This is a genomic window from Nocardia sp. NPDC003269 (assembly GCF_042888005.1).
GTDB lineage: Bacteria > Actinomycetota > Actinomycetes > Mycobacteriales > Mycobacteriaceae > Nocardia.
Genome location: NZ_JBIAPA010000003.1, coordinates 392,748 through 447,048, shown reverse-complemented (window position 1 = coordinate 447,048; position 54,301 = coordinate 392,748). Strand labels below are relative to the sequence as shown.

General features: G+C 70.6%; 57 protein-coding genes (2 of these 57 only partly in view). 21 read left to right on the top strand and 36 right to left on the bottom strand.

The annotated features are described in order from the left end of the window. On the bottom strand, nt 1-371 hold the 5' portion of the coding sequence (locus ACFYWJ_RS22040; protein WP_355272186.1) for a DUF6745 domain-containing protein. Its footprint begins 631 nt before the window's first position; the window shows 371 of its 1,002 coding nt (coding positions 1-371); its start codon is at nt 369-371; its stop codon lies off the left edge, out of view. A gap of 17 nt (nt 372-388) precedes the next feature. Further along, entirely contained in the window at nt 389-715 is a 327-nt protein-coding gene (locus ACFYWJ_RS22035; protein ID WP_355272188.1) for a hypothetical protein, read from the bottom strand. A 155-nt stretch (nt 716-870) separates the two neighbouring features. On the opposite strand from ACFYWJ_RS22035, the gene ACFYWJ_RS22030 reads away from it, so the two are divergent. The 5 genes from ACFYWJ_RS22030 to ACFYWJ_RS22010 are packed head-to-tail and all read left to right on the top strand — an operon-like array spanning nt 871 to nt 6,024. Continuing rightward, nucleotides 871-1,851, top strand: coding sequence for an STM4015 family protein (locus tag ACFYWJ_RS22030; RefSeq protein WP_355272189.1), 981 nt, complete (start codon nt 871-873; stop codon nt 1,849-1,851). 15 nt (nt 1,852-1,866) lie between these two features. Beyond that, on the top strand, nt 1,867-2,922 hold the full coding sequence (locus ACFYWJ_RS22025; protein ID WP_355272190.1) for an STM4014 family protein: 1,056 nt from the start codon (nt 1,867-1,869) through the stop codon (nt 2,920-2,922). Continuing rightward, complete coding sequence (locus ACFYWJ_RS22020) at nt 2,919-3,755, top strand: STM4013/SEN3800 family hydrolase (RefSeq protein ID WP_355272192.1); 837 nt, start codon at nt 2,919-2,921, stop codon at nt 3,753-3,755. The genes ACFYWJ_RS22025 and ACFYWJ_RS22020 overlap by 4 nt, the downstream gene beginning before the upstream one ends. Further along, nucleotides 3,752-5,089: an STM4012 family radical SAM protein gene (locus ACFYWJ_RS22015; RefSeq protein ID WP_355272194.1), complete on the top strand. Its 1,338-nt coding sequence runs from the start codon at nt 3,752-3,754 to the stop codon at nt 5,087-5,089. The genes ACFYWJ_RS22020 and ACFYWJ_RS22015 overlap by 4 nt, the downstream gene beginning before the upstream one ends. 2 nt (nt 5,090-5,091) lie before the next feature. Then, nucleotides 5,092-6,024: an STM4011 family radical SAM protein gene (locus ACFYWJ_RS22010; RefSeq protein ID WP_355272196.1), complete on the top strand. Its 933-nt coding sequence runs from the start codon at nt 5,092-5,094 to the stop codon at nt 6,022-6,024. Here ACFYWJ_RS22010 and ACFYWJ_RS22005 read toward each other — a convergent pair. The 11 genes from ACFYWJ_RS22005 to ACFYWJ_RS21955 form a co-directional block, all read right to left on the bottom strand. Continuing rightward, entirely contained in the window at nt 5,928-6,440 is a 513-nt protein-coding gene (locus ACFYWJ_RS22005) for an OsmC family protein (protein WP_355272198.1), read from the bottom strand. The two genes, ACFYWJ_RS22010 and ACFYWJ_RS22005, sit on opposite strands and share 97 nt — an antisense overlap. A 65-nt stretch (nt 6,441-6,505) precedes the next feature. Beyond that, nucleotides 6,506-7,234: a hypothetical protein gene (locus tag ACFYWJ_RS22000; RefSeq protein WP_355272200.1), complete on the bottom strand. Its 729-nt coding sequence runs from the start codon at nt 7,232-7,234 to the stop codon at nt 6,506-6,508. A gap of 43 nt (nt 7,235-7,277) precedes the next feature. Beyond that, nucleotides 7,278-7,889, bottom strand: a complete 612-nt coding sequence (locus tag ACFYWJ_RS21995) for a methyltransferase domain-containing protein (protein WP_355272201.1) — start codon at nt 7,887-7,889, stop codon at nt 7,278-7,280. A gap of 78 nt (nt 7,890-7,967) precedes the next feature. Beyond that, nucleotides 7,968-8,654, bottom strand: a complete 687-nt coding sequence (locus ACFYWJ_RS21990; RefSeq protein ID WP_355272202.1) for a hypothetical protein — start codon at nt 8,652-8,654, stop codon at nt 7,968-7,970. Between the two features lie 28 nt (nt 8,655-8,682). Next, nucleotides 8,683-9,288, bottom strand: a complete 606-nt coding sequence (locus tag ACFYWJ_RS21985) for a 3-oxoacid CoA-transferase subunit B (protein WP_355273035.1) — start codon at nt 9,286-9,288, stop codon at nt 8,683-8,685. A 35-nt stretch (nt 9,289-9,323) separates the two neighbouring features. Then, nucleotides 9,324-10,067, bottom strand: a complete 744-nt coding sequence (locus tag ACFYWJ_RS21980; RefSeq protein WP_355272204.1) for a CoA transferase subunit A — start codon at nt 10,065-10,067, stop codon at nt 9,324-9,326. Then, complete coding sequence (locus ACFYWJ_RS21975; RefSeq protein ID WP_355272205.1) at nt 10,064-10,654, bottom strand: alpha/beta fold hydrolase; 591 nt, start codon at nt 10,652-10,654, stop codon at nt 10,064-10,066. Before ACFYWJ_RS21975 ends, ACFYWJ_RS21980 begins: the two co-directional genes overlap by 4 nt. Before the next feature lie 27 nt (nt 10,655-10,681). Then, the gene (locus ACFYWJ_RS21970; RefSeq protein WP_355272207.1) at nt 10,682-11,974 is read right to left on the bottom strand and encodes an MFS transporter; all 1,293 of its coding nucleotides are present in this window, start codon (nt 11,972-11,974) and stop codon (nt 10,682-10,684) included. An 81-nt stretch (nt 11,975-12,055) separates the two neighbouring features. Further along, nucleotides 12,056-13,108 carry a 3-keto-5-aminohexanoate cleavage protein gene (locus ACFYWJ_RS21965; protein ID WP_355272209.1) on the bottom strand — a complete coding sequence of 351 codons (1,053 nt, stop codon included), beginning with the start codon at nt 13,106-13,108 and terminating at the stop codon, nt 12,056-12,058. Between the two features lie 49 nt (nt 13,109-13,157). Beyond that, the gene (locus ACFYWJ_RS21960; RefSeq protein WP_355272210.1) at nt 13,158-14,024 is read right to left on the bottom strand and encodes a TauD/TfdA family dioxygenase; all 867 of its coding nucleotides are present in this window, start codon (nt 14,022-14,024) and stop codon (nt 13,158-13,160) included. Nucleotides 14,025-14,049: 25 nt separating this feature from the next. Then, a complete protein-coding gene (locus tag ACFYWJ_RS21955) occupies nt 14,050-15,024 on the bottom strand; it encodes a quinone oxidoreductase (RefSeq protein ID WP_355272212.1) in 975 nt (324 codons plus the stop codon). A 108-nt stretch (nt 15,025-15,132) separates the two neighbouring features. Between ACFYWJ_RS21955 and ACFYWJ_RS21950 the strand changes: the two genes are divergently transcribed. Then, nucleotides 15,133-16,137: an AraC family transcriptional regulator gene (locus ACFYWJ_RS21950; protein ID WP_355272214.1), complete on the top strand. Its 1,005-nt coding sequence runs from the start codon at nt 15,133-15,135 to the stop codon at nt 16,135-16,137. Between the two features lie 10 nt (nt 16,138-16,147). Here ACFYWJ_RS21950 and ACFYWJ_RS21945 read toward each other — a convergent pair whose 3' ends face one another. Together ACFYWJ_RS21945 and ACFYWJ_RS21940 are read right to left on the bottom strand one after the other, a co-directional pair. Continuing rightward, entirely contained in the window at nt 16,148-17,239 is a 1,092-nt protein-coding gene (locus ACFYWJ_RS21945) for a metallophosphoesterase (RefSeq protein ID WP_355272215.1), read from the bottom strand. Between the two features lie 37 nt (nt 17,240-17,276). Then, entirely contained in the window at nt 17,277-18,503 is a 1,227-nt protein-coding gene (locus ACFYWJ_RS21940; RefSeq protein WP_355272217.1) for a hypothetical protein, read from the bottom strand. A 269-nt stretch (nt 18,504-18,772) separates the two neighbouring features. On the opposite strand from ACFYWJ_RS21940, the gene ACFYWJ_RS21935 reads away from it, so the two are divergent. Beyond that, nucleotides 18,773-19,717 (top strand): AraC family transcriptional regulator, encoded by a 945-nt coding sequence (locus ACFYWJ_RS21935; protein ID WP_387162026.1) that lies wholly within the window; start codon nt 18,773-18,775, stop codon nt 19,715-19,717. Nucleotides 19,718-19,720: 3 nt separating this feature from the next. Here the strand turns inward: ACFYWJ_RS21935 and ACFYWJ_RS21930 are convergent, their stop codons facing one another. After that, nucleotides 19,721-21,199: a sugar porter family MFS transporter gene (locus ACFYWJ_RS21930; RefSeq protein WP_355272220.1), complete on the bottom strand. Its 1,479-nt coding sequence runs from the start codon at nt 21,197-21,199 to the stop codon at nt 19,721-19,723. A 132-nt stretch (nt 21,200-21,331) separates the two neighbouring features. On the opposite strand from ACFYWJ_RS21930, the gene ACFYWJ_RS21925 reads away from it, so the two are divergent. Beyond that, a complete protein-coding gene (locus ACFYWJ_RS21925; protein ID WP_355272221.1) occupies nt 21,332-23,719 on the top strand; it encodes a glycoside hydrolase family 3 C-terminal domain-containing protein in 2,388 nt (795 codons plus the stop codon). A 57-nt stretch (nt 23,720-23,776) separates the two neighbouring features. Then, the gene (gene ppk2 / locus ACFYWJ_RS21920; protein ID WP_355272223.1) at nt 23,777-24,712 is read left to right on the top strand and encodes a polyphosphate kinase 2; all 936 of its coding nucleotides are present in this window, start codon (nt 23,777-23,779) and stop codon (nt 24,710-24,712) included. Here ppk2 and ACFYWJ_RS21915 read toward each other — a convergent pair. Beyond that, entirely contained in the window at nt 24,709-25,449 is a 741-nt protein-coding gene (locus ACFYWJ_RS21915; RefSeq protein ID WP_355272225.1) for a hypothetical protein, read from the bottom strand. The two genes, ppk2 and ACFYWJ_RS21915, sit on opposite strands and share 4 nt — an antisense overlap. Before the next feature lie 95 nt (nt 25,450-25,544). Between ACFYWJ_RS21915 and ACFYWJ_RS21910 the strand changes: the two genes are divergently transcribed. From ACFYWJ_RS21910 to ACFYWJ_RS21900, 3 genes are all read left to right on the top strand, one after another. After that, entirely contained in the window at nt 25,545-26,270 is a 726-nt protein-coding gene (locus ACFYWJ_RS21910; RefSeq protein WP_355272227.1) for a Sir2 family NAD-dependent protein deacetylase, read from the top strand. A gap of 44 nt (nt 26,271-26,314) precedes the next feature. Next, nucleotides 26,315-26,968 (top strand): CPBP family intramembrane glutamic endopeptidase, encoded by a 654-nt coding sequence (locus ACFYWJ_RS21905; RefSeq protein ID WP_355272228.1) that lies wholly within the window; start codon nt 26,315-26,317, stop codon nt 26,966-26,968. 77 nt (nt 26,969-27,045) lie between these two features. Beyond that, complete coding sequence (locus ACFYWJ_RS21900; RefSeq protein ID WP_355272230.1) at nt 27,046-28,149, top strand: glycosyltransferase; 1,104 nt, start codon at nt 27,046-27,048, stop codon at nt 28,147-28,149. A 40-nt stretch (nt 28,150-28,189) separates the two neighbouring features. Here the strand turns inward: ACFYWJ_RS21900 and ACFYWJ_RS21895 are convergent, their stop codons facing one another. Beyond that, a complete protein-coding gene (locus tag ACFYWJ_RS21895) occupies nt 28,190-29,065 on the bottom strand; it encodes an NAD(P)-binding domain-containing protein (protein WP_355272232.1) in 876 nt (291 codons plus the stop codon). Between the two features lie 51 nt (nt 29,066-29,116). Here ACFYWJ_RS21895 and ACFYWJ_RS21890 point away from each other — a divergent pair, with 51 nt between their 5' ends. Continuing rightward, nucleotides 29,117-29,524, top strand: coding sequence for a MerR family transcriptional regulator (locus ACFYWJ_RS21890; RefSeq protein WP_355272234.1), 408 nt, complete (start codon nt 29,117-29,119; stop codon nt 29,522-29,524). A gap of 3 nt (nt 29,525-29,527) precedes the next feature. On the opposite strand, the gene ACFYWJ_RS21885 is transcribed toward ACFYWJ_RS21890, so the two are convergent. From ACFYWJ_RS21885 to ACFYWJ_RS21865, 5 genes are all read right to left on the bottom strand, one after another. Beyond that, nucleotides 29,528-29,986, bottom strand: a complete 459-nt coding sequence (locus ACFYWJ_RS21885; RefSeq protein WP_355272236.1) for a DUF5990 family protein — start codon at nt 29,984-29,986, stop codon at nt 29,528-29,530. 8 nt (nt 29,987-29,994) lie between these two features. Continuing rightward, a complete protein-coding gene (locus ACFYWJ_RS21880) occupies nt 29,995-31,437 on the bottom strand; it encodes a hypothetical protein (protein WP_355272238.1) in 1,443 nt (480 codons plus the stop codon). 76 nt (nt 31,438-31,513) lie between these two features. Continuing rightward, complete coding sequence (locus ACFYWJ_RS21875) at nt 31,514-31,696, bottom strand: hypothetical protein (protein WP_355272239.1); 183 nt, start codon at nt 31,694-31,696, stop codon at nt 31,514-31,516. 24 nt (nt 31,697-31,720) lie between these two features. Further along, nucleotides 31,721-32,977, bottom strand: coding sequence for an MFS transporter (locus ACFYWJ_RS21870; RefSeq protein WP_355272241.1), 1,257 nt, complete (start codon nt 32,975-32,977; stop codon nt 31,721-31,723). 93 nt (nt 32,978-33,070) lie between these two features. Further along, the gene (locus ACFYWJ_RS21865; protein WP_355272243.1) at nt 33,071-33,442 is read right to left on the bottom strand and encodes a nitroreductase family deazaflavin-dependent oxidoreductase; all 372 of its coding nucleotides are present in this window, start codon (nt 33,440-33,442) and stop codon (nt 33,071-33,073) included. Nucleotides 33,443-33,538: 96 nt separating this feature from the next. Between ACFYWJ_RS21865 and ACFYWJ_RS21860 the strand changes: the two genes are divergently transcribed. Then, nucleotides 33,539-34,183, top strand: coding sequence for a TetR/AcrR family transcriptional regulator (locus tag ACFYWJ_RS21860; RefSeq protein ID WP_355272245.1), 645 nt, complete (start codon nt 33,539-33,541; stop codon nt 34,181-34,183). Between the two features lie 58 nt (nt 34,184-34,241). On the opposite strand, the gene ACFYWJ_RS21855 is transcribed toward ACFYWJ_RS21860, so the two are convergent. The 5 genes from ACFYWJ_RS21855 to ACFYWJ_RS21835 form a co-directional block, all read right to left on the bottom strand. Next, on the bottom strand, nt 34,242-34,565 hold the full coding sequence (locus ACFYWJ_RS21855) for a hypothetical protein (protein ID WP_355272246.1): 324 nt from the start codon (nt 34,563-34,565) through the stop codon (nt 34,242-34,244). Between the two features lie 79 nt (nt 34,566-34,644). After that, nucleotides 34,645-35,178: a DUF4334 domain-containing protein gene (locus tag ACFYWJ_RS21850; protein ID WP_355273037.1), complete on the bottom strand. Its 534-nt coding sequence runs from the start codon at nt 35,176-35,178 to the stop codon at nt 34,645-34,647. Between the two features lie 20 nt (nt 35,179-35,198). After that, complete coding sequence (locus ACFYWJ_RS21845; RefSeq protein WP_355272248.1) at nt 35,199-36,863, bottom strand: GMC family oxidoreductase; 1,665 nt, start codon at nt 36,861-36,863, stop codon at nt 35,199-35,201. After that, on the bottom strand, nt 36,860-38,308 hold the full coding sequence (locus ACFYWJ_RS21840) for an NAD(P)/FAD-dependent oxidoreductase (protein ID WP_355272249.1): 1,449 nt from the start codon (nt 38,306-38,308) through the stop codon (nt 36,860-36,862). Before ACFYWJ_RS21840 ends, ACFYWJ_RS21845 begins: the two co-directional genes overlap by 4 nt. Beyond that, nucleotides 38,305-39,105, bottom strand: coding sequence for an alpha/beta hydrolase (locus tag ACFYWJ_RS21835; RefSeq protein ID WP_355272251.1), 801 nt, complete (start codon nt 39,103-39,105; stop codon nt 38,305-38,307). The genes ACFYWJ_RS21840 and ACFYWJ_RS21835 overlap by 4 nt, the downstream gene beginning before the upstream one ends. Before the next feature lie 141 nt (nt 39,106-39,246). On the opposite strand from ACFYWJ_RS21835, the gene ACFYWJ_RS21830 reads away from it, so the two are divergent. Then, nucleotides 39,247-39,906 carry a TetR/AcrR family transcriptional regulator gene (locus ACFYWJ_RS21830; protein WP_355272253.1) on the top strand — a complete coding sequence of 220 codons (660 nt, stop codon included), beginning with the start codon at nt 39,247-39,249 and terminating at the stop codon, nt 39,904-39,906. Nucleotides 39,907-39,919: 13 nt separating this feature from the next. On the opposite strand, the gene ACFYWJ_RS21825 is transcribed toward ACFYWJ_RS21830, so the two are convergent. From ACFYWJ_RS21825 to ACFYWJ_RS21815, 3 genes are read right to left on the bottom strand one after another with little or no spacing between them, the layout of a single operon-like run. Then, nucleotides 39,920-40,558, bottom strand: a complete 639-nt coding sequence (locus tag ACFYWJ_RS21825; RefSeq protein WP_355272254.1) for a TetR/AcrR family transcriptional regulator — start codon at nt 40,556-40,558, stop codon at nt 39,920-39,922. Nucleotides 40,559-40,586: 28 nt separating this feature from the next. Next, nucleotides 40,587-41,675 (bottom strand): NAD(P)-dependent alcohol dehydrogenase, encoded by a 1,089-nt coding sequence (locus tag ACFYWJ_RS21820; RefSeq protein WP_355272256.1) that lies wholly within the window; start codon nt 41,673-41,675, stop codon nt 40,587-40,589. Beyond that, entirely contained in the window at nt 41,675-42,145 is a 471-nt protein-coding gene (locus tag ACFYWJ_RS21815) for a DUF4334 domain-containing protein (RefSeq protein WP_355272258.1), read from the bottom strand. Before ACFYWJ_RS21815 ends, ACFYWJ_RS21820 begins: the two co-directional genes overlap by 1 nt. A gap of 94 nt (nt 42,146-42,239) precedes the next feature. On the opposite strand from ACFYWJ_RS21815, the gene ACFYWJ_RS21810 reads away from it, so the two are divergent. The 3 genes from ACFYWJ_RS21810 to ACFYWJ_RS21800 are packed head-to-tail and all read left to right on the top strand — an operon-like array spanning nt 42,240 to nt 44,045. Next, nucleotides 42,240-42,803 carry a TetR family transcriptional regulator gene (locus tag ACFYWJ_RS21810; protein ID WP_355272260.1) on the top strand — a complete coding sequence of 188 codons (564 nt, stop codon included), beginning with the start codon at nt 42,240-42,242 and terminating at the stop codon, nt 42,801-42,803. 21 nt (nt 42,804-42,824) lie between these two features. Then, nucleotides 42,825-43,403, top strand: coding sequence for a VanZ family protein (locus tag ACFYWJ_RS21805; RefSeq protein WP_355272261.1), 579 nt, complete (start codon nt 42,825-42,827; stop codon nt 43,401-43,403). A 33-nt stretch (nt 43,404-43,436) separates the two neighbouring features. After that, entirely contained in the window at nt 43,437-44,045 is a 609-nt protein-coding gene (locus tag ACFYWJ_RS21800) for a GDSL-type esterase/lipase family protein (RefSeq protein WP_355272263.1), read from the top strand. 2 nt (nt 44,046-44,047) lie between these two features. Here the strand turns inward: ACFYWJ_RS21800 and ACFYWJ_RS21795 are convergent, their stop codons facing one another. Continuing rightward, entirely contained in the window at nt 44,048-44,710 is a 663-nt protein-coding gene (locus ACFYWJ_RS21795; protein WP_355272265.1) for a TetR family transcriptional regulator, read from the bottom strand. Between the two features lie 83 nt (nt 44,711-44,793). Here ACFYWJ_RS21795 and ACFYWJ_RS21790 point away from each other — a divergent pair, with 83 nt between their 5' ends. Further along, on the top strand, nt 44,794-45,717 hold the full coding sequence (locus ACFYWJ_RS21790) for an oxygenase MpaB family protein (RefSeq protein WP_355272266.1): 924 nt from the start codon (nt 44,794-44,796) through the stop codon (nt 45,715-45,717). 4 nt (nt 45,718-45,721) lie between these two features. Here the strand turns inward: ACFYWJ_RS21790 and ACFYWJ_RS21785 are convergent, their stop codons facing one another. Then, on the bottom strand, nt 45,722-46,360 hold the full coding sequence (locus tag ACFYWJ_RS21785; RefSeq protein ID WP_355272268.1) for a TetR/AcrR family transcriptional regulator: 639 nt from the start codon (nt 46,358-46,360) through the stop codon (nt 45,722-45,724). A gap of 199 nt (nt 46,361-46,559) precedes the next feature. On the opposite strand from ACFYWJ_RS21785, the gene ACFYWJ_RS21780 reads away from it, so the two are divergent. Beyond that, entirely contained in the window at nt 46,560-47,975 is a 1,416-nt protein-coding gene (locus ACFYWJ_RS21780; protein WP_355272269.1) for an NAD(P)/FAD-dependent oxidoreductase, read from the top strand. 9 nt (nt 47,976-47,984) lie between these two features. On the opposite strand, the gene car is transcribed toward ACFYWJ_RS21780, so the two are convergent. Both car and ACFYWJ_RS21770 read right to left on the bottom strand, forming a co-directional pair. Then, on the bottom strand, nt 47,985-51,482 hold the full coding sequence (gene car, locus ACFYWJ_RS21775; protein WP_355272270.1) for a carboxylic acid reductase: 3,498 nt from the start codon (nt 51,480-51,482) through the stop codon (nt 47,985-47,987). Next, nucleotides 51,479-53,008 carry a carboxylesterase/lipase family protein gene (locus ACFYWJ_RS21770; protein WP_355272272.1) on the bottom strand — a complete coding sequence of 510 codons (1,530 nt, stop codon included), beginning with the start codon at nt 53,006-53,008 and terminating at the stop codon, nt 51,479-51,481. The genes car and ACFYWJ_RS21770 overlap by 4 nt, the downstream gene beginning before the upstream one ends. An 80-nt stretch (nt 53,009-53,088) precedes the next feature. Between ACFYWJ_RS21770 and ACFYWJ_RS21765 the strand changes: the two genes are divergently transcribed. Further along, on the top strand, nt 53,089-53,901 hold the full coding sequence (locus tag ACFYWJ_RS21765; RefSeq protein WP_355272274.1) for a uracil-DNA glycosylase: 813 nt from the start codon (nt 53,089-53,091) through the stop codon (nt 53,899-53,901). A 356-nt stretch (nt 53,902-54,257) separates the two neighbouring features. Here ACFYWJ_RS21765 and ACFYWJ_RS21760 read toward each other — a convergent pair whose 3' ends face one another. After that, nucleotides 54,258-54,301, bottom strand: the 3' portion of a protein-coding gene (locus ACFYWJ_RS21760; RefSeq protein WP_355272276.1) for an SRPBCC family protein. The gene runs 454 nt beyond the window's last position; only the last 44 of its 498 coding nucleotides appear in the window; its start codon lies beyond the right edge, outside the window; its stop codon occupies nt 54,258-54,260.

Below are 54,301 nucleotides of genomic sequence, written 5' to 3'. Positions count from 1 at the left end.
TGCTTACGGTCACCGGCCACCGCCTCGACGACGCCGGACCGGATCCGGTCGATCACCATGCCGGTGACCTCCCACAGATCGGCGCCGGTGGCCCGCCAGTGCGCGCTGTAGCCGGGCGCGCCGAGTTCGGCGTGCAGGCGGGCACGTTCGGCCGCCCACGGCGCGCTGCGCACCGCCTCCCGCACCGGTGCGCCCGCCTCGATTCCCGAGGTCAGGATCCGGACGGCAGCCAGCGGTGAAGGCGCCCAGCGGATCTGTTCGGGTTCGGGCAGTCCGGCGCGGGAATAGGCAAGGCGCACACCCGCTTCGGCGGCGGCCCGGTCGCCCGGTCCGGTGGCGGCGGCGATCGCCCGCCAGTCACTGTCGGTCATCGTCGTCTCCCCGGTCATCAGTCCGCCACCACCCGAACGGATCCCGGGATGTACTCGCGCTGGCGCACCACCCGGTACCACCCCTTCGGCAGGCCGATCGCCGCGTGCTCCTCGTGGACCACCCGTCCGCCTTCGGGCAAGTGCAGCAGCATCGGCCCGAACGCGCCCGCCTCCCTGATCAATCGGCCGGGCGCGGCGATGGCATGCGCGTGCCCGGTCACCTCCCCGAGGGCCAGCACGAGCCTGCCCCGCCCGTCGCGGTGCTCACCCCGCGCGGCCAGCGCGCTGCCGGGAACGGCCGTCTCGGCCACCGGCACGATCAGCACATCGCCTTGTCGATACATGAATTTCCTCCCGTCACGGCCCGCGACCGCTGCCGTGGCGAGGACGGTAGCGGCAGGGGCCGACAACTCGGGTCGCCGCGCGGATTGTCGGTGCCGCTTGGTAGAAACGCAGCTGTCACCACGGGGTCACTACGCCAGAAGGGGCGGGAACAGCTATGTCCATCGGAGAACATCTGCGCGGGTGGGGCGGTCTGCCCACCTATCCGTTCCCGGACCCGGAGAAGGACGCCGAAGCGCAGGAGACGGCCGTGCGGCTGCTGCCCGCCGCCGACGGTGTGGCATGGCGCATCGGTGTCGACTCCTACGACGCCGCCGAGACCTGGCCGGAGGCGTTCGCCCGGTTCCTCGACACCGTCGACGCGGCTCGGGTGCGGTCGATCGTGGTCGGTTCGTGGGCCGACGCCTACGACAACCGGCCCGACGATGTCATCGACGCCATCATCGCCGCCCGCGCGCAGCTGCCCGCGCTGCGGGCGCTGTTCGTCGGCGACATCGTCGGCGAGGAGTGCGAGATCTCCTGGATCAACCAGGGCGAGGTCACCCGGCTGCTCGACGCGTTCCCGCTGCTCGAGGAGTTCGGCGCGCGCGGTGGCGAACAGCTCGAGTTCCCGGCGGTCCGCCACGCGCACCTGCGCAAGCTGAAGGTGCAGGCCGGCGGCCTGCCGGTGGCGGTGGTGCGCGGTATCGCCGCCAGCGACCTGCCCGCGCTGCACGATCTGGAACTGTGGCTGGGCACCTCCGAATACGGCGGCGACGCCGATGTCGACGATCTCGCGCCGATCCTGTCCGGTGATCAGCTGCCCAGTCTCAAGCGCCTGGCGCTGCGCAACAGCGAGATCCAGGACGCGGTGTGTGCCGCGATCGCCTCGGCTCCGGTGGTCGCCCGCCTCGAAGTGCTCGACCTGTCGATGGGTGTTCTCACCGACGACGGTGCCGCCGCGCTGCTCGGCGGCCAGCCGCTGACCCATCTGAAATCGCTGGACCTGCACTACAACTACGTGAGCAAGGAGATCGGCGCCCGCCTCGCCGACACACTCACCGCGGCGGGCGTGGAACTGAACCTCGACACCGACGACGCCGAGTCCGACGAGGACGACGACGGTTCGGTGTGGCGGTTCGTCGCGGTCGGCGAGTGATCTGAGGTGCGCTGGGTGGTGGTCGGCAACGCCGAGAACCGGCGGGTCCGGCTGCTCACCGAGGCGGCCCGCGCCGCCGGGTTCCCGGCGCCGCGAGTGGTGGAATGGCTGTCGGTCCTGACCGAGGGCGGTCACGAGTTCGCCGACGACGAGATCGTGCGGCTGGATTCGCCGGGCGAGAACATGGCAGTCGATGCACTGTTGCGCGGGGTGAATGATCCGACCCGGGTGGAGGGTTCGGCCCGCTGGTACACCCGGTTCCTCGCGGCGGTGGACTCCCTGCGCGGCGGGCACCGGCTCGACGATCCGGCCGAACTCGCGGTGCTGTTCGACAAGCGGCGCTGCCATGCCCGCCTCGGCGCGGCCGGTGTGCCGGTCCCGCCGTCGCCGGTCACCGGTCCGTTACCCGGCTGGGCCGAGGTCAAAGCACAGATGCGGGCGGCCGGGATGGCCAGGGTGTTCGTGAAACTCGCGCACGGTTCGTCGGCGTCGGGGGTGCTGGCAATCGAGTCCACCGCGTCGGGCCGCTGGCAGGCGACCACCTCGGTCGAGGTGAGCACCGGGGGCGCCCTGCACAATTCGCTGCGGGTGCGCCGGTATCGCGACGAACGCGCGATCGGCGCCATCGTCGACCGGCTCGCGCCCGACGGGCTGCACGTCGAACGCTGGATCCCCAAGGCCACCACCGGCGGCCGCTCGGCGGATCTACGGGTGGTGGTGATCGCGGGCCGAGCCACCCATGCCGTTGTCCGCACCAGCCGTGGCCCGCTGACCAACCTGCACCTCGGCGGTGCCCGCGGTGACCTCGACCAGGTCCGGGCCACGATGGGTGACCGATGGGCCGAGGCGAGGGAGATCTGTGAACGCGCCGCCGCGTGCTTCCCCGGAACCCTGTGTGTCGGGGTAGATCTCCTGCCCGGTGCGCAGTGGCGGCGATTCACCGTCGGGGAGGTCAACGCGTTCGGTGACCTGCTGCCGGGCCTGACCGGACTACCCGGCACCCCGGCCGAGGGACTCGACACCTACACCGCGCAGCTCATCGCGGCGGCCCCGATCGGAGCGTCACGATGACCGTCCCGACCCCGTCGCGCCCCGACATGACCGAGGTCGTCGGCCGCGACGACCTGTTGCTGCTGACCCTCGACACCCTGCGCTACGACGTCGCCACCGAACTCGCGGCCGCGGGCAGACTCCCCACCCTGGCCGCCCATCTGCCGCAGGGCCGCTGGGAGAAGCGCCACGCGCCGGGCAGTTTCACCTACGCCTCGCACCACGCGATGTTCGCCGGGTTCCTGCCGACCCCGGCCGCGCCCGGCCCGCATCCGCGCCTGTTCGCGGCCCGCTTCGCCGGCAGCGAGACCACCGCCGACGGCACCTTCGTCTTCGAGGAACCCGATCTGGTGACGGCGCTGGCGGCCCGCGGGTATCACACCGTGTGTATCGGCGGTGTCGGCTTCTTCAACAAGCAGGGCGCGCTGGGCAGCGTGCTACCCGGCCTGTTCACCGAAAGTCATTGGGCGCCGGAGTTCTCCGTGGCCGCACCGACCTCGTTCGAGGCGCAGGTGGCCTGCGCCGAACGCGCGGTCGCCGCCGTGCCCGCCGATCAGCGGCTGTTCCTGTTCCTCAACGCCTCGGCACTGCATCAGCCGAACTGGTTCCACCTGCCTGGCGCGACCCGCGACGCGGGCGACAGCCGCGACACCCACGCGGCGGCGCTGGAGTACATCGACGCCCACGTCGGCAGGCTGTTCGACGCGATGCGCTCGCGCCGCCGGTGTTTCGCGATCGTGTGTTCCGATCACGGCACCGCCTACGGCGACGACGGGTACACCGGTCACCGGCTCGGCCACGAGTCGGTGTGGACGGTCCCCTACAGCCACTTCTTCCTGGAGCCCGACGCATGATCGACACCGCGCTACCGCGCCCGTACCAGAACTACGTCTACGCCTATCCGCACAAGACGGCCTATCGCCCGCTGCCGGATCGACCGCCGCTGTCGCGGGTGTGGGCGGGCGAATCCCGGTCGGCGCTCTCGCTGTATCTGCACATCCCGTTCTGTGAGGTGCGCTGCGGCTTCTGCAATCTGTTCACCCGGGTCGGCGCCCCGGACGGTCTCACCGGCCGCTATCTCGACGCGCTCGCCCGCCAGGCCACCGCCGTACGCGACGGTCTCGGCGACGCCGAACCCCTTCGTTTCGCCAACGCGGCGTTCGGCGGCGGCACCCCGACCTTCCTCACGGCCGACGAGCTGAGCAGGATGTGCGATATCGCCGAGCGGATCATGGGCGCCGACCTGCGCGCGATCCCGCTGTCGGTGGAGGCGTCACCGTCCACGGCCACCGCCGACCGGCTGACGGTGCTGGCCGAGCGCGGGGCGACCCGGCTGAGCCTGGGCGTGCAGAGTTTCATCGACGCCGAGGCCAGGGCGGCGGTGCGGCCGCAACGGCGGGCCGAGGTCGAGGCGGCGCTGGGCCGGGTCCGCGACGCGGGCATCCCCGTCCTCAATATCGACCTGATCTACGGCATCGACGGTCAGACCGCCGCGAGCTGGCGGGTCTCGCTGGACGCGGCCCTGGCCTGGCGGCCGGAGGAGATCTACCTCTACCCGCTCTACGTGCGCCCGCTGACCGGCTTGGCCCGGCACGCCGATCCCGCTGTCGCCGACCGGGATTGGGACCGCGACCGGCTCGCGCTGTACGCGCGGGGCCGCGATCACCTGCTGGCCGCCGGCTACGAGCAGGTGTCCATGCGGATGTTCCGCCGCACCAACGCACCGCCGCAGGGCCCCGACGACTACGCGTGCCAGACCGACGGCATGATCGGGCTCGGCTGCGGCGCCCGCTCCTACACGAGCACGCTGCACTATTCCTTCGACTACGCCGTCGACCTGCGCGAGGTGCGCGGCATCATCGACACCTACGTCGCGACGACGGATTTCGGTTCGGCCCTGCACGGCCGGGTGGTCGACGGCGACGAAGCCGCCCGCAGGCACCTGCTGCAATCCCTGCTGCAAGCCGACGGGCTCCGCGTCGCCGACTACCGTGCCCGCTTCGGCACCGATCCCCGGGACGACTTCGCCGACGAGCTGCGCACCGTGGCCGAGCGTGGCTGGCTGGCCGACACCGGCACCGACCTGCTGCGCCTGTCACCGGAGGGCCTGGCCTACTCCGATGCGATCGGCCCCGGTTTCTTCTCCCCCGCGGTACGCGCCGCGATGGCCGCCTACGAGCTGCGCTGACCGTGGACCTGACCCTGCTGTATCGCGGCCCGCTCGCCTCCTGCGATTACGACTGCCCGTACTGCCCGTTCGCCAAGCGCCGCGACTCCACCGATCAGCTGCGCGCCGACCGGGCCGCGCTGCGCCGCTTCACCGAGTGGGCGCACGCGCAGACCGGGGACCGGCTGTCGGTGCTGTTCACGCCGTGGGGTGAGGGCCTGGTGCGGTCGTGGTACCGGACGGCACTGATCGAGCTGTCCCATCGCCCGCACGTCGATCGGGTCGCCATCCAGACCAACCTGAGCGGCCGGATCGACTGGACCGCCGACGCCGACCCCGACACCCTCGCCCTCTGGTGCACCTACCATCCCGGCCAGACGCCCTATCGGCGCTTCCTCGACAAGGCCGAACAGCTGGCCGAGGCCGGAATCCGGTTCAGCGTCGGCGTCGTCGGGCTGCCCGAGCACCTCGCGCACGCCCGCCGCCTGCGCGCCGATCTGCCCGAGCACGTGTACCTGTGGGTCAATGCCGCCGAGGGGCACACCTACACCGACGACGAGGCCGCGCGTTGGACCGCGATCGACACACTGTTCCCGTTCAGCAGGCACCCACACCGCTCGGCCGGATCACCCTGCCGCACCGGGTCGTCGGTGATCTCGGTCGACGGTGACGGCGAGGTCCGCCGCTGCCACTTCGTGCGCACCCCGCTCGGCAACCTCTACGACGGCTCCTACCGCGCCGCGCTGACCCCGCGCCCGTGCCCACTGTCGGTGTGCGACTGCCACATCGGCTACGTCCATCTGGAGACGCTGCCGCTCTACGACGTGTTCGCCGGTGGCGTGCTGGAACGGATTCCCGCTCAGCCGACGTCGAGGGTGGTGCTCACCGGCGTGACACCGGTCGACAGGTCCAGCACCGGGCAGTGCGCGTCGACCGCCTGCTGCAGTTCGGCGTAGCGCTGTGCGGTCTCGGGGCCGGTGATCCGCACGTGCACCCGCACCGCCTGGAATCCGGGCCGCACCGTGTCGTCGATGCCGAAGAAACCGCGCACGTCCAGGTCGCCCTCGGCGGTGATCGCGAGGTCGTCGACGGTGATGCCGAGGCGTTGCGCCCAGAAGCGGTAGGTGACCACCTGGCAGGAGATCAGCGCGGCCAGATACACCTCCACCGGGTTGGCGGCGGTGTCGGCGCCGCCGAGTGCGGCCGGTTCGTCGACGACGACCCGGTGCGTGCGTGCGGTGACGACGCTGCCGACCGTGCCCTCAGGGGTGCCCGCGGCCCGGAAGACGAAGTGCGCGTTGGCCGGATCGGTCGCCACCGCCTGCGCGGTCGCGTCGGAGATGTCGTTGAGCGTGGTGAGCTGACTGGTCATGGCCGGACGCTATCGCCGGGACGGCGACCCGCCCACCCATGTGTTCGCGCTGATTCCAACCGGTGTCAGCGCTCGCCCGACAGCTGGCGGGCGATCAGCTGGTTCACGGCCTCGGGGGTGAGTGGTTCGCTGCCCGGAGGGTGGATCGGTTCCGGGCGATCGCCGAACAGGTAGTCGCGGAAGGCCCGCAGGTAGTCGTCGAGGTCGCGTTGCTCGGCGAATTCGGTTCCGGTCGGATCGAACCAGTCGTCCGGTGTCGGGCGCCACGCGATCATGAAGTCGAGGGCTTCGCGCAGCATTTTCCCGGTGGTGGGATCGCTGAGGCAGGCCGCGCGCAGTGCCGCCGCTCGTTCGCGTATTCCGCGGCTGTACTCGCGACTGTGCATGTCGACCAACGGCCATCGCAGGCTTTCGATATGCGGGATTTCGTCCCACCAGGTGGGTGCGGTGGCCCGGGTGGCTCGTCCTGACCCCGTGACCGGCACCGGGTAGTCGGCGGGTGCGTTCCTGCGGTCGATCGCGCGGGTCGGCCCGATTCCGAGGTTCACGGGCGGGTACCACACGCCACGCCACACCGGGACCCCGAGAGAGCGGTTCACCGGCGGCCGCTCGGCCAGGGAGATGTCGACCGTGATGCGCCGCACCGGTGGCAACGGTCCGTCGCCGACCAGGTCCGCCAGCATCGACAAGCAGTCCGGGACGTCGAAGCCGGTCACGCCGACGCCCTCCCAGAGCCGCGCGTCGGTGCCGTCTTCTCGGTCGAATTCGATCCAGTACCGTCGCGGCTCGGTCACCCGAGATGTCCTTCCCTCGCCGTAGCGTCCAGCGCTGATCCTGTCAGCGCGCGACGCCCAAGGACAAGGCGGCGAACGCTTTCGGTGCGCCCGGATGGTAGAAGCGGTCGAGTTCGGCGGTCTCGAAGCCCGCCTCGGTGAGCAGGCCGGGTATGTCGCGGACGAGGTGGCAGCCGCCGGCGATCCGCTGCTGGATCGGGTCGAGCCGGTACTGCCAGGTCCGCACGGACGCGTCGGGGGCGAGCCCGTGTTCGACGAAATGCAGTGTGCCGCCGGGTTTCAGTACCCGGCGGATCTCGGCCAGGGCGGCACCGACATCGGGAATCGTGCACAGCGTGAAGGTCGAGAGCGCGGTGTCGAAGGTCGCGTCCGGGAACGGCAGCGACTGCCCGTCCAGCCCGGCCCGTTCGATCGGCACCCGGCTCTCTGCCACCCGCTTCGCCGCAATCTTCCAGGCGACATCGGCCGGTTCCACGCCGCTGACCCGCTCCACCGCGTCCGGATAGAACCCCACATTGGTGCCCGACCCGAACCCGACTTCGACCACGGCCCCGTGCAGACCGGCGCAGGCGCGCCTGCGCAGGGTGTCGTTGGTGGCCACCCCGCACACCGTGTCGACGATGTGCGGCAGGATCCGCTCGCTGTAGAAGCCCATCCCCCGATCATCCCCCTCGCGCGCGCCGAGCGCCGCCGAACGCACGGTCGCCCTGCCCGGCGACCGCGCGGCTCGCGTCTACTTCGCGGGGAACGGCGCGGTGATCGTGGAGACGTATTGGATCACGGCCCCGATCGCCACGGGCGCGGTCACCAGCAGCTGACCCGCCACCGTGCCGAGCGCACCGACCGCGAGGACACCCCCGAGGCAGCCGACCGCGGCCGCGGGCAGGAACGGACCGAACAGGCCGATGATGGTCGCCGCGGCGACGGTCGCGCCGACGACACCGCCGAGGACGCACCCGACGGCAGCGCCGCCGAGCCCGCCGATCAGGGTGCCGACGGCGGCGCCGGTGGAGATGGTGGTGGTCAGGCGCGCCCACGCCGCCTGCTCCCGGTCGTATTCCGTCTTCCACGGCGCCTTGTCCTCGAACGGCAGCGCGACCGGCCGGTAGACCGCGCTGTCCAGGGACAGGTCGGGTGTCAGGGTCGCGGTGCGGCCGTCGATATGGGCGGCGATCGGGAAGACGAAGTCGTCGACGGCGAAACGCAGCGGTGTCGCGGCGACGACGGTGCCGTCGTCGGTTTTCACAGTCAGCGCGCCGTTCTCGATCGTGAGGGTGCCGGCGTCGATCGCGATGATCGAGGCCGACTCTGTGGCGTGCGCGGTGAATCCGACCGGTGCCGGACCGGTGGGTTCGGCCTGCGCGGTGCCCGCCGCGGCGACCACCGTGAGTGCGGCGGCGGCCAGGGACTTCATCAGCATGGGGTTGTTCCTCATCATCGTGGGTTCTTCAGTGCAGGGGTGCCGCGGTGACAGCGCGGACGTGGTCTTCGGTGACGCCGGGCGCGCATTCGCGCAGCACCAGTCCGGACGGTTCGACGTCGATGACGGCGAGTTCGGTGATGACGCGGTGCACGACGCCGACGCCGGTGAGCGGCAGGGTGCAGCGGGGCACGATCTTGGGCGTGCCCGCCTTGTCGGTGTGGGTCATCAGCACGATCACCCGGCGGGCGCCGTGGACCAGGTCCATCGCCCCGCCCATGCCCTTGACCATCTGTCCGGGCACCATCCAGTTGGCCAGGTCGCCGGTGGCCGAGACCTGCATGCCCCCGAGGACGGCGGTGTCGATGTGGCCGCCGCGGATCATGCCGAAACTGAGCGCGGAGTCGAAGAACGCGGCACCGTCGGCGACGGTGACGGTCTCCTTGCCCGCGTTGATCAGGTCGGCGTCGACATCCTCGGCGCGGGGGTAGGGGCCGGTGCCCAAGATCCCGTTCTCCGAGTGCAGGGTCACCGCCACGCCGGCGGGTAGCTGGTTCGGGATCAGGGTGGGCAGGCCGATCCCCAGGTTGACGTACTCCCCGGGGCGCAGTTCCCTGGCGGCGCGGGCCGCCATCTCGGTGCGGGTCCAGCCGCCGGTCACGGTCGAGGTCACGAGACGGTCCGCCGTTCGATCGGTTTGGTCTGTGGGCCGGTGTGCACGATGCGGTCGACGAAGACCCCGGGCAGGTGCACCTGCGCCGGATCGAGCGTGCCCGCCGGAACGAGCGTCTCCACCTGGGCGAGGCACACCCGGCCCGCCATCGCGGCGAGCGGGTTGAAGTTGCGGGCCGCCTTGTTGAACACCAGGTTTCCCGCGGTGTCGCCGATCAGCGCGTGCACGAGCGCGTAGTCGGCGGTGATCGATTCCTCGAGCACGAACCGGCGGCCGCCGAAGGTGCGGACCTCCTTGCGCGGCGAGGCCACCGCCACGGACCCGTCGGCCCGGTACCGCCACGGCAGCCCGCCCTCGGAGATGGGGGTACCGACGCCCGCGGCGGTGAAGAACGCCGGGATGCCGGTCCCGCCCGCCCGCAGCTTCTCCGCCAGCGTGCCCTGGGGCGTCAGTTCTACTTCCAACTCCCCGGCCAGATACTGGCGGGCGAACTCGGCGTTCTCACCGACATAGGAGGCGGTGACCCGGCGGATCCGCTTCTGCGCCAGCAGAATTCCCAGCCCGTGATCGTCGGTGCCGCAATTGTTGGAGAAGATCTCGAGGTCGCCGGCGCTGCCCGCCGCCAGCGCGCGGATCAGGGCGTCCGGGATGCCGCACACCCCGAACCCGCCGACCGCCAGCGACGCACCCGAGCCGATATCGGCGACCGCGTCGGCGGCGGTGGCGAACACCGTCGTCATCGGGCGAGCTCCGGGCTGTCGGTCATCGTGAGCAGGTCGTCGAGCAGTTCCTGCGCGCGCGGCCACGGCCCGTAGCCCGCCGCCGGATTCAGGTGCCCGACATCGCCGAGCTCGACCAGGATGCTGCCCCACGCCTCGGCCATCCCGGACACCCGGCGGGCGGTGGCCAAGGGGTCGGTGCTGCTGGCGGCGACGATGCTCGGGAACGGCAACCGGCGGCGCGGCACCGGGGTCCAGCCGTGCGCGGCGAGGTCGGCGGCGGCGGGATAGCCGGGCGGCAGCGGTGTTTCGAAGTCGGGCGGCGTCGCGAGCAGCGCGCCACGCACGGGGCGGGTGGACTGCTGGGCCCAGTGCACGGTGATCATCACGCCCGCGCTGTGCGCCACCAGGACGACGGGTCCGTCGATCTCGGTGAGCACCGCGTCCAGGGCGGCGACCCGCGCGGGCAGGCTGAGTCCGTCGCGTTCCAGCGGCGGCACGATGGCCACCTGGTCCAGGGTGGCGGCCAGCAGGGTCTGCCAGTGGTCGGCGACGTGATCACGCAGACCGGGGACGATCACGACGGTCGGGGTGGGAAGGGAGTTCATCGGTGTGGTTGTCCTTGTCGACGAGAGTCAGTGCGGTGCCGCGGCGTGGACGGCGGCGAGTTTGCGCAGTCCCAGCGGGTAGACGCGACGGCCGAGCAGCAGGGCGGCGACGGCGAGCACCGACACCACCGGGGTCACGCGCAGCGCGTCCCACAGGCCGAGGTGATCGGCCAGCACGCCGACCACGAACGGGCCGAGCGCGAGCCCGAGCAGGCTGTTGGCCAGGGTGAGGGTGCCGAAGGCGGAGGCACGGACAGAGGCGTGGGTGAGGTTGGCGACCATCGCGACGGTCGGGCCCGCCGACCCACCGGAGAAGAACGCGCCGATCCCGAGCAGCACCAGTTGCGGGACCCCGGTGCCCAGGCTGAACCCGAGCCCGAGGCTGACGAGCGAGATCAGGCAGAACACGATCGCGGTGACCCATTTGCGGCCCATGTCGGCGCGGCCGACCCGATCGGTGATCACCCCGCACACCACCATGCCGGTACCGACGAGCGTCACGATGACCGCCGCCAGTCCCGCCGCCCGATCGGGCGCCAGCCCGTAGTAGCGATTGAAGAAACTCGGCATCCACGACAGCAGCACGGCCGCGGTGAACATCTGCAGGCCGCTGCCCACGTAGGCGCACAGCACGGCCGGGTTGGTGAACAGGGTCGAGATCGGTGCGCGGTAGGCGATCTCGGGCGCGGGATCGGTGGCGTGGCGGGCGGTGCGCTCCTCGGTGACCACCGACCGGAACGCCACCGCCAGCACCAGTCCGAAGATCGCCATGGTCGCGAACGACCACCGCCAGCCCAGGTGCACCGCGATCACGCCGCCCGCGGCGACGCCGAGTACCGATCCGAACGAGCCACCCGCCATGAACGCCCCGCTCAGCGCCGCGTGCCTGCGCGCGGCGAACACACTGAGCACCAGCGCGATACCGACGCTGCCGTAGGCGGCCTCACCGACCCCGACGAAGAAGCGGGCGGCCAGCATCTGCGGGTAGTTGTCGGCGAGCGCGCACACCAGGGTCGCGGCGCTCCACACCAGGGCCATCAGCACCAGGCTCCGCACCCGGCCCCACCGGTCGGCCAGCACCGACAGCGGGAGGGTGAGCAGCCCGACCATCAGGGCGACGACGCTGCTCAGCGACGCCAGTTGCGAATCCGACAGCGCCCATTCGGCTTTCAGGAAAGGAAAGACCGCGCTGAGCACTTGGCGCGACATGTAGTCGGCCAGTAGCAGGCCGAAGGCCAGCGCGAACACCAGCCAGGGATAGGTACGGGAGACGGACGAGGTGCGATACGGCGCCGCGACGGCGGTCGTGGTGTGGTCCATGGGTGCTCCTGCGAACCGGTGGACGTCGTCGCTGACGTCCACCGGGTTGTCGAGACAGGGGAAGCTGATCCCCCGGAGGGGTCAGGCGTGGTGGGTGAACCCGACCTGGCCCGGCTTGCGGTTCGGGGCGAACCCGATCTTGGCCAGCGTCTCGTCGGCGTCGGCGTAGTGCTCGTCGAGCCGGTAGATCTCGCGCGCTTCCTTGCCGGTGGCGACCTCGCGGCCGAGTTCCCCGGCGATCCGGACCAGCTGCTGGATCTGCTGGACCGAGGTCATCCGCTCGCCCTTGCGGCCCCACAGGGTGTCCTCGTTGCCGCAGCGGGCGTGCAGACCCATCGCGATGGCCATCGTGTTCACCGGCAGCACGCTGCGCATCAGCGTCTCCAGGGTGAGCACGGCGCCGTCCGGGGTGCGGCGGATGAACTCCATCATGTTGTACGGGTTGGGTCCGTCGAAACCGCCACCGATGCCGACCCAGGTCAGCATGAGCGGGCCGGTGTAGACCCCGCGCCGGATCAGCCGCTCGACGGTCTCCAGCTGCGGGATGCTCGACAGCTGGAAGTGCGGCTGGATGCCGTTGGCCTGCAAGCGCTTCAGGTGCTCGGCGACCCAGGCCGGGCCCGCGGGCACGTACATCTCCCGGTACGCCTCGTACACTTCGGGCCGTTCGAACGAGGTGCCCGCGATGTCGTCCTCGGTCATCAGCTCGACGATGTTCATCTGGCTGGTGTTGATCGCGATGGTGACCTGGTCGGGCTTGGGGTCGAGCTCGGCCAGCATGTGCCGGGCGTCGTCGGGCAGCCACAGCGCGTCGGCGCCCTCGCCTTCGGGCGAGAACGAGATCGACCCGCCCACCTGCAGGATCATGTCCGGCACCGCCTCGCGCAGCCGGCCGAGCAGTTCGTTGAACTTCGACAGCCGCTTGGAGCCCTTGCCGTCGAGTTCGCGCACGTGGATGTGCAGCACGGTCGCGCCGGCGGCGTAGCAGTCCACGGCCTGCTGGACGTGTTCGTCCATGGTCAGCGGGAGGTCTTCGCGGAAGTCGTCGAGTTCCCATTCCGGACCGTACGGCGCGGCCGTGATGACCAGCTTTTCCTGGTTCTCGGGGAACAGTGCGTCGTCGTGAAAATGCATGGGGGTACTCCGATCGGAATTGCGAGGGTGAAAGGAAAAGAGAAAAGTGTCAGAAGGGACGGTCGCCGACGATGCCGGCCCGTTCCATCTTGCGCACCGCGGGCCAGTAGTCCTGGACGGCATAGTGCTGGGTGGAGCGGTTGTCCCAGATCGCGAAGCTGTTCTCGGTCCAGCGCCAGCGCACCTGATACTCCGGAATGGCGGCCTGCCGCATCAGATAATTCAGCAGTTCGCTCGCGCCGGGCGCGTAATCGGCGCCGAATCGCACGTTCTCGGGGGTGTGGTAATTCACCAGGTGGGTGGTGAAGGAATTGACGAACAGGATTTCCTCGCCGGTTTCCGGGTGAATACGCACCACCGGGTGTTCGGCGTCGGGAAAACGTTCGTGCAGCGCGAGGCGGTCCTCTTCGAGCATGGCCGCGCCGAAGCTGGCCTCGATACTGTGCCGGGCCCGCAGGTGCGCGATCCGCGACCGCACCGACTGCGGCAGCCGCCGGTAGGCCTCGACCATGTTCACCCAGATGGTGTCACCGCCGACCGGCGGCGATTCCACACACCGAAGCACGGCGCCCATCGGCGGATTCACCCGCCAGGTGGCATCGCAGTGGAAGGCGTTCTCGTAGTGCTCGGGTGCGCTGTCGAGGTCCTTGTAGATGCGGACCAGGCCCGGATGGTCGGGATCGCCCGCCGCGACCGGGTGGTCTTCGAGCGGGCCGAAACGTTCGGCGAGCGCGACGTGTTCGGCCCTGGTGATGTCCTGGTCGCGCACGAACAGCACCTTGTGGCGCAGCAGCAGGGTGCGCAGTTCGGCGAACAGGGCGTCGTCGGCGGCGACCTCGGCGAGGTTCACTCCGTGGAGTTCGGCGCCGATGGTCGCGGTCAGCGGCACCGCGTGCAGGGCGGTACGGACGGTCATGGCTGGTTCCTTTCCGGTGGACGCGTCAGAGCGTGAAGACCGACGCGCCGACGCTGCGGCCCGCTTCGAGGTCGCGATGCGCCGCGACGGCGTCGGCGAGTTCGTAGCGCTGGTTGATCTCGACCCGCAGGCGACCCGCGGTGAGGTGGTCGAAGAGTTCGCCCGCGAGTTCGGCGCGTTCGGCCGGGTCGGCGATGTAGTCGGCCAGGGCGGGCCGGGTGACGAACAGCGAGCCCTTGACGGCGAGCTGCATCGCCTCGATCGGCGGCACCGGACCCGAGGCGGTGCCGAAGCACACCAGCAGGCCGCGGCGGGCCAGCGAGTCCAGCGAGGACTGGTAGGTGGTCTTGCCGATGCTGTCGTAGACCACCGGAACGCCCGCGCCGTCGGTGATCTCGCGCACCCGGGTCGCGACGTCCTCCCTGGTGTAGATCACCACGTGGTCGCAGCCGTTGGCGCGGGCGACGGCGGCCTTCTCCTCGCTGGAGACGGTGCCGATCACGTGCACGCCGAGCAGCTTGGCCCACTGTGTGAACAGCTGACCGACCCCGCCCGCCGCGGCGTGCAGCAGGACGGTGTCGCCCGCGCGCAGCGGATGGATCCGCCGCAGCAGGTAGGCGGTGGTGAGACCGCGCATGGTGGTGGCGGCCGCGGTGTCGGCGGCGATACCGTCGGGCAGGGCGATCAGGTGCTCGGCGGGCATGACCCGTTCGGTGCTGTAGGCGCCGAGCGGGCTGCCGGTGTAGGTGACCCGGTCGCCCGGCGCGAAGCCGGCCACGCCGGGGCCGACCGCCTCGACGACACCGGCGCCCTCGACGCCGAGTCCGGCGGGCAGGGCGGCCGGGTAGAGACCGGTGCGGAAGTAGGTGTCGGCGAAGTTGAGTCCCACGGCCTCGTGGCGGAGCCGGACCTCGCCGGGCCCCGGATCGCCGACCTGGGTGGTCTCCCACCGCATGACGTCGGGGCCGCCGATCTCGGCGAAACGAATTGCGTGTGCCACTGCATCTCCTTCGGTGTGATGGACATAACAGTAGGGACGGACACCGGTCAGTGCTTATCCTGACGGGACAGAGAACTATTCCTCTCGGGACATCGAGGAGGTGGTGGCGTGAAGCCGTTGTCCCGGTACGCGTCGCTGAACGACTACCTCGACCTGGCTCGTTCGCTCGGGTTGGAGCCGGCGCGGCTGATCCGCGACTGCGGCCTCGATCCGGCCGGTTTCGGCACCCAGGACCGCTGGATACCGGCCGAGGCGGTCGCCGAACTGCTGGAGCGCTCGGCCGCCGAATCCGGCCGGGAGGACTTCGGATTGCGGATGGCGCAGCTGCGCCGCTTCGCCAATCTCGGCCCGCTGAGCCTGGTCATCCGCGAGGAACCCGACGTACGCAGCGCACTGCGGCTGCTCGCGCGCCACGAGCACATGTACAACGAGGCGCTGCACACCGAGATCATCGAGGCCAACGGGGTGGCCACCCTGCGAGTCTCGGTCGACGTGGGCAGACCGGCGCCCGTGCGCCAGGCGGTCGAACTCACCACCGGCGTCCTGCACGGGCTACTGCGCGGCTTCCTGGGGCCCACCTGGCGGCCGATCCAGATCTGCTTCTCCCACCCCGCGCCCCGCGACCGCGCCACCTACTACAAGATGTTCGGCCCGCACGTGGAGTTCGACCAGGACTTCGACGGAATCCTCACCTACAGCACCGATCTCGACGCCCCCAACGCGATGGCCGACCCCCAGTTGCGCACCTACGCCCAACGATTGATGGGCAGGCTGACACCGACGCGCGAAGCCACCGTCACCGACCGGGTCCGCGAGCTCGTGGAACTGCTGCTACCGACGGGACGCTGCACCGTCGAGCAGGTGGCCCGCAGTCTCGGCGTCGACCGGCGCACCGTGCACCGCAGGCTCGCCCAGGACGGCACCACCTTCAGCGCGATCGTCGACGACACCCGCGCCGCGCTGGCCGAACGGCTGGTCACCCATCGCCGCCACTCCCTCACCGAGGTCGCCGACCTGCTCGGCTTCTCCTCGGTGAGCAACTTCTCCCGCTGGTTCCGTACCCGCTACGGCACCAGCCCCCGGCAGTGGCGCGAGCAGCGCCCGCGCCCCTGACCGGTCGCGTTCAGGCCAGGCGACGATCGAACACCTGGGTCCCGGCACCGGAGGCGGCGTCCACGGTGACGACCCGCAGGTTCACCTTCTCCTGGCTCAGGTCCATCACCATGAAGCCCAGTTCGTGCTGGGTCTCGTACAGCGCGGGATGCGCGGAATCCTCGGTCGCCGCGGGCTGACCGGACGCCGTCTTGCCCGCCGCGCCGGAGACGATCTGCCGGGTGCCCTTCGACGCCGCGGTCGGTTCGAGCACCTGCAGGGTGTGGTCGTGGCCGGACAGCAGGAACGAGACCTTGCCCAGCACATGGTCTTCGAAGAACCGCTTGGCGTGCACGCCGTTGATCGGCTCGATCGGCAGGCCCTCGTAGTTGCCCGCGTCGCCGTGCGGCCCGTTGCTGAGATACGGGTGGTGGGTGCAGGCGATCTTCCACGGCGCGGTCGACTCCGCCAATGCCCGGTCCAGCCAGGCGCGCTGCTCGTTCATATACTGGCCGTCCACCGACCAGTACGGGTCGAGCAGCGGTGGGATGTAGGCCGCGAGCGGATTGACGTCGAGCACGAAGAACTCCACCACCGGGTTCTCCTCGGGCACCCGCACCGAGTAGTAGCGGCTCGGCATCCACCAGCGCCGTGACCTGGCGTGGTATTCGACCTCGTGATTGCCGCGCAGCAGCCAGCCGCCGTCGCCGGGGAACACCGCGGAGGTGTCGTGGTTGCCCAGCACCATCGCCCACGGAAAGTCCAGGCCCGCGTTGGGATCCTCGAACTTCGTCGCGAACTGGACGTCGTCGGGGCCGTTGGGCCCGGACTCGTAGATGTTGTCGCCGAGGCCGACCGCCATCGTGAACGGCTCGCGCGCGTGGAAGGCCCTGGCCGCGTCGGCCACCGCCCACTGAGTGCGGCTGCCGGTGCCCGCGTCACCGGTGATCAGGATCCGGGCGGTGCGCCCGGCGCCCGGCGCGAACTTCGGCACCTCGGCCGGGACCGCCGCCGCGGGCGTCAGCCCGACGAGGGTGATGCCGGCGACGACGCCTGCCGCGCCGGCCAGCACTTCCCGCCGGCCGATACCGGCCGGGGTGGAACCTGGGGTGGAGTGCGACACGTGGATGCTCACCTTCTGGTCTGGGATCGGTGGAAACTTACACCGCGCACATCGACTGGATGACGCCGCGCACGATCGGTGCGCCGTAGTCGGTCGGCGCGAAGGCCAGCTTCTGCACGATCGACAGCGGCGTGATGACCGCGTCGGCGACCCCGGCGTACCCGGCGACGGAGGTACCCGCCGAGAACAGCAGGCTGGTGACGTCGAGGGTCAGCGTGGCCAGGTCGAACGCGTTCTCGACCTCCACCTGCGCCAGCGGCACGGTATCGAGCGCGGTCCCCGCGGCGACGTCGGCGCCGAGGTTGGCCAGGAAGGTCAGCGGGCCCATGTCGAGGGCTTCGACCAACGGTCCGAGTTCGTCGGAGCGGCGCATCAGCATCACCTTGGCGACGCGATTGCCGGCCAGGAACACCTGCAGGTCCGCGGCGGCCTGGTCGACGGCGGCGGGGTCGACCCGCACGGCACCGCTGGTCAGGAAAGCCCGCGAGCGTTCGACGACGGCGGCCATGGTCAGGTCGGCGATCGGCGTGCAGTGTCCGTCGGCGGTCATGACCAGGGCGGCCAGGTCCTCGATCGGCTGGGGAACGTCGACCGGTTCGGTGGTGGCGGCACCGAGGTCCAGCGGCGGGTACACATTCGGGGCGACGCAGCCCGCGTCGATCGAATTCTGCACCGCCCTGGCCAGGGCCTTGGTCCCGGTGAACGCGGCGCCGACGATCGGCTTCAGGAAGATCCCGACCGTGGGGACCATGCCCGCGGCCAGCTTGGCGGGAATCTTGACGATGCCGGTGGCGAGGATGAACACCTCGATCGCGTCGTCGACCGTCAGTTGCGAAACCGACATGGTCTGGTCGATCCGGCCGGTGCGGACCGCGTCGAGGCCGTTCACCAGGTAGGTGACGATGGGGTCGTCGAGTTCGGCGGGCCGGGTGCCGACCAGCTCGGGTCGCATCGGCAGCCCGTCCCGGTGCACGCGCACGGCGGCGATCCCGGCACGGAAGTCGGCGACCTGCCGATCGTAGGCGGCCAGCTGGGCGGGTCCAGCCATTCCACGCAGGATCGACGCGGCCGCGGTCACGACATCGTCGAATGTCGGTGCGCCCGTGGTGCACAGCGCTGTAGCGTCGGCGATCGGGGTGGCCGCGAGGGTGTCCGCGGCGCTCGCCTGCGCGGTTCCGGGCGCGAGCAGAACACCCGCGGCCACGGTGAGCGCGGTGAGGGAACCGACGCAGGGCGCGGTGCGGCGGGACAGGGTCAGGCGCATGCGGTGTGATCTCCGGCTGGGCGGCCGCTCGGCGCACCGCCGAGGGCATCGGATGGAAGGTGCGCACCGAACCTAGGGCGGCGTAGTTTCCGAAACGGTGGCATTTACATGAACGGCCGACCAATTTGGACGTACGTTCAGTTAATCCGTGCTCACCGAACATGGGTGTTCGCCACGATGTAGCGACCGAGCGGGCCGCGACACGCGCCCGATCGTGGCTGTCACCACGATCGGGCGACAAGCACGGTTGCCCGATGGATACTGGGCCGATGGCCGACAGGTTGTCTCCCCTGGTGCTCAGCACCGAGAGTGTCTCGCGCAGGGAGGCTTTCGACTTCTGGCGCGACAGCGTGTGCGCGATGTACTTCCGCATGCAGGTCGATCCGATGACCAGCGAGGATTTCAACGCGCGCATCGAATACGCCACGCTGGAGAACGCCGTCGGCCTCTCGCGCGTGCGCGCCGACGCGCAGCGGGCCCGCCGACGCCACGTCGACCTGAGCGCCGATACCGAGGACTGCGTGCTCGGCATCATCACCCTCGACGGGCGCGCGGTCATCGAGCAGGACGGCCGCACCGTCGAAGCCGCGCCCGGCAACCTGGTCTTCCTCGACAGCACCCGCCCCTACTGCGCGACCTGGACCTCCACCTTCGAGGAGCTGGTCGTGCAGGTGCCCACCCGCCGGATCTCGGTCGCCGACACCCGCTCGCTCACCGCCAAGGCCTTCGGACCCGGCACCGTCGCACCGACGGTCACCTCGTGCTTCACCGCCCTGTTCGACCTCGTCGCCACCGATCCCGCGCAGGCGGCGCCGCTGGTCCCGCACGCGCTGGGCCTGTTCGGTGCCGCCGTCGCGACCGCGGCCCGCCGCAAGAGCGAGCCGGAGGAGATCACCGCGCTGCTGCGCCAGCAGGTCTTCGACTTCCTGCGCGCCAACGCGTGCGACCCCGAACTCACCGCCGACGTCGTCGCCGAGGCGTGCGGGGTCTCCCGCCGCACGCTCTACCGGATCGTCGGCGGTGGCGGTGTCGCCCAGCACATTCGGGTGATCCGCATCGATCGGGCCAAGAAACTGCTGCAACGCGAGCGCTACCAGTCGATGGGCGCGATCGCCGCCGCCTGCGGTTTCGGCAGCGAGTCCGGCTTCCATCGGGCGTTCCGGGAGGCGGTCGGCGCGACACCGGCCGACTACCGGCAGATGGTGCGGCCCTAGCGATCACACCGCCGACGCGGGCCGGTCCACGCCGGTGGCGGCGTCCATGTCCTCGAGCGACATGCCCTTGGTCTCGGGCACGAACCGCGCGACGAACAGCAGCGACAGCAGCGCGAACACCGCGTACATGCCGTAGGCGACGCCGAGCGAGAACGTCTTCAGGCTCGGGAAGGACACGGTGATCGCCCAGTTCGCCGCCCACTGACCCGCCGCCGCCAGCGAGAGCGCAGCGCCGCGGATCCGGTTCGGGAACATCTCGCCCAGCAGCACCCACACGACCGGGCCCCAGCTCATGCCGAAGAACACGACGAACAGGTTCGCCGCGACCAGCGCGATCGGCCCGCTCGCCCCGGTCAGCTGCGGCTCCAGGGTGCCTTCGGAGTTCGGCACCTGGTCGGCGGTGCCGAAGCACACCGCCATCGTGGCCAGCGTGATCGTCATGCCGATCGAACCGATCAGCAGCAGCGGCCGACGCCCGATCCGGTCGATGAGCAGGATCGCGACGATGGTGGTGGCGATATTGACCACCGAGGTGAACACGCTGATCTGGAACGACTGGGACTCCTCGAAACCCACCGCCTCCCACAGCACGTTCGAGTAGTAGAAGATCACGTTGATGCCGACCGCCTGCTGGAACACCGACAGCAGCAGACCCACCCAGACGATCGGATAGATCCCACCCGCCGGACGGCGCAGGTCCTTCCACGACGGCTTCACATCGCCTTTGAGGCTGTCCTCGATCCGGCCGATCGTCAGTTCGAGGTTCTTCTCGCCGAACAGCAGGGCCAGCACCTTGCGGGCCTCGGGAATGCGATGGGTGGCCACCAGGTAGCGCGGCGATTCCGGAATCGTCGAGGCCAACACGCCGTAGACGACCGCGGGCACCATCATCGACAGGAACATCCACCGCCACGCCTCGAGGCCCAGCCACAGGTTCTCGCTGGCGCCGCCGGCGATCTCGGCGAGCACGTAGTCCACGAGCAGGGCCAGGAAGATACCGAGCACGATCGCGAGCTGCTGGAGTGATCCGAGCCTGCCGCGAATGCGCGCGGGCGAGGTCTCGGCGATGTAGGCGGGGGCGATCACCGAGGCGACACCGACGCCGAGACCACCGATGACGCGCCCGATCACCAGAATCCACACGCTGGGCGCGAGCGCGGTGACGACCGCGCTGACGAAGAACAGCACCGCCGCGATCTTCATGACCTTGATCCGGCCGATCCGGTCGGCGATGCGGCCCGCCGTCATCGCGCCCGCGGCGGCGCCGAGCAGCGCCGAGGCCACCGCGAAGCCGAGAACAGCGTCGTCGACGGCGAATTCGTCCTGGATCGCGGCCACCGCGCCGTTGATCACCGCGCTGTCGAAACCGAACAGCAGACCACCCAGCGCGGCGACCGAGGCGATCCGGATGATGTGGCTGCCCGGCGCGCTCTCCTCGTCGGGGGCAGCGGACTGATCGGTGAAAGAACCTCCGTCGGACATCGGCGTCGTCCTCTCCGCGGCGTGGCACTCGTGTCACGCTGGTCGCTGTGTGGTCTGGTCGCAGTATGCCCCGACCGGCGGGCCGCTTCGTCGAGGACACGCACACCACCGACGGGACCGAAAGGCAGGGCTATGGACGACCGCATCGAGGAATTGCTCGCCACACTGGATCTGGCGGGCAAGCTGCGGCTGATCTCCGGCGCGAGCCTGTTCCGGCTGGCCGGTGATCCCGCGATCGGGCTGGCCGAGATGCCGGTGTCGGACGGCCCCTCCGGGGTGCGCGGAGAGAACTGGGACGAGCGCGATCCGTCGGTGAGCCTGCCCTCGGGCACCGCGATCGCCGCCACCTGGGATCCGGCGCTGCTCGACGAGATCGGCGCGCTCATCGCCGCCGAGGCCCGCCGCAAGAACGTGTACGCGGTGCTCGGGCCGACGATCAACCTGCATCGTTCGCCTCTGGGCGGCAGGCACTTCGAATGCTTCTCCGAGGACCCGCTGCTGACCGGCGAGCTGGCGGCGGCGTATGTGCGGGCCGTGCAGGCGCACGGCGTCAGCGCGTGCCCGAAGCACTACGTGGCCAACGATTCGGAGACCGATCGCTTCACCGTCGACGTCCGCGTCGACGCGCGGGCCCTGCGCGAGCTGTACCTGTACCCGTTCGAGCGGGCCGTCGACGCGGGCGCGTGGATGATCATGGACGCCTACAACGCGGTCGACGGCGTCACCATGACCGAGAACCCGCTGCTGGACGAACCGCTCAAGGGCAGCTGGGGATTCGACGGTGTGGTCGTGTCGGACTGGACCGCGGTGCGCACCACCGACAGCGCCGCGCACGGCACCGACCTGTGCATGCCGGGTCCGCCGTATTTCTGGGGCGAGCCGCTGGCCGAGCGGATCCGGGCCGGGGCGATCCCCGAGTCGGCCGTCGACGAGAAGGTGCGCCGCATCCTGCGTTTCGCGATCCGGGTCGGCGCGCTGGACGGGACGCCACGGAGCACACCGGTTTTCACCGACGCGCGGGCGCGGGATCTGGTGCGCGCGGTGGCCGCCGAGGCGATGGTGCTGGTGCGCAACGACGGTGTCCTGCCGTTGGCGCCGCGGATGACGGTCGCGATGGTCGGCCCGTCCGCGGGCGAACCCCGCTATCTCGGCGGCGGCAGCGCGACGGTGATTCCCGGCCACACCACCTCCCCGGTCGAGGGCTTGGCGGCGACATTGCCGGTCACCTACACCGCGGGCGTGCGCCTGTCGGAGGATCTCGTGCCCGCGCCGCTGTCGGTGGTGACCGATCCCGCGACCGGCGAACCCGGCCTGTCCGTGCGCTACCTCGCCGCGGGTACCGAACTCGGCGTCCAGCACCGCTCCGCGAGTCGGCTGGTCCTGCTCGGCGAGCCGCTGGCCGCGCGGGCCACGACGGTGGAGGTACACGCGCGGCTGCGCGCCGACGTCGCGGGCGCGTGGCAGATCGGTTTCGCCGGTGTCGGGCACATCCGGCTCGACCTGGACGGCGCGACGGTCATCGACGAGCACGTCGCGCTCGACTCCGGCGATCCGGCGGCGGTTCTGCTCGATCCGCCGCAACGTCAGGTGACGCGCACGCTGGCCGCCGGTGACGAGGTCGACGTGCGGGTGGTGATCGATCTCGGCGCGGCGGCGGTGCCCGGGTTCGGTGTCGTCCTCGGGGCGACGCTCGGCATCCGCCGCCCGCAGCGCCCCGACGACGAGGAGTTCACCGCCGCCGTCGAACTCGCGCGCGCCGCCGAGGTCGCCGTCGTCGTGGTCGGCACCACCGAGCAGATCGAGAGCGAGGGCGTCGACCGCACCACCCTGCGCCTGCCCGGTCGCCAGGACGACCTGGTCGCCGCCGTGGCCGCAGCCAACCCGCGCACCGTGGTGGTGGTGAATTCCGGTGCGCCGGTGGAGATGCCGTGGCGCGACGACGTCGCCGCGGTGCTGCTGGCCTGGTTTCCCGGCCAGGAATTCGGTGCCGCGCTGGCCGATGTGCTCACCGGGGCCGTCGAACCCGGTGGCCGGCTGCCCACGACCTGGCCCAAGACCATGGCCGAGGTGCCCGTGCTCGACACCACCCCGGTCGACGGCGTCCTGGACTACGCCGAGGGCATCCACGTGGGCTACCGCGCCTGGCTGCGGGCGGGGACCGCGCCGGCCTACCCGTTCGGGCACGGACTCGGCTATACGACCTGGTCCACCGGCGGACTCGTCGTGGCGGGCCGCACGGTGTCGCTGACCGTCACCAATACCGGCGACCGGCCGGGCAAGCATGTCGTCCAGGCCTACCTGTCCCGCCCGACCAGCGCGATCGAGCGACCGGTCCGCTGGCTGGCCGGATTCGCCGCCGTCACCTGCGCGCCCGGGGAAACCCGCACCGTCGACATCGCCCTCCCCCGGCGCGCTTTCGAGCACTGGGACGGCAGCGGCTGGGCGGTCGAGCCGGGTGCGTTCACGGTGCTGGTCGGTACCTCGGTCGAGGACCTGCCGCACACCGCGACGGTGTCCTGAGGCGGCCCACACCGCATGTTCACCTCGCCGACACGCTCGTCGTCTAGCGTCCGCGAGATGACCGATGTCGACACGCGTCCGATCCCCCGTGAGGTCAGCGAGATCGCCGATCTGGCCACCGCCGTGAACCTCGCCGACACCTCGGCGTTCACCGTCGACGACAGCGACGACGACGATCCGTTGCTGCTCACCGCGCCCGGCGGGCTGATCGTCGACACCTGGCGCGAGGGCTACCCCTACGACGAGCGCCTGGCCCGCAATCAGTACGAGCTGGACAAGCGGCTGCTGCAGATCGAACTGCTGAAGCTGCAGAACTGGACCAAGGCGACCGGGCGCCGCATCGTCATCGTGTTCGAGGGCCGCGACGCCGCGGGCAAGGGCGGCACGATCAAACGGTTCATGGAGCATCTGAATCCGCGCGGCGCGCGCGTGGTGGCACTGGAGAAGCCCTCGGCGCGCGAATCCACCCAGTGGTATTTCCAGCGCTACGTCGAGCACCTTCCCGCGGCCGGTGAGATCGTGCTGTTCGATCGGTCCTGGTACAACCGGGCCGGGGTCGAGCGGGTGATGGGTTTCTGCACGCCCGAACAGCATCGCCGGTTCCTCGCGCAGGTGCCGCTGTTCGAGCGGATGCTCGTCGACGACGGCATCGACCTGGTGAAGTTCTGGTTCTCGGTGTCGCCGCTGGAGCAGCGCACCCGCTTCGCCATCCGCCAGGTCGACCCGGTCCGGCACTGGAAGCTCTCGCCCATGGACCTGGCCTCACTCGACAAGTGGGAGCAGTACACCGCGGCCAAGGAAGAGAACTTCGAGCACACCGACACCGATCACGCGCCGTGGATCGTGGTCAAGAGCAACGACAAGAAGCGGGCCCGGCTCAACGCGATGCGTCACGTGCTCAACCGCTTCGAGTACGACAACAAGGACGAGGAGATCGTCGGTACCGCGGACCCGCTGATCGTGGGCCGCGGTCGCGACGTCATCGGTTCCTAGCGCACCAGCGCGGCGGTGTGCGCGGCGGCCATCAGGGTGGCCAGTTCGTCGCGTTCGGCGGCGTCGAGGGCATCCTCGAAGCAGGGCGCGATGAGCTCGTCGGTGAGGGCCTCCGCGGCGTCCCAGCGGGCCCGCTGATCGTCGGTGATCTGCTCGAACGGTTCGGACCAGCCGAGCATGCGCGCGTGGGTCGGGCCGTCCGACATCGGCGAACCCGCGATCAGGATCGCCTGCAGCGGGGTGAGACCGTGGGCGAGCACGGCGATCAGGTGCAGGCCGCCGCGCAGTTCGCGCAGCACGTGGGTCAATTGGAGCGCGGCCGCCCGGCTGTCGGTGGGCAGCGGCATCGCGCGCCAGCCGGCGAACAGCGGCAGCCCGGTCGACGGCGCGGCCGCGACGACCCGGCCGAGCAGCTCGGCGAGCCGCTCCGCGTCGTCGTAGGCGGCGAGTTTGCGCCTGCCGAAGTCGTGGCAGGCCGCGAGGTAGGCCGTGGCCGCGTCGGCCGCGGGCAGCGGCACCGATTCCCAGGCGGCCCGGATACATCCGGGTTCGAAGAAGCCGAAGGCCGCGGAGACGACGTCGGCGTCGACATCGCCGAGGACACCGCCCCGCCCGCGGGTGTAGGTGCCGTGGAAGCCGGGGACCCCGACCGCCTGCCCGAATTCCTTGGCCTCGCGCGAGATCATGAATGCCCCACCGAGTTCGAGCACCTGCTGTTTCACTGCTGTCGACGTCATCGTCTGCCTTTCGCTCTGTTCCACTCAGAGCAGACTTTAGCGTGCAATAGCCAGATTGGGCAGCCCCCTCGGCGAGATCGCCCTACGCTGAACCCATGACCAGCCGACCCCTCGTGGCGATCCTGTCCGGCGCCGGTGTCTCCACCGACAGCGGGATCCCCGACTATCGCGGACCGCAGGGCCTGTGGCAGCGCGACCCCGACGCCCAGAAACTGGTCACCTACGACTACTACATGCGCGATCCCGACATCCGCCGTCGTTCCTGGCTCATGCGCGGCGAACACCCGGCCTGGCGCGCCCAGCCCAACGCCGCCCACCACGCCGTGACCGCGCTGGCCGCGAGCGGGGTACCGGTGCGGGTGCTCACCCAGAACGTCGACGGCCTGCACCAGCTCGCCGGTCTGCCCGACCGCAAGGTCGTCGAACTGCACGGCAACGCCCGCACCGCCGTCTGCACCGAATGCGGTGACCGCACCACCACCGAGGCGGCGCTGGCGCGGATCGCGGCGGGCGAGGACGATCCGGCCTGCCTGCGCTGTGGCGGCATCCTCAAGACGGCCACCGTCATGTTCGGCCAAGCCCTCGATCCCGACGTGCTCGCCCACGCGATGGCGATCGCGCAGGCGTGCGGCGTGTTCATCGCGGTCGGGACGAGTCTGCAGGTGCAGCCCGCCGCCTCGCTGGCCGGGATGGCCGCCGAGCACGGCGCCCGGCTGGTCATCGTCAATGCCGAACCCACGCCCTACGACGCCCTCGCCGACGAGGTGATCCGCGAGCCCATCGGGACAGCCCTGCCGGCGTTGCTGGCCGCCCTCGGCTGAATCCGGCCCGGCGCGATCGTGCCGGCGCGGCTAGGCTCGGGACCATGACCGTCGATACCGGCGTGGGTAGCCGGAAGACATGGCTCACAGTCGAATTCGTCGTCCTCTTCGTCGGGGTGGCCGCGCTGTACGCGGTGTTCCTGCGCGGGGTCGGGCCGCTGCCGTTCCTGCTCGTCGTCGCCGGTGGTGTGGTCGTGTATCTGCGCCGTACCGGATTCGACCGCCGCGACTTCTGGCGGCCCGGGGCACTGCGTGCCGCGCTGCCGGGCATGCTCGCGGTGTGGGCGATCGCCGCGGTCGGGCTCGGGATCGCCGTCGCGGTGCTGCGCCCGGCGTCGCTGTTCGATCTGCCCCGCGAACGGCCCCTGCTGTGGGTGCTGGTGCTGGTGTTCTATCCGCTGGTCAGCGTGTATCCGCAGGAATTGCTGTTCCGCGCGTTCCTGTTCCACCGGTACGCGCCCGTGTTCGGTGACGGCACCCGGATGGTGGCCGCCAGCGCCGTCGCGTTCGGTATCGCGCATCTGATGTTCGGCAGCTGGCTGTCGGTGCTGCTCAGCACGGCCGCCGGGTTCTTGTTCGCCGAGCGCTATCGGCGCACCCGCTCGCTACTGACCGTGTCCGTCGAGCACGCGCTCTACGGCTGCCTGGTGTTCACGATCGGCCTGGGCGAATTCTTCTATCACGGTGCCGCCGGCTGACCGGATGAACCCGGCGCGCCGCTGTTCCGTATGACGGCAAGGGCCCGGGACGCGGCCACACGAGCGACGGAGGCCTGATGCGGGTGATGTTCGTGGCGATGCCGCTGCTCGGTCACCTGTTCCCGATGATGCCGCTGGCCACTCTGCTCCAGCGGCGCGGGCATCAGGTACTTCTCGCCACGGGCGGCGCCGCCGCCGATGCGGTGGGCGAGCACATCCCGGTCACCGCGGTGGCCCCGCCGATCCACTATCTACGCTCGGCGGTGCGCGGTCTCGGCGCCCACCCCCTGCTGGCGGTGCGCTCGGCGCACGGCATGGCCGAGCCACGCGGTGGCGCCCGGGTCTTCGCCGTCACCAACCGGCCGATGCTCGCGCCTCTGCTCGCGGCGGCCCGGGAGTTCCGGCCCCAGCTGATCGTGCACGAGCCGTTCGCCGCGGCCGCCGCGATCGTGGCCGCGCAGCTCGGCGTGCCCACGATCCTGCACAACATCGCCCTCGACGACGGCACCGTCCTGCGCCGGGAGCTGCTGCGTCTGCTCACCGACACCGATGTCCCCGCACCGGCGCAGACGCTGTCGATCGCGCCACCGAGCATCGTCGAGGTGAGCGGGCGCGCGCTGCGCTACACCCCGTACGCCCCGCCCGGCGTCACCACACCGGCGTTCCTGCGCGAACCCGCCACCCGTCCGCGCATCCTGGTCACCCGCAGCACAATGCTCGGTGACGGCCCGGACGCGATGCTGCGCGCGATCATTCGCGCCGCGCCCGCTGTCGACGCCGAGATCGTCATCGTCCGGCCCAACCGCGCGATCGCCCGCACCAGCGACCTTCCCGGCAATGTCCGCACGACGGGCTGGATCGCCCTGCACGAGGCCCTTCCACACTGCGCCGCCATGGTCGACCACGCGGGCGCGGGGTCGGTCTTCGCCGCCCTACGGGCGGGGGTTCCCCAGTTGGCCACCCCCGCCGCAGGCGACCGCGCCTGGAACGCCACCGCCGTGCAGCGCCGCGGCGCCGGACTGGCGGTCGCCGCCCGGGCGATCACCGCCGACCATCTCACGACCCTCATCAGCGATCCCGGCCTCGCCGCCACCGCCCGATCGGTGGCGGGCGAGATCGCCGCGATGCCCAGCGTCGCCGAGATCGCCGACGACGTGGCGACATTCGTGGCCGCCTGCTGAGATTCCCGGCCTACGCTACCGCCCGGCAGTTCCGAGCGGATCAGCGGTGCGGCGTGCCGAATTCTTCGATCAGCACGGGATACTGCTCGCCGCCGTGTCCCGCGGCGATCGCGCGATCGGCCATCGCCTTGAACAATCGCGGCAGTTCGGCGTTGACGCCCAGGGCCTCGCACTCCTCGATCAGGTGCGCCATCGACCGCGCGTCGGTCTCCAGCGCGGCGACCTCGGCGGGGAACGCGCCACTGTCGACCTGGGCGGCGTATCCGGGTAGCCAGGTCGCGACACCGGCGGCGATCTCCTGGGCGAACGGCGCGTAGGTGGCGGCGTCGACCCCGGCGACCCGGAGCATCGCGGTGCCCTGCAGCCAGGCGTTGAGCACGCTCCACATCATGGCCAGACCGGCGGCGTCGTAGAGCGACGCGAGCCCGTGGTCGGCACCGAGATGACGGACGGTACCGAGCGTGTCGAGGGTCGATCGGTGCGCGGTGGCGTCGTCGTGCGCGCCGCCGAGGAGGATGACCGCGTCGGCGGTCCCGATGGTCGAGGGGATCGCCATGATGGCGCCGTCGAGGTAACGGGCGCCGCGCGATACGGCCCAGCGGGCGGTTTCCCTGGCCTGGGCCGAGTCACCGGAGGTCAGATTCAGCAGGGTCGCGCCGGCGAGGACGGTGTCGCCGAGCAGGTCGCGCACGGCCGGGTAGTCGGTGACGCAGAGGATCGTGAGGGACCCGGCGGCGACGGCGTCGCCGAGGGTCGGGGCCAGGCGGGCGCCGCGGGCCACGAGCTCCTCGGCCTTGGCGGCACTGCGATTCCAGACGGTGGTCGGGTACCCGGCGTCCAGGAACGCGCCGGCGAGGGCACGGCCCATCAGGCCGAGCCCGAGAACGGTGACGGGTGTGGCGGTGGTGTTGTTCATGGCAGCATCGTCGACGTTCATACCGGTGTGAAGGTCAAGTGGAGGATGCGGATGCGGATCGGCGAACTGAGCCATCGGACGGGTGTCAATGCCCATCAGCTGCGCTATTACGAAGCGCAGGGCCTGCTGACGGCCGACCGGAGCGCGAACGGCTATCGCGTCTACGACGAGGGCTCGATCCTGCGCGTTCAGCAGATCCGGCACCTGCTGGGCGCGGGACTGTCCTCCGACGACATCGCCTATCTGCTGCCGTGCGCGCAGGGCGAGGTCCCCGAGTTGCCCGGGTGCCCGGAACTGCTGGGCGCCATGCGATCACGGATGCGGCGGATCACCGAGCAGATCGACCGGCTGGCCCGGTCCCGCGACGCACTGGCCGACTACATCGCGGCGGCCGAGCGCATCGGGGGCGACAGCTATCCCCCGTTGGACGGCTCCGGCCGCGAACCGGTCTCGGCCTGACGGTCAGGACCCGGCGGTCCAGGCGATCGCGGGCGGTGTCACTCGCGCGCACAGCGGGTTTCCGGTGGCGTCGGTGAGTCCGAGCCGGGCTTCGAGGACTCCGGAGATCGTCGCGGCGGCCAGGACGTCCGCGGGGACGTCGGCGAGCATCAGTTTCGCGCGGCGGAACATGGTGGGGGTGCCGTCTTCGCCCGCGGCGGTCCAGCTGAGGTAGACGAACCGCTCGCCGGGGCGGCCCTGTACGTAGGGTCCGCGAACATCGGTGCCGTCGACGGTGCATTCCAGTGTCCAGCCGACCGATTCCGCGTCGCCGGGCTGTGGATCGAGGAGTTCCCGCGGGCGGTTCTTGCGCTGCACGCCGACGTGGATGTCGGTGTAGCGCGGCGCTCCCGCTGGTCGGCACGACGAGCCGGGCATCCGGGTTCCCACGATGCGGATCAGCACCCGCTCATTCTCGCCCACGACCGACCTCACGGCTGGAACACCGTCGCCGCGATCCGCAGCGACGACCACACCAGCAGCGCGCCCGCGCCGATGGTGAAGAACACGATCATCGGAAGATCGCCGTCGTCCCGGGCTTTCGTGATGATCTTGATCGTGCCCGCCTCCAGGAACAGGGCCGCCACCAGGAGCGCGTTGATCGCGACCGCCGCCCACACCGCGCTCGGCTGATACGCCCAGTAGCTCGTGACCCACCCGAACAGCAGCGTGCTGGGCAGCCCGAACATCATCCAGCCGAAGCCGAGCACGACCAGGTTCTCCCCGTGCGCCTTCGGATCGGTCTCGGCGGCGCCCACCGGCAGCACCCGGCCGATCTGCACGACCGCGTGCCCGACGCAGGCCAGCGCACAGGCGACGATCAGCGCGAAGTATCCGTCCGCGGCGTCCAGCGGTGGGTTGCGTGCCCAGCGGAACGGCAGCCAGCCCGCGCACACCACCAGTCCGACGGCGAAGACCACTGCGGGCCGGGCCAGCAGGTGGACGCGCACGTAACCGGCGGGGAAGAGCTCGGCGCGCCGCCCGTACAGCCAGCCGACACACACCGGCGCCACGGCACCGACGAGCACCGTCAGCCAGCGCCACTGCGTCGGTGCCAAGAACATCGAGACCAGCGCGAGTAGCCAGCTCGTAACCACGAGGACGAGTGCCGGTCGCGCGAGTGCCGTCCACAGCCGGTCGGCCCGGACGGCGGCCTCGGCCATCGGATCGGGCTCCGGCGCCGGATCCACCTGCGCCACAGGACGTTCCGGCTCCCGGGTGCGGGGCGGGGTCGGCCACTCCCCGGCGAAGGCCGAGCCAGGGCACAGGACGAGGCTGTCGTCGGCGTGGTAGTCGTAATCGACATCGACCTCGCCGTAGTCGCGCATCAGCTCCATCCGCTCGGTGATGGCCAGCCCGTGCCACGGTTCCTCGCAGTGCGGGTTCGGGCAGTCGGGGTAGGTCGGGTCGTCGTAGTCGTAGCCGATGCGCGGTTCGCCGTCGCGCATGCTCTCCTCGACGAGCTGATCGATCTCGTCGAGCACTCGTTGCGCCGGTGCGGATTCGACGGTCGGGGTGGTGTCGACGGTGATCGCCCCGGCCGCGACCACGGCGTATTCGGCCGACACCACGTCGAGGTCCACCGCGACCGGCGCGGTCCGGAACCATCGACGCCGCACCGCGATCGCGTGGGCGGTGCCGCCCACCATCAGCCCGAAAAGGCAGACGTCGAAGACGGTGTCGCGCACCGGGTCCGACTCGATCGCCCAGATCTCCAGGACCAGCAGCCCCAGGTACGCGAGCGCGGCACCGGCCAGCGGCCACGACCGGGCTCGCACGGCGAGGACGGCGAACACCGGCCAGGTCAGCAGGCCGAGGGAGAGCAGCGGGACGAACGAGACGATCCAGCTGGCACCGTTGCGTACGGCTGACACGACCACTACCCCCACTGCCCGGACACGATCCGACGATCCTAGGGTCGCCGCATCATCGGGTCCACACGATTGGCGGCTACTCCGGGGTGGACGTCTCCGCGGGCCGCCGGCGATCGCGCACGACAAGGACGACGGCCGCCACGGACCAGATGACGGCGTAGGCGACCGCGCGCATCGGGCTCCAGTTGGTGAGCAGCAGGATCACGGCCACACCACCGAGGAGGCCGAGGATGCGGGTGGTGCTGGCCGGGCCGGTCATCCGGCGATCATCGCACGAGCGCGGTCAGCCGTCGACGCGGGCGTCCATCGGACGTGGCCGCGTCCCGGCGGGCGGGCGGCGCGTGCTCCAGGCCAGTGCCGGGACGATGAGCAGCGCGATCGCCGCGCCGAGGTAGGCCAGGCCGGGGTAGTCGGCCGCCGCCACGATCAGCCCGGAGCCGAGGCCGCCGCCCGCGCCCGCGACGGCGATCCCGACGTCGACGGTGCCCTGGGTGCGGGCACGGGTCGCCACGGGGGTGGCGTCGGCGATCATCGTGGTGCCCGCGACCAGGCCGAGGTTCCAGCCCAGCCCGAGCAGGCCGAGAGCGGCGGCCAGCGCGGGCACCGAGTTCGGCGGGGCCAGCGCGGCGGCCAGTCCGGCCGCGACCAGGGTGCCCGCCGCGGCGACGGCGACCCTACCGGCGCCGATCCGGTCGACGAGCATGCCCGACAGCAGCGAGGGCAGATACATCCCGGCCACGTGCACCGCGATCACAATGCCCGCCGCGCCGACGTCGTGGCCGTGGTGCTGCATGTGGATCGGGGTCATGGTCATGACCGCCGCCATCACCAGCTGGGTCACCACCATGACGGTCGCGCCCGCCACGATCGGCGCCGACCAGGTCGTGGTCGAGGTCGGTTCATCGGTGCCGGCGGGCGCGTCGGTGACGGCCATGTCCCGGGCCAGGACGAGCGGATCCGGTCGCAGCAGCACCCACAGCACCAGACCGGCGAGCAGGTAGGCCGTGCCGGAGAGCACGAACGGCCCCGACAGCGGCGGGATGCCCCAGGCGGTGGCCAGACTCGCCATGGGGTGCAACAGATTCGGGCCGACGACGGCGCCCACCGTGGTCGCGACGAGCACCGTGCTGATGGCGCGGGCCCGGTGCGCCGGGGTCGCCAGATCGGCGCCCGCGTACCGGGCCTGCAAGCTGGTCGCGGTGCCCGCGCCGTAGACGATCAGCGACGCGAACAGCAGGGCGATGCTCCCGGTGACGGCCGCGACGACGACACCGAAACTGCCGAGGGCCCCGACCAGATAGCCGGCGGTGAGGCCGGTCCGGCGTCCGGTCCGCTGCGAGATCCGGCCGACACCGACCGCGGCCGCCGCCGACCCGACGGTGAACAGGGCACTGGGCAGACCGGCCAGCCCCGTCGACCCGAGCATGTCCTGCGCCAGCAGCGCGCCGACCGTGATACCCGCGGCCAGTCCCGCCCCGCTGAAGATCTGGGCCGCCACGAGCACGGCGAGAGTGCGCCGCTGGGCCGGATGTTCGCTCATGATCGTCAACAGTGCGGCAAAGATGGACGCCCGTCCAATCGTTTCGTCGGCACACGATCGGAGCTGTCCAGTGTTGCGCTCACCGCGAGCGGATCAGGCGGCCAGGTCCATCCGCAGGAACTCGGTGATGCGCAGCAGCTTCGGTGGCCGGGTCACGTCGTCGGCCAGCGCCCGGAACGCTTCGGCCTCCCCCACGACGACCGGGGCGGTTAGATCGAGTTCCCGCCCGTCGACCCGCAGCCGCGCCCGGCCCGCGGCCAGGACGTTCTGCGCCCAGTCGCAGCGCGCGCCGTACACGAGGACGAACAGGTATCCGCCGTCGACGGGATAGGCGTCCAGGGGCGTGTGATACGTCGCCCCCGACCGACGGCCGACGTGGGTGAGCACCGGCCATTTCCCGCCCTTGATCGCGCGCGGATTGAACACCCGCTTGTTGATGTGACCCCACCACCGCGGCATCGGCATCGGGCTCTCCTCACTGTGACATCCCGGCTGGTCTTACACCTGTAAGGCTGACTTACATGTGTAAGACTGTCAAGGCCGTCCATCCTGGGAGCTGCGATGACCCGACCACCCCTCAGCCGCGAACGTGTCCTCGACGCCGCCATCCGCGTCGCCGACCGTGCGGGCGCCGAGGCGATCACGATGCGCCGGGTCGCCCAGGAACTGGGGGTGGAGGCGATGTCGCTGTATCACCACGTGCCGAACAAGGACGCGATCCTCGACGGCGTGGTCGACGCGGTCTTCGCCGCCATCGACCTGCCCCCCACCGACCACGACGACTGGCGCGACGCCATCCGCGCCCGCGCGCACTCGGCACACCGGGTCCTGGCCCAGCACACCTGGGCACTGGGCCTGATGGACTCCCGCCGCCATCCCGGCCCGGCGACGCTGCGCCACCACGACGCGGTGCTCGGGGTGCTGCGCACAGCCGGATTCACACTGCCGATGGCGGCGCACGCCGTCTCGCTGATCGACAGCTACGTCGGCGGCTATGTCCTGCAGGAAGCGAATCTGCCGGTGACGACGCCGACCGAGGTCGAGGACGTCGCGTCGGACATCCTCGTGAACCTGCCCGACGGCGAGTTGCCGTACCTCACCGAGCTCATCGTCGACCACGCGCTGCGGCCCGGCTACGACCACACCGCCGAGTTCGCCTACGGCCTCGACCTGATCCTGGACGGGCTGGAGAGCCGCCGCACCTGACACGACGACCACCGTCCGGGCGGGGAAACCCGCCCGGACGTGGACTACGGCCGCACCCTCAGTGACCGGCGGGGTCGGTCAGGTGCAGTCCCTCGCCGACTTTGATGCGGCGATGTTCGGCCAGCACGATCGTCACTCCCGTCAGCAGACACACGCCGCAGATCACCCCTGCGATCACTGCCCACCCGGCGAAGCCGGAACCCGCGGCCGTCAAGGTCGCGGCGAGAAAGACGATGCCGATGCCGATGAGGAGCAGTCCGGGCCAGTTGAGGGAGTCCTGGATGGATTCCCCCGCGTGGGAGCGGAAGGTGCGTTCGGTATCAGGGAACCTGTGTACGTGCGGATCCACGTGTGTCGCCCACGGGTCGGGATGTGTAGCCATGGCCTGCCGTCCTTTCGACGAGCCGTTCCATATCCCATGCCTACCCTTGATCCCGCCGATTCACCAGCGGTGTTGTGTGTCAGTCCCGACCGAGAACGAAGAAATAGGGATCGGGCAGGTCACGGAAGTCCATCAGACCGAACACGGTGTCCTCGTCGACCCGGCGGAACACGTCGATGATGGCCAGATGGTCGTAGACCATCGCCGCCGTCACGACCCCACGATGCTCTACCGACCGCAATCGCGCCCGATAGTCACGGGTGCGCAACGCCGGCTTCAGCACCCCGAGCAGGCCACGGCCCCGCCGTACGAGCGCGGGCGGCACCTTGTCGGCCACACCCAGTGGCACCCGCTTCGGGTCGACGGCGAAGATCTCGCCCGCGGGAGTACGGAACAGCAGCGGATGCACGCTGTCGACGCCGTCGAACTGCTTGCCGTACCAGCCCGACGCCGCGAGCAGGCCGTCGAGCCCGTGCCCGGTGGCCAGCTCGCGCCCGTGCCATCGACCGGTCAGCTCCGCGGGCGACACCGGCGCGAGACTGTCGAACAGCGCCAGCGCCGCCGCCCTGGTGCAGGTGGGTTCGAGCGCGGCGAGTTGGGCGGTGGCGGTCATGGCGTCCTCTCCGGAGCGGGTCATGCGGGCAGGCGCAGCGCGCCGGGCGCCGACTCGGGCACCACGGGCCGGGTGGGGGCGACGGGGCTGACCCGCTGATAGCCGGTACCCAGCGCCGGGCGGGGATCGGCCTCGCCCTTGTTGGGCCAGAACGCCATCGCCCGTTCGGCCTGGGCGGTGATGGTCAGCGACGGATTGACGCCGAGGTTCGCGGTGATCGCGCTGCCGTCGGCGATGTGCAGGCCCGGGTAGCCGTAGATCCGCTGGTACGGGTCGATCACGCCGGTGTCGCTGGAATCGCCGATCGTGCAGCCACCGATGTAGTGCGCGGTGGCGGGGATGTTGAAGATGTCGGTGGCGATATTGCCGCTGACACCGTCGCATTCGTCGGCGTACTTGCGGGCGATGTCGTGCGCCAGCGGAATCCACGCGGGATTCGGTTCACCGCCGCCCTGTTTGGTGACCAGCCTGCGGCCCTTGAGATACGAGGTCAGCGAGTTGTCCAGCGACTGCATGACCAGCAGGATCACCGACCGGTTCGAGGCGCCGTGCGCGTTCTGCGACCGCAGGAACTGGATCGGGTGCAGCAGCATCGTCAGCAGCAGGCGCAGGAACCGGAACGCGCCACCGTCGACCATCGGCACCGTCTGCAGGAACAGCGCGTTCTGCCCGGTGCCGTACGTGCACACCTCGACGTGGGTCTGCGGCTCGGGATGGATGGAGGAGGTGATGGCCACGCCCTGGGAGAAGTCCTTGCGGGACTTGCTGGTGACGCCGATGATCGCCTCGGAGTTGCTGCGGGTCAGCTCACCGACCCGGGGCGAGAGCTGCGGCAGCGAACCGTCGGCGCGCAGCTTGTGCAGCAGTTTCTGGGTGCCGAGCGCGGCCGCGGCGAACACCACCTGCTGCGCGGTGAACGTGCGCCGTTCCTTGCGCAGCCACCCGTTCGACGCGACGGTCTCGACCCGGTAGCCACCGTCGCCGTCGGGCGCGACGGAGGTGACCGTGGTCAGCGGATGTACCTGCGCGCCCCGGCTTTCCGCCAGATGCAGGTAGTTGACCGTGGTGGTGTTCTTGGCATTGTGCTTGCACCCGGTGAAGCAGTCCGAACAGTGGATGCAGCCCGCCCGTCGCGGGCCCGCGCCACCGAAGTACGGGTCGGCGACCTCGACGCCCTCCTCGCCTTCGTTGAAGAACACCCCGACCTGGGTGCGATGGAAGGTGTCGGCGACGTTGAGCCCGCGCGCGACTTGCAGCAGCACCTCGTCTTTCGGGCCGATCCGCGGGTTCTCCACGACGCCGAGCATCCGCTTGGCCTGGTCGTAGTAGGGCGCGAGTTCGCTCTTCCAGTCGGTGATGTGCGCCCACGCGCGGTCCTGATAGAACTCCGGCAGCGGTTCGTAGAGGGTGTTGCCGTAGATCAGCGAGCCACCGCCGACACCGGAGCCGCTGAACACAAGGCACTTGCCGAGCACGCTGATCCGCTGCGGCCCGGTCAGGCCCAGCCGCGGCGCCCAGATGGCCTTGGGGATGTTCCAGTTCGTCTTCGGGTAGTCCTCGGCGTTCCAGCGCCTGCCGGATTCGAGTACCCCGACCCGGTAGCCCTTCTCGGTCAGCCGCAGCGCGGTGACACTGCCACCGAATCCGGAGCCGACGACGATCACGTCGTAGTCGTAGTCAGTCATGCGGAGATCACCTCGTAGTCGGCGGCGTCGAATCGCGCCTGCTTCTTGTATTGGATTCCGAGCAGCGGCCAGTTCGTGGTGATCCGGCCGTCGGCCTGCCGGTACCACGACGAGCACCGGCTCCACACGCTGTCGGTGAGCTGGTCCTGGATCCGGGCGTCATAGGCCTGTTCGACCTCGGGCCGCACCGTCAGCGGCGCGCCGGTCGCGGCGAGATGGGCGACGTAGTCACCGAGGTACTCGGCCTGGGCCTCGAGGAAGTAGATGATCGAGCCGCCACCGGTATTGGTGTTGGGCCCGTACATGATGAACAGGTTCGGGAACCGCGGCACGGTCATGCCGTAGTAGGCGTGCGCCCCGGTGCGCCACTCCTGGTCGAGCGCGAGCCCGCCCGTACCGGTGATCGCCATCGGCGCGAGGAATTCGGTCGACTTGAACCCGGTCCCCCAGATGATGACGTCGACCTCGTGTTCGCGCCCGTCGGCGGTGCACACCCCGGACGGGGTGATCCCGGTGATCTTGTCGGTGCTCACCTCGACATTCGGCTGGGTCAGCGCGGGCAGGTAGCTGTCGGAGAACAGCATCCGCTTGCAGCCGATCGGATAGTCGGGCCAGACCTGCTCGAACAGGCCCGGCTTGGCCGCGGTCTGCCTGCGCATGTGCCACTTGGAGATCGCCCGGATGGTGGCGGCGAGCGGCTTGGCGTAGACCCAGGCCAAGCTGAGCCCCTCGACCACGCTGTACCAGGTGCCGCGCTCGGCCAGTTCGGTCACCGGCAGCTTCTCGAACACCCGATGGTGCAGGTCGCTGAATTCGCGATCCGGGCGCGGGACGATGTAGGGCGCGGTGCGCTGGAACAGGGTCAGTTTCCCGACGCGCGGCTGGATCTCGGGCACGAACTGCACCGCGCTGGCACCGGTCCCGATCACCGCGACGCGCTTGCCCGTCAGGTCGATGTCGTGGTTCCACTCCGCGGAATGAAAAGTGGTGCCCGCGAACGTCTCCCGGCCTTCGATGGCGGGCAGCGCGGGCCGGGAGAGCTGGCCGACCGCGGGCACGACGACGTCGACCTCGACCGAATCGCCCGAATCCAGGCGCACGGTCCACTTGCCGGTGGTGTCGTCGAACGCCGCCCCGGTGACCTCGGTGCCGAAGCGGATGTGGCGGCGCACGTCGTACTTGTCGGCGACGTCGCGGATGTAGTCCAGGATCGCCGGTTGCCGCGAGAAACGGTGCGGCCAGCGCGGATTGGGCTCGAAGGAGTACGAGTAGAACGGCGAGGGCACATCGCAGGCCGCGCCGGGATAGGTGTTCTCTCGCCAGACGCCGCCGACCTCGTCAGCCTTCTCGAACACGACGATGTCGTCGAAGCCCCGTTTCTTCAACGCGATCACGGCGGCCAGGCCACCGAATCCGCTGCCGATGACCGCGATCGAGGGTTTCATGGCGCACTCCGGTTGTCGAGGATGGTCCGAACACACAGCTCGGGGGCGTCGCTGAAGGGCAGATGGCCGCACCCGGGCAGATCGGTGTGGCGGGCGAACGGCAGCACCGCTCGCGCGCGAGCGCTCTGGGTGCGGTGGGTGAGCACGACGTCGCGGGTGCCCCAGGCGATCGTCACCGGGATGCCGGTCAGCGCGCCGGGGTCGTCGCTCGCGTCCAGGACATAGGTGGCGAAATCGTCGCGGGCCGCGGCGAAGGAGCTCGCGCCCGCCAGTCCGGCCAGGTCGACCCGGGCGGCGTCGGGGGCGACCAGGGTCGGATGCCCGAACATGACGGACAGCAGCGCCGCGCGCCCAGCGGGATAGTCGACCGCCTTGTCCAGCGCAGGACCGGCGAATCGCGCGACCGCGCGCATGGCGGTCAGCGACCCCTGGACCCAGCGCAGGCCGGGCCCGCCGTAGAAGCCCACCGGCGAGAAGGCGGTGACAGCGGCGGCGACACCGGTGCGCCCCAGCTCGAGCGCGATACCGCCGCCCATGGAGCTGCCGACGACGTGCGGGCGCCGGATGCCGTTGTCGCCGAGCCACTGCGCCATCCAGTCGGCATACCCGCGCGGGCCGGGCAGCACACCGGGCAGCGTCGGTGTGTCGCCGAATCCCGGCAGGTCGAGGGCGATCACCTCGTGCCGCTCGGCCAGGAGATCGATCACCGGCGCGAAGATCTGCCAGCGGCTGCCGAGCCCGTGCACCAGCACGATCGGCGAGCCGGCGCCCCGGCGGATATGAGAGATCTGCGTCATCGCAGCCCTTCATTCGTAAAAAACAGTTACTGCGTACGGTTTCTTGATTGCATCAGGTTGCTGTCCCTGCGTCAATAGGCAATCGCACGTCGATTCGCGCGCCGTTCGCTCTTGTTACCGTCACCGCGTACGATTTGTCGGGTGACCCTGCAACAACCGCGCCGCACCCAGGCCGAACGCCGGGCCTCGACCAGGGCCCTGATCCTCGCCTGCACGGCGGAATGCCTGCTCGAACGCGGCTACGCGGCGACCACCGTCAGCGCCGTCCAGGAACGCGCCGGACTCGCCCGCGGCACCGTGCAGCACCACTTCCCCACCCGCGCGGAACTGCTCATCGCGGCCACCACCCGCGTCGTGGACCTGCGCCTGGAACAGTTCCAGCGCGAAGCCGAACTCCTGCCCGCCGGCCGCGACCGGCTGCAATCGGTCGTCGACCTGGCCTGGCGCGACCTCAACAGTCCCGCCTTCTTCACCGCCCTGGACCTGTGGGTCGCCGCCCGCACCGACACCGAGCTGCGCGAACGCCTCGTCCACGAGGAGCGCCGCGTCTTCACCGAGATGCGCAGGCTCTACCTCGACGTCGTCGGCGAACCGTACGCCTCGGACCCGCGCGCGGAAGTCCTCGTCGAATTCACCATCGACCTGCTCACCGGCCTGTCGATGACGGCCATGCTCACCGGCACGCTCGGCGAACGCGAAGCGGTCGTACGCCGCTGGAAGCGCGCCCTGGCCGTCCTCGTCGGCCGCCTGCCCAGCGACGAGCTCCTCGACGGCAGCCCCCTGCCCGCCATCGCCGACTGAATCCCTCCCGCGATCAGCCGATCCCGGCCAACCCGTTCCAGCACAGGGCGACCGTCGTCTCCACCGCGTCCTGCTTGGGAATCGGCCTGCCCGTGTCCAGCCACAGCCGCGCCGCCTGATGACTGGCCCCGACCACCCCGAACGCGCACGCGAACGCCCGCGCGTCGTCCATCCCGGCCGCGCGCAACTCGGCGCTCACCAGCACCGCGCACTCGCCGAAGGCGTGCCGGGCCCGCCAGCGCACGCTCGGTTCGCTGGGCACCGGCGATTCGTAGATCAGCACGTGCCCGTCCGGGTCGTCGTCGACGAAGTCGAAGTAGGCCCGCACCGCGCGCCGAACCTTGTCCTCCTGGCCACTGGCGCCGGTCAGCGCGTTGCGGATCCCGCCGACCATCCGGTCCAGATGATGTTGCAGCACCGCCAGATACAGATCGAGCTTGTTCGCGTACAGGGTGTAGAGCACGGGCTTGCTCATGCCCGCCCGCAGGCCGATCTGGTCCATGCTCGCGCCGTGATAGCCGTGCGCGACGAACACCTCACGCGCGGCGTTCAACGCCGCGAGCAACCGTTCGGCGCGTGCCGCCACCGTCGCCGCGTTCGACGGGATGTCCTCGTCCTCGGCGCGCAGGATGTCGCTGTGCAGAATCGTCATGAGCGGGACCGTTCGCGGGAGTAGTCGTTCACCATGTCAGCACCGGCTTCACCACACGCCCGGCGCGCTGGTCGGCGAGCGCGGCATCGACCTCGGTGTGCGGGTACCGGCCGATGAGCGGGTCGACCGGGAACCGCCCCTCGGCGTACAGCCCGAGCAGGTGCGGCAGGAACGTCGACGGCACGCTGTCGCCTTCCAAGCATCCGCGAATCGACTTGCCGCGCAACACGATATCGCCGACATCCACCGGCGGGGTGCCCGTGCCGAGCCCGACCGCGACCACGGTCGCACCCGTGGCCAGCGCGGCGACGGCGTCGCCGAGCACCGCGGGCACGCCGGTGGTATCGATCGCGTGGGTGACACCGCCACCGGTGAGCGCACGCAGCCGCGGCACGGTCGGCCCCTCGGCGGGGTCCAGTGCGGCCTCGGCACCGAGCTCGAGCGCCAGTTCCCTGCGCGCCGCCGAAGTTTCGACCACGACCACCCGTACGCCCTCGACCGTGCGCGCCGCCAGCAGCGCGGCCATCCCGACCGCACCCGCCCCGAACACCGCCAGCCAGGCCCCCGCCGTGGGCCGCAGCACGTTGAGCACCGCGCCCGCCCCGGTCTGGAAACCGCAGCCGAACGGCGCGGCCACGGCCAGGTCCAGCGCCGGGTCAACGACGATCGTGTTGTCCTCGGTGGTCAGCGCGTATCCGGCGAAGCTCGACTGGCCGAAGAAACCGTCCAGTACCGGGACGCCCTCGCGCGACACCCGCGCTCCCTCGTGCGCGCGCCGGCCGAACTGGTTGAGCGCGACCGAACGCTGACAGTAGGCGGGCCGCCCGTCCACGCAGGTCGCGCACTCGCCGCAGTGCCGGAACGTCAGCACGACATGATCGCCGGGCCGCACCGCGCGCACCTCGGGCCCGACCGCGGCAACGACACCGGCACCCTCGTGCCCGAGCAGGATCGGCCGATCCGCCGCACCGGCGCGCCGGGTCACCAGATCGGTGTGACAGATGCCCGCCGCCGCGATCCGCACCAGGATCTCCCCACCGCGCGGCTCGTCGATCTCGACGTCCTCGATCGAGAACGCCGCGGCCGGATCACGCGACAGGACCGCCGTCGTGCGCATCAGGACACCCGTTCCAGCAGGAAGTAGAAGTGCTCGCCCTTGGACAGGACCAGTTCGGCGCGCCCGTTCATGATGCCCATCAGCGTTTTCTCGTCGAGCCACTTGAAGTGGTCGAACACCGCGCGCCCGTCGTAGACCATGGTCGCGGTCACCTCGCCGCGGAACTCGATGTTCCACAGCGTCGCCTCGCCCTGCCCCAGTTCGACATTGGAGAACAGGGTGCCGTCCTCGGCGCGGCAGATCAGCGGCTTGGCGTCGTCGACGGCGAGGAAGTTCTTGCCGTACCAGCGGCTCGCGGGCAGCGCCCGGCACAGCGGGTGGCCGGTCTGGAAGGCGTCGCCGCGCCATTCGCCGAGGATGTCGTCGGTGCGGGCCGGGCGTAGTCGGGTCCATAGCGCGTCCAGTTCGGCGGTGGAGACGCCCTCGGTCTGCTCCCGGAGTTGCTGCCAACGTGGCTTGTCCGCGCCCATGGTGTCCTCGTCTCGCCGATTCCAGAACCATCTGGTTCCGAACGGACCATAGTTCCGAACCAGTTGGTTCGGCAAGAGGGGTACGATTCCGGCCATGCGTGCGGCAGGCGAGGCAACCCGGGAGCGAATACTCGCTGCCGCCAAGGCGGAGTTCGCCGAATACGGCATCGCCGGCGCCCGGATCAACCGCATCGCCGACGCCGCCCACGCCAGCAAGGACCGCCTCTACGCCTACTTCCCCGGCAAGAACGAGCTCTACGCGGCCGTCACCGAGCGCTGGACCACCGAAACCGCCGAGGAGACCGCGCTGCGCGCCGACGACGTGCCCGCCTACGTCGGCCGCCTCTTCGACCACTTCGTCGCCCACCCCGACAACGCGCGCCTGCAAGCCTGGTCCGACCTGGAACCCGAAGGCGCCCACATCGGACCGCTGCTGCGCCGCACCATCGACGCCAAACTGACCGAACTGCGCCGCGGACAACGCGAAGGGCTGCTCACCGACGCCGTACCGCCGGTCATCCTGCTGCGCATGCTCTCCGACCTGACCCGCACCAATGCCATGCAGGCCCGGTTCGCGGCCGAACGCGGCGACACCGAACAACTCTCGACCCGCCGCGCCGCGACCGTCTTCGCCGCCGCCCGCATCATCGCGCCCTGAGCCGCCGCTATCGTGGGACCGGTGGGGACCGTGTGGGCGTCGTGGGGGCATGTCCTGATCGTCTGGCTGGTGGCGGTGCCCGTGCTGGCGGCCGCGACCGCGCTGCTCGTCCGTCGCAGGCTCCGCGCCGGACTACCGCGTAGACAGGCGTTGCGGCATTCGATCGCCGAGGTCGGGATCCTCGGCGCCACGCTGCCGTGGGTGTGGATGATCCTCACCCCCGCCGCCGGAACACCCGCGATCAGCGTGGTGCCACTGCGGGACCTGCTCGACACCCTCGGCGCGGCGCCGGGCACCGCCTTCGTCCAGGTCGGCGCCAATCTGATCCTGTTCGTGCCGTTGGGTTTCCTGCTCCCCCTGCGGTTTCCGCGCCTCGCGGGCGTGCTGCGGATGACGGTGGTCGGCGCACTCGTCTCGACCACGCTCGAGCTGCTCCAGTACGTGCTCGCGCTGGGCAGGGTGTCCTCGATCGACGATGTCCTGCTCAACGCGGCCGGGGCGGGCCTCGGTGCCGCGCTGGCGGCGGTTCATGTCGCTCGCAGGGAATCCGGGTCCTCGCACAGCGACCGGGTACTGCGTCGGCTGGGCTGGGCGAGCTGACCTCGCGCCGCGCGGGCTCCTAGGGTCATGCGGGTGAGTACAGATCTTCGCGTCTTCTTCTTCGGCGACTCGTTCGTGCAGGGTATCGGCGACCCCGAGTACCGGGGCTGGGTGGGCCGCGTCCTCGCGGCCACCGGCGCCGGAACGACCGCGTTCAACCTCGGAATCCGGCGCAACACCTCCACGGACGTCCTGCGCCGCTGCTGGACCGAGATCGAGCCGCGCGTGCAGACCGACGCCGATCAGCGACTGGTCCTGTCCTTCGGCGCCAACGACGCGGTCGAGGAGAACGGCGCACCCCGAGTCGATCCGGATCGCACCCTGGACAATCTCGCGACCATCCTCGACGGTGCCCACCAGCGCGCGCTAGCCCCGCTGGTGGTGGGCCCGCTGCCGGTGATCGATGCGGGCGGACCACATCTGCGCCGTGTCACGAAGCTCGCCGAACAGATGGGCGCGCTGTGCCACGCGCGGGAGGTCCCGTTCATCGATGTCACCGCGGCCCTGGCCGAGGACCCGATCTGGTGTGCGGAGGTGACGGCAGGCGACGGCGCGCATCCGGGCAGCGAGGGTTACCGCCGGCTGGCCGAGCTGGTCCTCGCGGGCGGCTGGCACGACTGGATCGCCCGGCCGCGCGGCTGAACTCAGCCTGCGGGGGTCGCGCGCGGGTTGTCGGCGAACCTGATCTGGAGCAGCTGGCGGGCGATCACCTCGGTGAGGTGCTCGCGGGTGGTGGCGAACTCCCCGCGCATCCACGCCGCGACCAATTCGAGGGTGCCGCTGACCACGGTGTAGGCGGCCATCTCCGAATCCAGTTCGCCGGTCGCCGATTCCGGGAACAACTCACGACCCACCGCGGCCATGGTGCGGGCGATGGCGTGCTGGGTGGACACCCGCGCTGATTGCAGCGCCTCGGTGCTGTGGGCGGTGAACAGCAGGGCGGACCGGCGCGGGTCGGCGATCAGGAAGCCGAGGGCGGCGTCGGCGGCCGCGTGGACCTGACTGTCGACGTCGGGGGCGGCGGCGCGGGTGGCGGTGACCACGGCCGCGATGCCCTCGGTCGTCTGGTCGTCGGCCAGCGCCGTCAGCAGCACGTCGCGGTCGGCGAACTGTTCGTAGAAGTAGCGGTCGTTCAGCCGTGCCCGGGCGCAGACCGCCCGTTTGGTGACCGCGGGGGCGCCGCCCTCGGCGAGCAGATCCAGTGCCGCCTCGAACAGGGCCGCCCGGCGGCGCGCGCGACGCTCGTCGGCCGTCACACCCGCGTAGGCGCGCGGCGTCGCGGAATCCTCACCCATGCTCTTGACCATCCCGCCATTCTGGTGCACTCTGACACCACACGAGTTTCTGGAGTCGCATGACACCAGAATAGCGCCGGAACAAAGGAGTTCCCATGACCTGCCCCGTGCCCCACCTCGCGACCGCGACGACGCCCGACCACGTCTCCGACGCCGTCGCCCGCTTCGAACGGGTCGGCGGCTCCGTGCTGTTCAGCCTCTTCGGCGTCGGCCTGTTCGACCAGACGATGCTGCCGCCGGTCTCCGCGGCCCTGGAGGACACCGGACGCGCACGCACCGAACCGTGGGCCCGCGCGGTCCGCACCGCCGCCGCCGACCAGCTGATCTACCACGGCGAAGACCCCGACCGGGCGACCGAAGCCGAACGCCTGATGGTGCTGCACCGCGACGTCAAAGGCGTCGGCCCGGACGGCGAACGGTACTCCGCGCTCAACCCCCAATCCTGGAACTGGATCCTGTACTCCACCTTCTTCGTCCAGCGCGGCGCCTACCTCGCCCTCACCGACGGCGAACCGACCCGCGCCGAGAACCAGGCCATCTGGGACCACTACCGGCACAAGACCGCCGGCCTGCACCTGCCCGGCAAGTCGCGACCGATCGAGGACTACACCGAACTCGTCGCCCACTACGCCCACCTGGCCGCCACCGAACTCCGGCCCACCCCCGCCCTGGCCACCGCCGTCGCCACCGTCCGGCACGCCCCGCGACCGTTCTTCCTGCCCGCCGCCTCCGGACCGCTGTGGCGGCTCAGCTCACCCGCGCTCGGCCACCTCCTGATGGTGCTCGGCTGCGGCATCATGCACCCCGACGTGCGCGCCCACATGCCCTACCGCTGGACTCGCCGCCACGACCGCGAATTCCAGGCGATCACCACCGCCCTGCGGGTGGCCTTCGACCGCCTGCCCGCGACCGTCACCGACTCCCCCATGGCCCGCAACCGGCGCAAATACCAGCAGCTCGTCAACAAGTACCGCGACGTCGGACTCACCTCCTTCGCCCCCGACGCCGCCCTCCGCTGACCGGTCAGGGCGCGTCGCCGTAGACGACGAGCCAGATGGCCCGCCCCAGCGCCGCGGCCAGCTCCCCGTCCTCGATCCCGGTGTCGGCGGAGCAGGCCACGGCCATCGTGCGCTCGACCATCGAGGTCAGGATCACCGCGGTGGCGCGCGGATCCAGCTGCGCGGCGACCCGTCCCGCCGCCCGATCCGCCGCCAGCCGCGCCCCGACCAGCTCGGTGAACGCGGCCACCCGCGCCCGCCAGTAGGCGCCGACCTCCCGGTCGTACGCGGCGACCTCACTCAACGCCAGCAACAGATAGCGGTGCGCCCGCACCCCCTCGATCATCGCGGCAGCGGCATCGACGACACCGGCCTGCCGCTCGGTGCGCTCGGCACTCCACCACCGCTCCGCGGCCGCGAACAGATCGGCGGTGGCCAGCTCACCCAGCCGCACCAGCAGACTGCTCTTGTCCGGAAAATACCGGTAGAAGGTGGATCTGGCCGACCCCGACGCGGCGGCGATCCGCTGCACCGCCAGCTCGGTGAACGGAGTGCCGTCGGCCAGCAGATCCTCCACCGCCCGCAACACCCGCGGCTCGAACTCCGAACGACGGTCACCGGGCGACTTCCGCGCCGACCGCGGAACACGGGTCAGCGAGGACATCGGCGGCTCCCGAACTGCTCGGCCGCGAGCCCACGTGCGTCGACCATGCGCCCATTGTGCCCCGCGACCACCGCCGTGGACCGGCAACGGCCGAGCGACCGTGAATCCGCTGCCGCCACGCTCTGTTGACAGTGGTCGCCGCCGACCGGATCATCTTCTCGGACACACTGTCCGAGACTCGATGACCGAGGCGGTACCCATGCTCGATTCCCCCGTCACCTCGGCCGAGTCGGCCGACGTCGTCATCGTCGGCGCGCGCTGCGCCGGCGCGGCGACCGCAGTGACGTCGGCACGAGCGGGCCGCAGCGTCATCGTCCTCGACGCCGCACCCCTGCCCTCGGAAACCCTGTCCACCCACCTGCTCTGGCCCGCCGGACTCGCCGAACTCCGGACGCTGGGCGTCCTCGCCGACGTCGAGGCCCTCGGCGCACCCCGGCTGACCCAGGCCTACGCCGAAGGCGCCGGCTACGGCATCACCTCCACCTTCCCCACCGTCGACGGCATCGACTACGCCATGTGCGTGCGCCGCACCGGCCTCGACGACGTCCTCGTGCGCGCCGCGATCGCCGCGGGCGCCGACGTCCGCACCCGCTGCCGGGTCACCTCCGTCCTCTGGGCAGGCGATCGCTGCGCCGGCGTCCGCTACACCGACCGCACCGGCGCCGTCGTCGAGATCCGCGCCGCACTGGTCGTCGGCGCCGACGGCAGGCACAGCACCATCGCCCGCGCCGTCGGTGCCGACGAACCGTTCCTCACCGTCCCCAGCGGCCGCGACTGCTACTACGCGTACTGGCGCGACCACGGCGACACCCCGCGCGACACCGCCGCCCAATGGCGCGCAGGCGCCGATCTCGGCACCGCGTTCCCCTGCGACGACGGCTTGGTCCTGAGCCTGGTCCAGCCACCGGCGAGCCGGGAACGCTCCGGCCCGGGCGAAGCCGAACGCCGCTACACCGACGCCGTCGCCCGAATTCCCGCCCTCGCCGCCCGGCTCGACGGCTGCGAACGCGTCGGCCGCGTCCGCTCGGCCACCGGCATCGCCTCCTACTTCCGCCGATCCACCGGCCCCGGCTGGGCACTGCCCGGCGACTCCGGCCACTTCAAGGACCCGGTGACCGCCCAGGGCATCCGCGACGCCCTACGCTACGGCCGACTACTCGGGGAGACGGTGGCCGCCACCCTCGACGACCCGGCCGCACTCGACCGGGCGCTGCACGAGTGGGAACGCCGCCGCATCATCGACTGCCGCGCCATCTTCCACTGGACCAACCGCCTCGCCCGCGGCGAAGCCATGCACCCCTTGGAGATCGAGCTCTACCGCCGCGCCACCACCGACCCCGAACTGGCCCGGATCACCACCGGCATCTTCTCCCGCACCCGCCCACCCGCCGACCTGCACACCCCCGCCCTCGCCCTGCGACTGGTCGCCGGTGCGCTGCGCCATCAGCGCGGCAACGCACCGGCCGTCGTCGCCGACCTCGCCCGCGAGATCCGCAGCGCCACCCGCAACGCCCTGATCACCCGGACCACCCTGCGCGGCGAGGTCCCCCGACCGGCGCCGCCATCAGCCCCCAGCACGCCGCTGCTCGCCACGGCCCAGGGCGAATCCCACTGACCCGGACCGCTATTCGCTTCGGAGACCGAGCAGACCGAGCCCGGCCAGATCGCGGACATACTTGCCGATCAGCTCCGGACCCAGGTGCGGGATATCGCGCTCCGCACCGATCCCCGCCGCCCGCACCGCCGCCCGGAATCCCTCGGCGGGCAGCGCCGAACCCGGTAGCGGCCGCCCCGGACGACGATGCGCCTGCAACAGCGGCAGCAGCGTGTGCTTGCGCTGCTCCTCCGGCAGCGCGCGCAGCGCCGTCTCGAAACGCGCGAACCAGTCGGCGTAGTCATCGATCCGATCGATCCGATGCCCCGCCTCGATCAGCCAATCCACGAAACTGTCCAGCGAAACACCGTCGTCGTGCGGATTGACCACATCGAAGGTCCGGTACCCCGTCACCGCCGCCGCACCCAGCCCCGTCACCGCCGCGGCGACGAAATCGGCAGGCAACCCGTCGTAGTGCGCGCGCTGCCGCCGCCCGTTGGCGTCGGTCAGATAGAACGACGCGGGCGCGAGACCGGTCACGAGCACACTCAACAGCAACCGGGTGAACACGTCGGGCACATTCACCTGACCGGGATAGTCGCTGTGCGCCAGGATCATGTCCGACCGGAACACCGCCACCGGCAACCCGAACCGCTCCGACGCCTCCCGCAACAACACCTCACCGGCCCACTTGCTGTTGCCGTACCCGTTCGCGTAGCTCGCGTCCACCCGCCGGACCGGACTCATCACCCGCACGTCACCGTCCTCGGCGAACGACTCCCCCTGCGCCGCCACCGCCACGGTCGACAGATAACTCACCGGCTTGCGCGTCGCCGTCGACGCCAGCCGGATCACCTCGGCGGTCCCGACCACATTCGGACCGAACAACTGCCCATACGGCAGCACATGATTCACCAGCGCCGCCGAATGCACGATCAGATCCACCTCCTCGGCCAGCCGCCGCCACTCCGCCGCGGACAGCCCGAGATCCGGCTCCCCGATATCCCCCGGCACCACCTCGAGCACACCGTCGGCGAGCGCGCGGAAGTGCTCGGCCAGTGCCGGATCGGTCTCGAACGCCGCCGCCAGACGTGCACGCGCGGCAGCCGCGTCCCCACCCCGCACCACGCAGATCACCCGACCACCCAGCGGCGCCAACCGCTCCAGCCAGGTCAGCAGCAGAAACCGCCCCAGATAGCCGTTCGCCCCTGTGATCAGCACCGTGGACGGCGGCACCGTGGCGGACGGCAGCCCCCGGGCACGATCCAACATCCCCGCGTCGAGGAACTTCGCCAGCGTGAGATCCGCCGCGCGGATCTCGGTCGCACCCACACCGTGCACCGCCTCGACATCGGTTCGCCGCGCACCCGGTTCGCGCTCCCGACCGACATAGTCCGCGATCCGCGCCAGATCACTGTCCGGTCCGAGCAACACGTTCACCGGCACCTCGACCCCGAGCAACTCCCGCAGCAGCGTCGAATACGACAGCGCCGCCAGCGAATCCCCACCCAGATCACCGAACCGCGCCTCGGGCCGCAACTCGGTGGCCGAACACCCGAGCACCGCGCGCGCCGCCCGCGCCACCGTCTCGTACACCGGCAGACCGGCAGCGTCGCGGCGCAGCCGCTGCAACTCCGCTTCCTGATCCCGCGCGACATCGTCGTACAGCGCCTCCAGCCGCGGGCCGTACCACTGCTTCAGCTTGGGCCGCAACAACTTCCCGACCCCCGACAGCAGGCCGTTCGCGATCGAGAACGGCTCGGTCTCGAGCAAGAAATCACGCGGGATCTCATACGGCTCCAGCTCCGCTGCCACCGCCACCCGCTGCAACGACGCACTCACCGCGGCCCGCACCTCCTCGGCAGGCCCGGCCAGCGCCGCCTCCGTCGGCACCACCACCGCCAGCAGATACGCCCGCTCACTGCTGCCGTACACGAAGATCTGCCGCACCAGATCCGCCCCCGCGAACACCGCCTCGAGCCGCGACACCGTCACGAACTCCCCCTGCGACAGCTTCAGCACATTGTTGCGCCGATCCACATAGGCCAGCCGATCCGGCGCCAGCTCGGCGACCACATCACCCGTGCGGCAGAAACCGTCCTCGTCGAACACCTCCGCGGTGACCTCCGGACGCCGGTAATAGCCCGAGATCATCGTGGTCGTCTTGAGCAGCAGCTCACCCCGCGGATACGGCTTGTCCGTCCCGAAATAGCCGAGCTCCGGCACATCGACCAGCTTGTAGTCCAGCACCGGCGGCCGCATCACCTTGGTATCGAAGATGACACCGCCCCCGGTCTCGGTCGACCCGTAGCCGTCGTGCAACCGCAACCGCAACACCGACTCCACGAACTCCCGCAGATCCGGTGCGATCGGCGCGCTCCCACACAGCACCGTCATCAACCGGCCGCCGAGGAACTGTTCGCGCAGCTCCGTCCGCACCTCCTCGGCCAGCGCCGCCGGATCCACTCCCGGACCCGACCGCCGATCCACCTCGCGACGGAACCGCTGCAGGATCATGTCGCACACCCGCGGCACCAGGAAGATCTCCGTCGGCCGCACCAGCTCGATGTCCTCGAACAACGTCGACATATCCGGCGCCGCCGCGAAATACGCCGTCCCGCCCCGCGCCAGCACACCGGTCAGCGTCAACCGCGCCGCGATATGGCTCATCGGCAGGAAGTTCACATTGAGCACCGCCACCGGGCGAGCGGGCTGCCAACCCGCCGCCACCAGCCGATGCGTGTACATCGCGCCCTTCGGCGTCCCCGTACTGCCGGAGGTGTAGATCAGCATCGCCAGCGGATCCTCGTCCGGCCCCGGCACCGTCAGCGGCGCCGGCTCGGCGACCCGGCCATCGGCGATCGCCTCGTCGATGGTGTGCAGCATGACCGTCGAACCCGCCGTGGCCAGCCGGGCGCGGGCAGCGGCCAGCGCGTCGCGGTGATCGTCGTCGTCCGCGTGATAGTCGAACACCAGCAGCGAATTCGGCGGCGTACCGGCCAGCACCGCCTCGACCGCGATCGCCAGATGCGCCGTGTCGACCGCGAACACCCGCGGCCCCGTCTCGTCCAGGATCGACCGCAACTGCGCGAGACCGGCACCCGACTGCAACGGCACCGCCACCCCGGCCAGATGGATCGTCGCCAGATCCAGCACCGTGTAATCGGCCCCGGTGAATCCGAGCGTCGCGACGAAATCCCCCGCCCCGACCCCCGCGGCGTGCCACGCAGCAGCCAGCGCGCGAGCCCGCGCCCACACCTCGCCGTAGGTCACCGACTCGAACTCCGGCAGCAGCCGCCGCGTGACCCGCCCGCCCTCGACCACCGGCTCGGTGCGCCGGATACCGAGCGCGGGCCGATCCGCGTAGGCGGTCATCACCGTCGAGACGATCTGTGCCAGTGGCAGACCCGGCGTGGTGACCGCCGCGTGCACGTCCTCGAGCGGCGTCGCCGCCCGGATCTGCTCGTCCTCGGCGTAGAGCGCCCTGATCCGCTCCGCCAGCAGACCCGCGTCCAGCTCGACCGTCATGCCTCGTTCTTCCGATCGACCGAACCACCCAGCGCGGAGATCCGGACATCGCGCCAGGCTTCCCGCCGCGCCGCCTCGGGATCGATCAGCACCCGCGGCGGATGGTCGATGATGCAGGTCGCCCTCCGCTCGGCCGTATACGGCGACCACGCCGCGAGCGGCTCCCCGGTCCGGGCGAAACTCACCCAGTTGTCCTGCACGTGGTCCTGCACCGCGCGGAACGCCCGCCGCCCGCCCGCGACCGTCATCGCCCGGCCGACCGGACTGTCCACCCAACCGAACACCGGCACCAGCTCCAGCGCGTGCGTCGCACCGAACCCGGCCAGCCGCACGGCACGTGGCGCGTAGTCGAAACGGTAGGCGTAGGTCGGCGCGAACCGGCTGTGACCCTCCAGGACAGCCAGTGTCGGCCGCAGGAACATGAAGTCACCGCCGATCCGCACCGCGGTCCGCGCGGCCGGATACCCGGGATAGCTCCGGACCACGCGCTGCTCTGCCCCCGGATCGCAGCGTCCGAACGTGGTGGTGAGCTGGGCGGGCGTGTGCGGCACCGACTTCATGAACCGCTGGAACAGCGTCGCCTCGTCCCGGTTCGTCCCGATGATCAACGGCACCCGATGCGCACGGCCCGCCGCGATCGCGTCGATCGGCGCCTCCGGCAGGAACTCCCCGTCGACCACCGGCGTGTACGGGAAACTGCCCGGCCGTTCCCGCAGCGTCCGGTACAGCGCCCGATCGGCCGCCCGGCACAGCTCGCTCGCCGGCGTCGTCGCCAGCACGGTCGCGGCGTCGGCCGGATCGGCGCCCAGCCGTTCCAGGCAGCTGCGTGCGAAGCGTCGCGCTTCCGCCGGCTCCGCGGTCCAGTCCGCGGGCGCGCTCTGCGCGATCGCCCGGTGGAACAGGCCCTTCGCGGCCGGTGTCGCCAGCAGCGCGACCACCGCGTGCGCACCCGCCGACTCGCCGAAAATCGTCACATTCTCCGGGTCACCACCGAAGGCGGCGATATTGCGCCGCACCCATTCCAGCGCGGCGACCTGATCCCGCAGCCCGAGATTCCACTCGAAAGGCCGCTCCGGCGTGGAGAACTCGCTGAAATCGACATAGCCCATGGCGCCGAGCCGGTAGGTCACCGACACCACGACCACGTCGCCGCGCACCGCCAACCGGGCGCCCGAGTACATGCTCGCCGCACCGATCACGTACCCGCCGCCGTGGATGAACACCATGACCGGCCGCGGACTCGCCGACGGCGTCGCCGGCGCGGTCACATTCAGGGTCAGACAGTCCTCACCGGTCGGCTGCCACGTGCGGGGGCCGGTGCGGGCACCGTTGGGGTGCTGCATCGCGGCGAAGCCGTACTCCGTCGCCGAGCGCACCCCCGTCCACGGTCGCACGGGTTGGGGCGCGCGGAACCGGAGTTCTCCGACGGGCGCAGCCGCGTAGGGAAGGGCTCGCCAGCTGACGACTCGACGGCCCGCACGACCGCGCACGACTCCGTCGGCGGTCACGATCTCTGTGGACACCATGCGCCCCACAGTACGTGGTACCAGCGGTACCGCGCAGGCGGTTCGGTCGTCCATCGAGCCAGGCGGACTAGACTGGGCCGATGGCCGGCGACGCCCCGGAAACCGCACCGCTCGCGGCTCGAGACGCCGGGAGCGTCGCCGACCTCGACCGCCTCGTCTGCACCTGTCGCGCCTGTCCCCGCCTCGTCGCCTGGCGGGAGGAGGCCGCCCGCGTCAAACGCGCCGCCTACCGCGACGAGACCTACTGGGCCCGCCCCGTGCCCGGATTCGGTCCCGCCGACGCCGAGATCCTCGTCGTCGGCCTGGCGCCCGCCGCCAACGGCGGCAACCGCACCGGCCGCATGTTCACCGGCGACCGCAGCGGAGACGTCCTCTTCGCCGCGCTGCACGCCGTAGGACTGGCGACCGGCGCACATCCGGTCGGCGTAGACGACGGCATCCGGCTCATCAACACGCGCCTCACCGCTCCCGTGCACTGCGCCCCACCGGAGAACAAGCCGACCAGCGAGGAACGTCACCGCTGCGCCCCCTTCCTCAGCCGAGAGCTGGAACTACTGGCCCCGACGGTGCGGGTCATCGTCGTCCTGGGCGCCTTCGGCTGGCAGGCCCTCTTCACGGTGCTCACCGAAGGCGGCTGGACGGTACCCCGCCCCCGCCCACGCTTCGGCCACGGCACCGAGCTCACCCTCACCCACCCGGACGGCCGCACGATCACCATCCTCGGCTGCTACCACGTCAGCCCCCACAACACCTTCACCGGCAGACTCACCCCCACCATGCTCGAAGACGTCTTCCACACCGCCCAGACCATCGCCGACTCCGCGCACCCGGCCACCCAGAATCCACCTGGTACCGCCAGGCAGCCGATCGGCCACTCCACCGGCTCGAACTGAAACCAGCACAACTGGTCTCACCACAGCATGAGGACCCACCCCCTCCGTCTTTAGCCTCTTTTTGGGACGGGAGATTGGGGTCTGACAGTTCGGGTAAAGGTGAGATTAATCATTAGTAGATGCGCATATCTACGTCTCTTAATGTTTTGGGAGAATTGGCAGTCAACCGGTTCCAGATCAGTCACTAGTCCTCGACCCGAAATAGCTCTCGACTTCTACCCAAGCTCCTCTGCTGGAGCACCCTCCCCCGCCGCGCGACTCCCGTCCGCACGCTGCCACTCCCCTCCCCCGACGGCGAGGCCCCCGGCGGGCGCGGGCTGTGGCTGCGCACCGTCGGGGGCCTCGTACGGCTCGAATCAGTGGACCGGGGTGTTGACCTTGCGGACGATGCCGCGGGCGA

Excerpts from the sequence above, each read along its gene's own strand:
- ACFYWJ_RS21795 (WP_355272265.1), bottom strand. The coding sequence starts at position 44,710 with ATGGTCAAGAGCATGGGTGAGGATTCCGCGACGCCGCGCGCCTACGCG.
- ACFYWJ_RS22005 (WP_355272198.1), bottom strand. The coding sequence starts at position 6,440 with ATGACCAGTCAGCTCACCACGCTCAACGACATCTCCGACGCGACCGCG.
- ACFYWJ_RS21875 (WP_355272239.1), bottom strand. The coding sequence starts at position 31,696 with ATGACCGGCCCGGCCAGCACCACCCGCATCCTCGGCCTCCTCGGTGGT.
- ACFYWJ_RS21870 (WP_355272241.1), bottom strand. The coding sequence starts at position 32,977 with ATGAGCGAACATCCGGCCCAGCGGCGCACTCTCGCCGTGCTCGTGGCG.
- ACFYWJ_RS21915 (WP_355272225.1), bottom strand. The coding sequence starts at position 25,449 with ATGACGTCGACAGCAGTGAAACAGCAGGTGCTCGAACTCGGTGGGGCA.
- ACFYWJ_RS21940 (WP_355272217.1), bottom strand. The coding sequence starts at position 18,503 with ATGCGCCTGACCCTGTCCCGCCGCACCGCGCCCTGCGTCGGTTCCCTC.
- ACFYWJ_RS21855 (WP_355272246.1), bottom strand. The coding sequence starts at position 34,565 with ATGGCTACACATCCCGACCCGTGGGCGACACACGTGGATCCGCACGTA.
- ACFYWJ_RS21840 (WP_355272249.1), bottom strand. The coding sequence starts at position 38,308 with ATGAAACCCTCGATCGCGGTCATCGGCAGCGGATTCGGTGGCCTGGCC.
- car (WP_355272270.1), bottom strand. The coding sequence starts at position 51,482 with ATGACGGTCGAGCTGGACGCGGGTCTGCTGGCGGAGCGGATCAGGGCG.
- ACFYWJ_RS21925 (WP_355272221.1), top strand. The coding sequence starts at position 21,332 with ATGGACGACCGCATCGAGGAATTGCTCGCCACACTGGATCTGGCGGGC.
- ACFYWJ_RS22030 (WP_355272189.1), top strand. The coding sequence starts at position 871 with ATGTCCATCGGAGAACATCTGCGCGGGTGGGGCGGTCTGCCCACCTAT.
- ACFYWJ_RS21895 (WP_355272232.1), bottom strand. The coding sequence starts at position 29,065 with ATGAACAACACCACCGCCACACCCGTCACCGTTCTCGGGCTCGGCCTG.
- ACFYWJ_RS21995 (WP_355272201.1), bottom strand. The coding sequence starts at position 7,889 with ATGGGCTTCTACAGCGAGCGGATCCTGCCGCACATCGTCGACACGGTG.
- ACFYWJ_RS21770 (WP_355272272.1), bottom strand. The coding sequence starts at position 53,008 with ATGGTGTCCACAGAGATCGTGACCGCCGACGGAGTCGTGCGCGGTCGT.
- ACFYWJ_RS21790 (WP_355272266.1), top strand. The coding sequence starts at position 44,794 with ATGACCTGCCCCGTGCCCCACCTCGCGACCGCGACGACGCCCGACCAC.
- ACFYWJ_RS22035 (WP_355272188.1), bottom strand. The coding sequence starts at position 715 with ATGTATCGACAAGGCGATGTGCTGATCGTGCCGGTGGCCGAGACGGCC.
- ACFYWJ_RS21785 (WP_355272268.1), bottom strand. The coding sequence starts at position 46,360 with ATGTCCTCGCTGACCCGTGTTCCGCGGTCGGCGCGGAAGTCGCCCGGT.
- ACFYWJ_RS21910 (WP_355272227.1), top strand. The coding sequence starts at position 25,545 with ATGACCAGCCGACCCCTCGTGGCGATCCTGTCCGGCGCCGGTGTCTCC.
- ACFYWJ_RS21810 (WP_355272260.1), top strand. The coding sequence starts at position 42,240 with ATGCGTGCGGCAGGCGAGGCAACCCGGGAGCGAATACTCGCTGCCGCC.
- ACFYWJ_RS21820 (WP_355272256.1), bottom strand. The coding sequence starts at position 41,675 with ATGCGCACGACGGCGGTCCTGTCGCGTGATCCGGCCGCGGCGTTCTCG.
- ACFYWJ_RS21965 (WP_355272209.1), bottom strand. The coding sequence starts at position 13,108 with ATGCATTTTCACGACGACGCACTGTTCCCCGAGAACCAGGAAAAGCTG.
- ACFYWJ_RS22020 (WP_355272192.1), top strand. The coding sequence starts at position 2,919 with ATGACCGTCCCGACCCCGTCGCGCCCCGACATGACCGAGGTCGTCGGC.
- ACFYWJ_RS21970 (WP_355272207.1), bottom strand. The coding sequence starts at position 11,974 with ATGGACCACACCACGACCGCCGTCGCGGCGCCGTATCGCACCTCGTCC.
- ACFYWJ_RS21935 (WP_387162026.1), top strand. The coding sequence starts at position 18,773 with ATGGCCGACAGGTTGTCTCCCCTGGTGCTCAGCACCGAGAGTGTCTCG.
- ACFYWJ_RS21865 (WP_355272243.1), bottom strand. The coding sequence starts at position 33,442 with ATGCCGATGCCGCGGTGGTGGGGTCACATCAACAAGCGGGTGTTCAAT.
- ACFYWJ_RS21905 (WP_355272228.1), top strand. The coding sequence starts at position 26,315 with ATGACCGTCGATACCGGCGTGGGTAGCCGGAAGACATGGCTCACAGTC.
- ACFYWJ_RS21930 (WP_355272220.1), bottom strand. The coding sequence starts at position 21,199 with ATGTCCGACGGAGGTTCTTTCACCGATCAGTCCGCTGCCCCCGACGAG.
- ACFYWJ_RS21900 (WP_355272230.1), top strand. The coding sequence starts at position 27,046 with ATGCGGGTGATGTTCGTGGCGATGCCGCTGCTCGGTCACCTGTTCCCG.
- ACFYWJ_RS21985 (WP_355273035.1), bottom strand. The coding sequence starts at position 9,288 with ATGGCGGCCCGCGCCGCCAGGGAACTGCGCCCCGGGGAGTACGTCAAC.
- ACFYWJ_RS21890 (WP_355272234.1), top strand. The coding sequence starts at position 29,117 with ATGCGGATCGGCGAACTGAGCCATCGGACGGGTGTCAATGCCCATCAG.
- ppk2 (WP_355272223.1), top strand. The coding sequence starts at position 23,777 with ATGACCGATGTCGACACGCGTCCGATCCCCCGTGAGGTCAGCGAGATC.
- ACFYWJ_RS21990 (WP_355272202.1), bottom strand. The coding sequence starts at position 8,654 with ATGCTGATGAAGTCCCTGGCCGCCGCCGCACTCACGGTGGTCGCCGCG.
- ACFYWJ_RS21975 (WP_355272205.1), bottom strand. The coding sequence starts at position 10,654 with ATGAACTCCCTTCCCACCCCGACCGTCGTGATCGTCCCCGGTCTGCGT.
- ACFYWJ_RS21860 (WP_355272245.1), top strand. The coding sequence starts at position 33,539 with ATGACCCGACCACCCCTCAGCCGCGAACGTGTCCTCGACGCCGCCATC.
- ACFYWJ_RS21835 (WP_355272251.1), bottom strand. The coding sequence starts at position 39,105 with ATGACGCAGATCTCTCATATCCGCCGGGGCGCCGGCTCGCCGATCGTG.
- ACFYWJ_RS21850 (WP_355273037.1), bottom strand. The coding sequence starts at position 35,178 with ATGACCGCCACCGCCCAACTCGCCGCGCTCGAACCCACCTGCACCAGG.
- ACFYWJ_RS22015 (WP_355272194.1), top strand. The coding sequence starts at position 3,752 with ATGATCGACACCGCGCTACCGCGCCCGTACCAGAACTACGTCTACGCC.
- ACFYWJ_RS21780 (WP_355272269.1), top strand. The coding sequence starts at position 46,560 with ATGCTCGATTCCCCCGTCACCTCGGCCGAGTCGGCCGACGTCGTCATC.
- ACFYWJ_RS21765 (WP_355272274.1), top strand. The coding sequence starts at position 53,089 with ATGGCCGGCGACGCCCCGGAAACCGCACCGCTCGCGGCTCGAGACGCC.
- ACFYWJ_RS21980 (WP_355272204.1), bottom strand. The coding sequence starts at position 10,067 with ATGACGACGGTGTTCGCCACCGCCGCCGACGCGGTCGCCGATATCGGC.
- ACFYWJ_RS21845 (WP_355272248.1), bottom strand. The coding sequence starts at position 36,863 with ATGACTGACTACGACTACGACGTGATCGTCGTCGGCTCCGGATTCGGT.
- ACFYWJ_RS21825 (WP_355272254.1), bottom strand. The coding sequence starts at position 40,558 with ATGACGATTCTGCACAGCGACATCCTGCGCGCCGAGGACGAGGACATC.
- ACFYWJ_RS21960 (WP_355272210.1), bottom strand. The coding sequence starts at position 14,024 with ATGACCGTCCGTACCGCCCTGCACGCGGTGCCGCTGACCGCGACCATC.
- ACFYWJ_RS21815 (WP_355272258.1), bottom strand. The coding sequence starts at position 42,145 with ATGGGCGCGGACAAGCCACGTTGGCAGCAACTCCGGGAGCAGACCGAG.